Consider the following 57,671-nt stretch of genomic DNA (forward strand, 5'->3'; position numbering starts at 1 on the left):
TCCGTCTGTCGATTTTTCAATAAAATATTGCTGGATTTCTGGAGCAATCATTTCAAATAAATATCTGAAATAACCCAAAACAGGAAAGTTTCGTAAAATAGCATGTTTTTCTTGAATGGCATTATAGATTCCAACAACCAACAATATAGGTAGAATAATAACTAATAAAAATCCGCGTTCGGTGTAATAATAGATTGCGGCAACAAGCAGAAACACTAAGAATCCGTATATAAAGAATTTTTTTCTCATGTTTTAAAAAAATTAAATAGGTAATAAATGCGATAATTAGTTGAATCTTAGACGAACATAAACGTGTTTGATTCCTTTTTTATCTGACTCTCTTTCATCAATTTCCAAAATATCAGTCAATGATTTTAGCATCGGAGTAAGTTTAGAATAACCATAATTTCGAGGATCGAATTCTGGTTTTTTCTTTACAATTAAATTTCCGACATCTCCAAGAAATGCCCATCCATCATCATCTTCAATGTCTTCGATTGTAGCTTCAATTAGTTCGATAGTTTGTTTGTCAATTTTATGGAGTGCTTTTTCTGCAGGTTTTTCAACCGGTTTTTTGGTATCGGCTGCAACAGTTTTTGGTTTTTTCTTCTGAGTTGCTCCATCCAAAACCTCAATATAAATGAAACGGTCGCAGGCTACAATAAATGAGTTTGGTGTTTTCTTTTCTCCAATTCCAATCACTTTCATCCCTGATTCGCGAAGTCTTATGGCAAGTCTGGTAAAATCGCTATCGCTAGAAACAATGCAAAATCCGTCTAGTTTTCCAGAATAAAGTAAATCCATTGCATCGATAATCAAAGCTGAGTCTGAGGAATTTTTTCCAACGGTATAACTATATTGCTGAATAGGAGTAATAGCATGTTCCAATAAAACACCTTTCCAGCCATTTGCATTTGGTTTTGTCCAGTCGGCATAAATCCTTTTCGTGGTTGGCGTTCCCAGTTTAGCGATTTCTTCCATCATGCCTTTTACATTGCTGTAGGGCACGTTATCCGCATCAATAAGAACTGCCAGTTTTAAATCTTTTGAATTGCTTAAAGGCATTATTTTAATATTTGAAATTAAATACTCTCAAAGTTAAAATTAAAATTGGTTTTTCTGAGAATCGAACGATGAATAAGTGTTTTAACGAACATTAATTAGTTTCATTATAAATAAGATTCTACGCTTTAAAAATTAATTAAAGATAAATTTGTCTTTTATGTAAAGTCTCTATATCTTTGTATGGAATTAATAAAGGATCTATGTTTTCAAAAGCGTGCGAATACGGAATAAGAGCTTCAATATTTATTGCGACCAAATCTTCTAAAGGAATTAGAGTCGGAATAAAAGATGTTGCGAAAGAAATTGATTCGCCAGAACCATTTACAGCCAAGATTATGCAGATTTTAACCAAAAATGGAATCATACATTCAGCAAAAGGAGTAGGAGGCGGTTTTGAAGTTTCTCCAGAAGCATCCAAATCCATAAAATTGATTCAGATTGTCGATGCAATTGACGGAAACAAAATTTACAGCGGCTGCGGAATCGGATTAAAAGAATGCTCAGAAGCGCATCCTTGTCCAGTTCATCACGAGTTTAAGAAAATACGAGGACTGCTTTTAGAAATGTTAACTAAAACAACTTTAGAACAGCTTGCTTCAGACGTAAAATCGGGCGATTTCTTTTTAAAAACATTAAACATAAACGATTAACAAATAATAAATTATCTAAAAAATGAATACAAAAACCAAATTTTCAATACTAATCCTAATGGGATTTTTAGCAGTCACTTCTTGCGGTAAAAAAGAAACAGCTCCTGCTGATCAAACAGAAACTACTGAGCCATCTACAGAAGGAGAAGCAGCGCCAGTTACACCAGCAGCTGAAGAAAATGTACTAGTTATTGAAGGAAATGACCAAATGCAGTTTAGTGCAAATGAGTTGAAAGCTGTTGCAGGAAAACCAATCAAATTGACTTTGAAACACGTTGGTAAAATTCCGAAAGAAGCAATGGGACACAATTTAGTGATTTTACAAGAAGGAACAGATCAAGCGGCTTTCGCTTTAAAAGCAAATGACGCAAAAGCAACTGATTATATTCCAGAATCTGAAAAAGCTTCAATTATAGCACACACTAAATTAATTGGTGGCGGAGAAGAAGATACAATCGAGTTTACAATTGATAAAAAAGGATCTTACCATTTTATTTGCTCTTTCCCTGGTCACGTTGCCATGATGAAAGGTGTATTAATTGTTGAGTAAATAATTCAAAAGCTCCAAATGCTGTAATTAGATTTGGAGTTTTTTTAAAAACTAATAAAAGATAAAATTATCTTTTATTAAATGAAAAAAAAATGAAAAGAGAGAAAAAATTATGGATAGTTTTTGCATTGGTAATGAGTATATCATTTGCAGTGCTTGGTTATTATGGTTACGAGATCTATCAGCAGGCACCACCAGTTCCGAAAGAAATTGTAACCGATTCTGGAAAAGTTGTTTTTAGCGAAAGCGAAATAAAAGACGGACAAAACATCTGGCAAAGTATAGGAGGCCAGGAAGTAGGATCTATCTGGGGACACGGCGCCTATGTGGCCCCAGACTGGACCGCAGATTGGTTGCACAGAGAGGCAGTTTTTATACTGGATATTTATGCCCAAAAAGATTTTAATAAAAAATATGAAGAATTAGATGCTGAGAAACAATCAGCATTGAAGATTCGTTTGCAAAACGACGTTAGAACCAATCGGTACGATGCAGATAATGGAGTTCTTACCATTTCTGAAAACCGTTTGGCGGCGATTGAACATTTAAGTGAATATTATAAAGGTCTTTTTACGAATGATCCGAAATTTGATAAACTGAGAGAAGAATATGCCATTCCGAAAAACTCTATTACAGATGTTGAAAGAATGCATAAAATGAATGCCTTTTTCTTCTGGGCGACTTGGGCGACAGTAACCAATCGTCCTGACGGAAATATTTCATACACGCACAACTGGCCTTCAGATGAATTGGTTGGAAATGTAGCGACAACAGAACTTTTAGCTTGGTCTGGAGTTAGTATTATTTTATTGATTTTAAGTGTTGGAATCTTAGTTTTCTATCACGCAAAATCGGGTGAGGAAGAAGAATTTCCGCTTCCAAAAGAAGATCCGATTATCAAGCAAGGAAAAACCAAATCTATGGGATTGGTAACCAAATATTTCTGGATTGTGAGTTTGCTGATGATTTTACAAATGGTTTTCGGAATCATCACAGCGCATTATGGAGTAGAAGGAAATGGTTTGTATGGAATTCCAATTGATAAAATTCTGCCTTACGCCGTAACACGTACATGGCACACACAGTTAGCGATTTTCTGGATTGCAACAGCTTGGCTGGCAACAGGATTGTATATTGCTCCTGCGGTTTCAGGTAAAGATCCTAAATTCCAACGCTTTGGTATCAACTTCTTGTTTGTTGCGCTTTTGATTATCGTTTTAGGATCAATGGTTGGACAATGGTTCGGAGTAATGCAAAAACTGAATTTAGTGCAAAACTTCTGGTTTGGACATCAAGGTTATGAATACGTTGATTTAGGTCGTTTCTGGCAGATTTTCCTTTTAGTTGGACTGTTTTTATGGTTGGCTTTAATGATTCGTCCGTTACTTCCAGTTTTAAAGAAAAAAACAGAAGAGAAAAACCTAATCATTTTGTTCCTAGTTTCTTGTACTGCAATTGCAATGTTCTACGGAGCAGGATTAATGTGGGGAAGACAAACCAATTTAGCAATCGCCGAATATTGGAGATGGTGGGTAGTTCACCTTTGGGTTGAAGGTTTCTTCGAAGTATTTGCAACAGTTGTAATTGCGTTCTTATTTGTTCGTTTGGGATTATTAAAAACGAAAACAGCGACTTTAAATGTGCTTTTTGCTACAATTATATTCATGGCTGGAGGTATTTTAGGAACGTTTCACCACTTGTATTTCTCTGGAACACCAACAGCAATTATGGCTTTGGGAGCAACGTTCAGTGCATTAGAAGTTGTGCCTTTAACTTTAATCGGATTTGAAGCGTATCAAAACTATAAAATCTCAAAATCAACGCAATGGATTGCCGATTACAAATGGCCGATTTATTTCATGATTTCTGTTGCTTTTTGGAATTTTCTTGGAGCCGGAATCTTCGGATTCATCATTAATCCGCCAATTGCGCTTTATTATGTGCAAGGTTTAAATACAACACCTTTACACGGACACACGGCTTTATTTGGAGTTTACGGAATGTTAGGAATTGGTTTGGTGTTGTTTGTTCTAAGAAGTTTATATCGAAATGTAAGCTGGAATAACAAACTGCTTAAAATCACTTTCTGGTCTTTAAATATTGGTTTATTTCTAATGGCAATTCTAAGCCTTCTTCCAATTGGAGTTTGGCAAGCAATTGAAAGCATCAATCACGGAATGTGGTACGCTCGTTCATCAGAATTAATGCAACAGCCAACGATGATTACTTTAAAATGGCTTCGTGCAATCGGAGATTCAATTTTCGGAATCGGATTTATAACAATGGCTTGGTTTGTATTTGAACTGACATTAAAAAACAAAAAATAAAACACACAAAATATAAAATAGATTATCATGGAAAATTTAAAAAACAAAACAATCGGATCTTTTGTAGCTGAGGATTTTAGAACAGCTGCGGTATTCTCAAAATATAGAATTGATTTTTGCTGTAAAGGAAACCGAACAGTTACTGAAGTTTGCGATAAACAAAATATTGATGCCGATATTTTATTAGAAAATGTGCTTCAGGTTGTACAATCAGAAAATGGAGGAACGATCGATTTTAATTCTTGGCCTTTAGATTTATTGGCAGATTATATTGAGAAAACACATCACCGTTATGTAGAGGAAAAAACAAATGTTTTGCTTCCGTTTTTGGATAAATTATGCAAAGTGCATGGAGCAAATCATCCAGAATTATTTAAAATAAACGAATTGTTTATTGGCTGTGCAGGCGAATTGTCTCAGCACATGAAAAAAGAAGAATTGGTTTTATTTCCTTTTGTAAAAAGAATGGTAAAAACGAAAGAATCTGACGGAATTTTATCTCAACCCTCTTTCGGAACGGTTTCAAATCCGATTGCGATGATGATGCACGAGCATGATAATGAAGGCGAACGCTTTAGAGAAATTGCTGCTTTGACCGATAATTATACTCCGCCAGCAGATGCTTGTACAACGTACAGAGTGACTTTTGCGATGCTGAAAGAGTTTGAAGCAGATTTGCACAAACACATTCATTTGGAAAACAATATTTTATTTCCAAAAGCTGTGATTTTAGAAAAAGACTTTGTTGAAGTAGAATAAAGGTTAATTTTAATAGTGGAAAAAGCACCGATAAAATATCTAAACATGATAATTATCGGTGTTTTTTATATGATTCAAATTTTAAAACCATATGAGTTATATAAGTTCATTTAAATCAAACTTATAATTTGTTATATGACTTATATGGTTTAATTTTTCTATATCTTTAAAATATGAATTCACAAAAAAGCTGGATACTTTGCTGTTTTTTTAATTTTCTGATTGCCTGTGTTTTCGGATTGTTAATGCGGTTTATGTATCTCTTTCCTTTAGATTTTCTAAACTACAGTTTTCTGCTTCATGCGCACTCGCACGTGGCTATGTTAGGTTGGGTTTATATGATCGTTTTTGTTTTGATTGTTCATTTTTTTATTCCAAAAGAGAAAAGCCAGAAACCTATTTACAACCGTTTGTTTTGGCTGACAGAGTTTTCGGTAATCGGAATGATGATTGCTTTCCCAATTCAAGGATATGCTTTGTTTTCGATTGTTTTCTCAACGATGCATATTTTACTGAGCTATGTTTTTTGCCGTTTGGTTTGGAAAGACGGTTTAAGAGATCAATCTCCTTCGCAAAGACTTTTGTTGGTTTCAATTCTGTTTATGATTTTATCGACTTTCGGAGTTTGGTGTCTTGGCCCAGCCGTAAGCACTTTAGGAAAACAAAGTGCTTTCTATCAAATTGCGATTCAGTTTTTTCTTCATTTTCAATTTAATGGCTGGTTTATCTTGGCGATTTTGGCTTTGTTTTTAAAACAATTTCAAGATAAAATTGATGAGGTAAAGTTTAAGAAGTTTTACTTTTTGATGATTGTTTCTACGCTTTTAACGGTTTGTTTTCCAGTTCGCTGGTTCATCGAAAAAGATATTTTAAGCTATATTAATGCTTTGGGAGTTTTGCTTCAATTGGGCGCTTTTATTTATTTCTATAAAATGCTAAAGCCTCAAATTCATCATTTCAAAAGCACTTTAGATAAAACAACAAAAATAGTTTACAGTTTGGCTTTGTGTTCTTTATTTTTGAAAGTCGGAATTCAATTACTAACCATTTTTCCAAATTTAGCTGAAGTTTCACATCAAATCAGAAATTTTGTAATCGGATTTATTCATTTAACGACTTTAGGAATCATAACCGGATTTTTGTTTGGAATTCTACTTCAAAATAAAATGCTTTCTGCCAATTCTTCAACATTAAAAATAGGAGTGAAGTGTTTTATTTCAGGATATATTTTGACGGAAGTTTTGTTGTTTCTACAAGGTTGGTTTTTCTTTTTTGGAGAAGGAAGTATTCCAGGATATTTTCAAAGCATTTTGATTTTTAGTTTGTTTTTAATTTTGGGATTGATTTTAATTATGTTATCAATGATAAAATTAAAGTTTGATGATTTAGAAAATAAATTAATGATTAAGTAAAAAGTCCCAGAGGGACGGCATATTTATAGAAAAATAAGATAAGTAGAAACAAAGCTCCAGCGGAGCGAAATATTTATAGAAAATGTTTTAATAAAGAGTAAAGAGCCCCAGCGGGGTGAAATATTTATCAATTTATGATGTTTTTTAATATGTCGATCCGCTTGAGCTTTAAAACTTCACGTATAATGTTATCTATAAATATTTCGCTTCTCCGAAGCTTTACAATGTTTCTTTTTAACTTATTATAAATAAAAAAAACAAGAGTCGATCATAAATCTGCTCTTGTTTCTTACTAATTAACCTATTTAAAATATCTATATTTTCCCTGCTTCCATATTTATTGTTTCAATTGTTTTATCATTATTTACACCAAGACCTTCCTGTTGAAAAACTAGTTCGCCTTCAGGATTGAAAACACTGATTATGTTCGAATGTGAAAAATCTATCGGAGAGATTTTTTTATAATTTACCGCTAAAACTGCTGCAAATTCACGAGTGTTTTCTTCTGTTGAACGAAGGAAAATCCAAGGATCTTGATTCATTTTATTTTCAATGGCGAATGATTTTAATCTTTCAGGTGTGTCTGTATTCGGATCTATACTGACCAAAATCAACTTGACATGTTGTTTTGTTTGTTTCTCCAATTTTAATTCAATATCACGCATATCGGCAACCAATCTCGGGCAAGCCGATTTACAACTGGTATAAATCATAACCATTACCAGAACATTACCTCTTAGGCTTTTCAATTCAATGTCTTTGCCATCCTGATTTGTCCATTTTGAAGGAAGATTGTAAATCGATAAATCGCTGATTTCCTTTTTTGTTTCTGCTTTGACTTCTTTTTTATCTGCTTCTTTACAGCTGTAAAATGAGAATAAGAGAAGAAAAGCAATTGCTATTTTTTTCATTGTAAACTAATTTAAATTAGATTTTTGGTTTTGTTGTGCTGGCGCATCTAAATCCAAGATTTCTTGTAGAATATTGTGCTTTCAAACTTCCGCGAAAAGCGTAACGCATAAAAGCGGCATAATCCATCAGGTCAGATGCATTTACTGATCCGCTTCCGCAAAAGAGGTTTTTATCAGTGCTTTTGTCTTTTCTAGATTCTCCCGATAAAAAAATGCTGTTAAAGTCAGAAGTCCATTCCCAAACTAAACCGTGCATGTCATAAACTCCCCAATAATTCTTGAAAGTTTTTCCAATTTCATTTTCGTACGTTTTCGATTTCTCGTACCAAGACAAAATGTATTCGTTGAATTCTTTCTTGGTTCTAGCGTCAATTTTTTTGGTATCTGCCATTGCTACATATTCCCATTCCTCCATTGTTGCTAACCGTTTTCCTTCGCATTCGCAATATTTTTTTGCGGCAAACCAGGAAACGCTTGTAACTGGCGAATTGGGTTTTGCATTTCCAAAATCAAAATCAGTTGACCAATATGACAAATAGCTTTTATCAGCAAAAATTCCCTTAATTTTTGATTTTTGATAGGAAGGATTTTTTTTGACAAATTCTAAAAATTCACGATTTGTAACGGGATAAATATCAATGTAAAAGGAATTTACTTCAACAGGTTTTTTAGAAACGGCTCCATAAAGAGGGACAAAAGATCCCTCTTTTATGAAAACCATTCCTTTTTCTTGAGCTTTCATGACACTAACCGCAGAGAAAAAGAGAATTGTAAGTATGAAAATGTATTTTTTCATGCTAGAAGTTTTGCTGTTATCTTAATGCTTTAACCATTTCTGGTGTAATTTCTGTTTTATTATTTCCCCAACTGTTATAAATGTAGGTTAGAACATTCGCGATTTCATCATCAGATAAATTCTGAGCTGGCATTACGTTGTTGTATTTTTTTCCGTTAACGGTTACTTCTCCAGTTAAACCATGAAGGATCGTATTAATAGCACGTTTAGAATCTGCGTTTAAATAATCTGATTTTGCCAAAGGAGGGAAAGTGCTCGGAATTCCTTGCCCTTCAGATTGGTGGCAAGCAAAACAAGTTGTTCCGAAAATTTCTTTACCAATTTTAACTTTCTCTTCAACAGTACGTTTTGGGACTGCAACTTTTGCCGTTGAAGTTCCAGGCATTTTCTGGATTGTACCACCTTCGGGCAAATAAATACCTTCCTGAATAGTTCCTGAGTAAATGTTTTTATTTTCTTTTCCTTCAACTTTAAGCATTCCCAAAGCTCCTTTATTGAATGCTCTAAAAATAGAGTGATCCACCAAAATGAAAGTCCCAGGAGTTTCAACTTTAAAATCTACAATAGCAGCGCCACCAGCAGGAATTAAAGTAGTTTGAACATTTTTATTTACAGTGCTTCCGCCTTCAACATGTACGCTGTCAAAAATTTCTCCAATAACGTGGAAAGAAGAAACCAAATTTGGTCCACCATTTCCAACATACAAACGAACCGTTTCACCTACTTTTGCTGTTAATTCGCCACCATTTGTTAAAGAGCCAACTTTTCCATTAAAAACAACATAATCAGGAGTTTCTTTTACCGCTTTATTCATATCAAACGGCTGTAAACCTTTTGCTCCATATTCACCTTGAGTGTAAAAATCACCCTGCATTACGTAGTATTCTTTGTCAACAGGAGGAAGTCCGCCTTCTGGTTCAACCAAAATCAATCCGTACATACCGTTTGCAATGTGCATTCCGACAGGCGCAGTAGCACAGTGATAGACGTACAATCCAGGATTTATAACTTTAAAGCTGAAAACTTTTTCATGCCCAGGAGCTACAAGAGATGAGGTTGCACCACCTCCTGGACCAGTTACGGCATGCAAATCGATATTATGTGGTAATTTGTTATCGGGATGGTTTTTTAAGTGAAATTCTACTTCATCACCAACACGAGTTCTGATAAAACTTCCCGGAACAGAACCTCCAAATGTCCAATACGTATATTTTACACCATCAGTCATTGTGCCTTCTTGCTCTTTGATTTCCATGTTGAGCTTCAGTTTCATAGCTGTTCTGTTTCCAACTGGTTTTGGAACATGAGGAGGTGATGTAAGTTCTGCATTCATTTCACCTTCAGTCATGATGTCTGCATAATCTTTCGCTTCATTTTTTTTACAGCTTCCCAAGATGAGGAGCATGCAAAATGCACATAAAAGAGCATTTAGTTTGCTTGTAATTTTGTTGATCTTTTTCATAATTCATTGATTTTGTTTTAGTTGTAATCTATTTAAAAGGGATTTAAATTATTATTCAAATATAAAAGACAATGTTGTCTTTTATTATGATAAAAATCATGTTAGATATTGAAATAGAGGATTAAATTGCATTTTGTAAGATTATTTTAAGAGTTATAGCCTATTAAAAATAATCTTTGGAATATTTTTCAATAAAAATAATTGAGGCTCTTCATTTTAAATTAATAATGATTATTTTTGCTCGCTGATAAAGTAAAAATAATTACTACAATATATTATGGTAAAAGATTTATTCGAAAGAATCCAGAACAATAAAGGGCCATTAGGAAAATGGGCTTCTCAAGCTGAGGGGTATTTTGTATTCCCGAAATTAGAAGGAGAACTTGGTCCAAGAATGCAATTTGGCGGGAAAAATATTTTAAACTGGAGTATTAATGACTATTTAGGTCTTGCAAATCATCCAGAAGTGCGTAAGGCAGATATTGAAGCAGCAGAACAATACGGTGCAGCTTATCCGATGGGAGCTCGTATGATGTCTGGTCACACAAAATATCATGAGCAATTAGAAAATGAATTGGCTGCTTTTGTAATGAAAGAATCTGCTTATTTGTTAAATTTTGGTTATCAGGGAATGGTTTCTACGATCGATGCCTTAGTAACAAAAAATGATATAATTGTTTACGACGTTGATTCACATGCTTGTATCATTGATGGAGTTCGTTTGCACATGGGTAAACGTTTTACTTACAAACACAATGACCTTGAAAGTATGGAGAAAAACCTGCAGCGTGCTACAAAAATGGCACTTGAAACTGGAGGAGGAATCTTGTTTATTACTGAAGGTGTTTTTGGAATGCGCGGTCAACAAGGGAAATTAAAAGAAATTGTTGCTCTTAAAGAAAAATACAACTTTAGACTATTAGTTGATGATGCGCACGGTTTTGGTACTCTTGGAAAAACAGGAGCTGGAGCAGGTGAGGAGCAAGGAGTTCAGGACGGTATTGATGTATACTTTTCTACTTTTGCTAAATCAATGGCGAATATCGGAGCGTTTTTAGCAGGAGATAAAGATATTATTGATTATTTGAAATACAATTTACGTTCACAAATGTTTGCAAAAGCATTACCGATGATTCAAACAATTGGATCTTTAAAACGTTTAGAATTGTTGCGTAATAACCCAGGATTGAAAGATAAACTTTGGGAAAATGTAAATGCTTTACAAAATGGTTTGCGTGAGAGAAATTTCAATATTGGAGATACAAATACTTGTGTAACACCAGTTTATTTAGAAGGAAGTGTTCCAGAAGCGATGGTTATGGTAAATGATTTAAGAGAAAACTACGGTATTTTCTTGTCTATTGTAATTTATCCAGTAATTCCAAAAGGAATTATTTTGCTAAGAATGATTCCAACTACATCTCATACTATTGCTGACATTGACGAAACATTAATTGCTTTTGAAGCTATTCGTGAGAAATTAGAAAACGGAACTTACAAAGAAATTGCAAGCAGAACTAAAGTAGATTTAGATGCTTAATTGCTTATAAAATAAAGCCCTTTAATATGGGAATTATGTAAAAAAATCCATTCGTTATGCGAATGGATTTTTTTTTATTTGAAGTAACTTTATTTCATAATCACAAAATAAAAATAAAGAATTATGAAAAAAATACTAACACTAACAGCGGTGCTTGCATTGTCTATTTTTACATCTTGTAAAAAAGAAACAACGACAACAGAGCCGGTACAGATTACACCAAGTCCGCCAAAAGAAGCTGAAATTGTAGAACCTGCAGGAGATCAATGTTATGCTTGGAAATCAAACGGAAGTGTGATCGAAATGAGTTTTAACGTTAATTCTCACCAAGAAGTAAACGGAAAACTAAGCTACAATTTGGTAGGAAAAGATAAAAATGAAGGAACCTTAATCGGAAACATGAAAGGCGATACTTTAATTGCTGATTATACTTTTAATTCAGAAGGAGTTTCATCTGTTAGAGAGGTTGCCTTTCTGCAAAAAGACGGAACTTTTATTGAAGGATACGGCGATGTAGTAACTGCAAATGATAAAGCTTCTTTTAAAGATAAATCAAAATTAAAATTTGATCAAAAAAATACTTTGGTAAAAGTAGATTGTAAAGTAGAGTAATATCTGTTTTATATAAATGAAAAATCCATTCGTTTTGGGGGCGAATGGATTTTTTTATGGATTATTTTTAATTTAAGTTCAAACAGTTAACCGTTTCACATTGAAAACTGAGACTGCGACTGAAAACTTAAACTTAAAGATTCTTCAAATAAGTCTTTCTTTGACAGTGAATAATTGGATCAAAGTTTTTCCAAAGCAAATGGATCGCATTATTTTCCAATAATTCTGGAGTTCTAATGCAATTTCTAATTCCTTTTTCTGTGAAAGTTTTGTAATATTCATCAAAAATAAGTGCTGTCACACCTTTGTTTTGATAATCAGGATGAACTCCGATAAGGTAAAAAACGACATCCTTGCTATGTTTTTTAGCCTTTAATAATTGCAGAAAACCAAAAGGAAATAATTTCCCTTTTATTTTTTGCAATGCTTCAGTAAAACTTGGCATTACAATACTAAAAGCTACTAAATTATCATCTTTATCAACTACAAACTTTATATATTCAGGATTTATAAAACTGATGTATTTCTTTTTAAAATATTCTTTCTGAACATCTGAAATTGCTACAAACGAAGCTAATTTTTCGTAAGATTCATTAAACAAATCGAACATTTTGTCTACGTGAGGCATAATGTCTTTTGTTTTTGTAAAATTCAGTGACTTAAGTTCGTAACGTTTTTTAATTAAAGTCACGGCCTTTTGAAAAAATTCTGGCTTTACGTTTGAAAAAGGAAATATACTTTCGATATATTGTTTTTCTACCTGAAAGCCTAATTCTTCAAAATGTCTTACATAATATTCGTGGTTGTACCAAGTGATCATTGTACCAACTTGATCAAAACCTTCGGTAAGAACGCCAACTTTATCTAAATTCGAAAATCCCATTGGACCTTCAGCATGCTCTAAATTGTGTTTTCTTCCTAATTCATAAACTTTTTTAAGCAGTGCTTTCGTAACTTCAATATCATCAATTACATCAAACCATCCAAAACGTACTTTTCTCTTGTGCTGATTGTTAACTTCAGACCAATTGATAATGGCAGTAATTCGCCCAACAATTTTATTGTCTCTATAAGCTAAATAGAAATAAGCTTCTGCATTGTCAAACGCAGGATTTTTGGTTTTGTCAAAAGATTCCAATTCGTCTGAAATAATTGGTGGCACCCAATACGGATTATCCTTATATAATGAAAAAGGAAATTTGATGTATTCGGTTAATTCTTTCTTGCTTTTGGCTTCTTTAATTGTAATCATTAAGGTGGTATTGAGAGTCTTAAGGCTCTGGTTATTTATGCGTTATTCGTATTTAGCTTTACGTTTTCTTTCTTTTTCCTGATAATCAACTTTTGGATCCTTGTTGTCATCATTCTTTTTTGCTCTGTCTGCTGTTTTATTGGCAACTTGTTTTTCTTTGTACCATCCGTCATAACGCCATGATACTCCAACTCCGCCATATAAAACAGAAGGTGTGTTTTTGAAATTCGTACTTATAGAAGCGTCAACTTGCATGTTGGAAGACAGCAAAAAAGCAGCTCCAGTACGAAGAATCGAATCGCTATAAAAATCGCTTTTATATCCTTGATTTTCAATAAAACCAGACCATCTATCATTAAATCCGTGCGTCAAAGTTAATACATATCCGTAACTTGGATAGTCAGTTCCAATATAATCTGCAATAATATTGGTTACAAATACCCAAGATCCACCTCCTAAAAGGTTTTGTGTGATCAACGAAACTTTAGGAGAAATTGCTCCATCGGGAGAAAAATAATAAGGATTATTTGCTCCAACAAAATTAGCTCCTGCAAAAACAGAAACAGCCGGAATCAATTCGCGCCATTGAAAGTTACGATTGGCTTTATAGCTATAAATGTTTACTTCTCTTTTATAATTTTTATAAGGATCGTAAATAAGATATTTTGCTCCTAAGACTGTTTGCCTGAAATTGTTCTTTTTGTAACTTGTGTACGGAGTGTCAAAATTCTCTGTTTGATATTGTAAATCTAGAACAAATTCTAATTGTTCTAGAAAAGCTCCGTATCTAACGGTTAAATCTGTACCAAATCCGGTGGCATCATAATCTAATAAATCGTGTTTTTCTTTAATACCATATACACCTAATTCGGCTTGAATTACAGATTTTCCGACAGCATAAGCTGACATGGTTTCTCCAGGGCGGTTGGAATTAATAACGTCGGTATATTGCGCAAAAAACAGTTGTGGAATAAAAAAAAGTACTGGGGCAAGTAAGTTTTTAATTTTGAACATATAATTTTTATTGGGGTTAAAAAATAATAACGCATTTCAAATGTACATATTTTATTATTTATTTAAGATTCATATTTTATTTTTAAAGAATGGATTTATTAATTTTGGAAAAAAATATATAGTTATGCAAGAAGCATCATTTTCAGGTTTGTTTAAGACCATCATGTGGGTTATAGCTTTTTATTACATTTTTAAATTTTTAGCTAGAATCTTTTTGCCAGTATTGGTTAAAAAGGCGGTAGAAAATGCTAGTGAAAATTTTCAAAGACAACAACAGCAATATAATCAAGGCAATACGTATAAGAACAATCGCAATACAAATAATAATGATGAAATAATCATTAATACTGCTAATGCTAAAAATCCGCGCGAAACCAAAAAAGTGGGAGAGTATGTCGATTACGAAGAAATAGATTAGATTTGTGTCCTGAAAATTTAGGATTCATTTTAACCCAAACTAGCCAAAATTGAAAATAGTAAATAAGTTCTATCCGCATGCCCTTGTTATCTTGGGCTTTATTTTTGTTTCATTAATTTATTTTTATCCAGTTCTACAAGGAAAACAAATTTTCCAGTCTGATATTGCTCAATACACCGGAATGGCAAAAGAGCAAAATGACTTTAGAGCAGTAGAAAATGCTGAGCCTTATTGGACAAACTCTGCTTTTGGAGGGATGCCAACGTATCAGTTAGGAGCAAATTATCCGAACGATTTTATTGGGAAAGTAGATGACGTATTGCGTTTTCTTCCGCGTCCTGCAGATTACTTATTTTTATATTTCCTTGGTTTTTACGGCTTATTATTGGTTTTAAAAACAGATCCGTTAAAAGCTTTTATCGGTTCGATTGCGTTTGGTTTTTCAACTTACATGATTATCATTTTAGGAGTTGGTCATAACGCCAAAGCACACGCCATTGCCTATATGCCTTTGGTAATTGCTGGTTTTATACTCGTTTTTCAGAAGAAATACATTAAAGGAGGTTTGCTCACAATGTTTGCAGTAGCATTAGAAATTGGTGCAAATCACTTCCAAATGACCTATTATTTATTGATTTTCTTATTGATACTTTCGGGTTATTACGCTTATAATTTTATCAAAGAAAAAGATTTTAAAGGACTTTTAATTTCTTGTGGAGTTTTATTAGTTGCTGGAATTTTTGCTTTAGGTGCCAATGCTGGTAATTTAATGGCAACAAATGAATATGCTAAATACAGTATCAGAGATAAAAGCGAGCTGACTTTTAACCCAGACGGATCTAAAAATGAAACGACTGCATCGATGACTACAGACTATATTACAGAATATAGTTATGGTATTGCAGAAAGTTTGAATTTAATTGCTCCAAGAATATTTGGAGGTTCAAGCCACGAGAATGTTGGTCCAGACAGCCGTATGTATGCGTTTATGGTTGAGCAGGGAGTTCCTGAATCTCAAGCTCAGGATTTTGTTTCCGGAATGCCAACTTATTGGGGAGATCAGCCAATTGTTTCGGCGCCAGCTTATATTGGAGCCGTAGTTTTCTTCTTGGCAGTTTTAGCTTTATTTATAGACGAAAGAAAAATCAAATATGTTTTCCTTGGAGGAGCGCTTTTCACTTTAGTGCTTTCTTGGGGTAAAAACTTCTCCTTGTTGACAAACTTTTTTATCGAATATGTTCCTTTATACGATAAATTTAGAGCCGTTTCTTCGATTCAGGTAATTTTAGAATTATGTTTTCCTGTCTTAGCTGTTATGGGATTACAGTCATTCTTTAAAGCTAAAGACGAACCAAAATTACAGCAGAAAGCTTTAGTGCAAACAGGAATATTTGGTTTAGGAGTTCTTGTTATTTTATTAATAGCAAAAAGCTTCTTCCATTTTACAGGAACAAGCGATCAATATTTCTTAGAAAGTTACGGGCCAGGTTTCGTTGATGCTTTAAAAGAAGATAGAATGACGATGTATTACGCTGATATATTGCGATCTGGATTCTTAATTGTAGTGACTTTTGTTATATTATGGCTTTTTATTAAAAGCAAATTATCTCAAACTACAACATTAATCATTATTGGAATTGTAATGATTTTTGATTTGTTTTTTGTGGATAAAAAATACGTTTCTGCTAAAGATTTCGTTAGTCCAGTTCAAATTGCTGCGCCTTTCCAAGAAACGCAAGCAGATACTCAGATATTGAAAGATACTTCAGTTTACCGTGTATTTGATCTTCAAGGACAATTGCAAGGAAGATCTTCATATTTTCATAAAACTATTGGTGGTTATAGTGCTGTAAGACCTAGAAGAATGCAGCAATTGTATGATTATCAAATTGCTAAAAACAATTTAGAAGTGCTTAATATGCTTAATGTTAAGTATGTAATTCAAGTGGATAAAGACGGAAACCAAATTCCTGCTGTTAATCCAGATGCAAACGGTAATGCTTGGTTTGTAAGCTCTGTAAAACTGGTAAATAAACCAGATGATGTAATGAAAGCGTTGAATACTTTAGATACTAAAAAGGTTGCAGTTTTCAATGTTCATGAGCATGAAACTAAATTTCAAAATGCTCGAATGAAGAAAGCTTTTGATACAACAGGAACGATTAAAGTTGTTACGTATAAGCCAAATTACATCAAATACAAATCAGAAAACAAAGGAGACGGTTTAGCAGTTTTCTCTGAAATGTATTATAAAAATGGTTGGAACGCTTATATAGACGGTAAATTAACAGATCATTTCCCTGTTGATTATGTTTTAAGGGCAATGGAAGTTCCTGCTGGAAAACATACTATTGAATTTAAATTCGAACCTCAAATTATCAAGACTGGAGGAACAATTACTTTAATAAGTTCAATTGGAATGTTATTGCTTTTAGCTGGAGGAATTTATTTTGAAAGTAAAAATTCTAGTAAGAAAAAAGAAGCCTAGAATTTCAAAATTAAATTTGCACTTTAAAAATAGTAAACTCATTTTCGTTGGAACAAAAAAAACTTTTAATAATTACCTATTATTTTCCGCCTGCGGGTGGGCCGGGAGTGCAGCGTTGGCTGAAATTTGTAAAATATCTGCCAGAATTTGATGTACAGCCCATTGTTTATGTTCCAGAAAATCCCACTTATCCAATTGTTGATGAAGGATTGATAAGTGAAATATCAGATAAAGTAATTGTTTTAAAAAATAAAATTTGGGAGCCTTATCAGTTGGCTTCCATTTTTTCGAAAAATAAAACCAAGAAAATCAGTTCGGGGATTTTTCCGCAAAAGAAAAAACAGACCTTTTTGGACAAAACGTTTCTTTGGGTTCGAGGAAATCTTTTTATTCCAGATGCTCGAGTTTTTTGGGTAAAACCATCAGTTTTGTATTTAGAAAAATACATTCAAGAAAACAATATCGATACGATTGTAACTTCAGGACCACCGCACAGTTTACACTTAATTGGTTTCGAATTGCAACAAAAATTAAAAGTGAAGTGGTTTGCCGATTTTCGTGATCCTTGGACAACAATTGGTTATCATAAAGCACTTCGTTTATCTTCTTATGCTGAAAAAAAGCACAAAAATTTAGAACATAAAGTACTGAATTCTGCGGACGAAATTATTGTAACGAGTAAAACTACTAAAACTGAATTTGAGGCAATTACTAATAAACCAATCACAGTAATTACGAACGGTTACGATGTTGAAACGGTAGAAAAACAAACTTTAGACACTAAATTTACTTTAGCCCATATTGGTTCTTTCTTATCAGATAGAAACCCGCCGTTTTTATGGGAAGTTTTAGTTGAATTACTACAAGAAGTTCCAGAATTTAAATCTCATTTAGAAATTAAATTGATTGGAGCGGTAAGCCAGGAAGTCTTAGATGCCATACAAGAGCATCGATTAAATGATTATTTGAATTTAGTAGGTTACGTTTCTCATAAAGAAGCTGTTGCACACCAGAGAAAATCTCAGGTTTTGCTTTTAATAGAGATTAATTCTGAAGATACAAAAAGCATTATTCCAGGAAAATTGTTCGAATACATGGTTTCAAACCGTCCGATAATTGCCATTGGACCCGAAGGTTCTGACTTTGCCGATATTGTTAGACAGACCAATACAGGTGTATTTTTTGATTATACTGAAAAAACGAAGCTAAAAAGTGTAATTTTGGACTTTTTTAATCAGTTTTTGGAAGGGAAATTGCAATCGCATGGAATTGGTTTACAGCAATATTCAAGAAAAAGTCTAACCAAACAATTAGCACAGCTGATTAAAGGATAATCATAAAAATAAATACAATCTAAACTCAAAAAATGGGTATTGTCTTAAATCAGTCTTTTAAAAACACTATAATTACATATATTGGTTTTGGTATCGGAGCCATTAATACACTCTATTTATATCCGATTTTTCTTGGGGCAACATTTTATGGCTTGACTAATTATATCACATCAAGTGCAAATGTTATCATGCCACTTTTTGCTATTGGAATGCAAAATACTTTAGTAAAATTTTATTCTCAATATAAAACCGAAGAAGAAAAATCTCAATTTTTATCTTTTACGGTTTTGTTTCCCATTTTATTGATAATTCCTTTGTTGTTAATTGGGCTTTGTTTTTATGATGAAATCTTATTCTTTTTATCAAAAAAGAATGCAATCGTTAAAAGTTATGTTTGGCTGATACCTTTTATCGGGTTGACTATGGCTTATTTCGAAATTTTTTATGCTTGGGCACGGGTTCATATGCATTCAGTTTTTGGTAATTTTATTAAAGAAATAGGCTTACGTTTGTTTTCTCTTTTTTTATTAATAGCTGTTTATTATGATGTGCTTAGTGTTGAAGGGTTTGTTTATGCAACTGCAGGACTGTATCTATTAGCATTTTTAGTTACGATGTTTTATGCATTTAGTGTTCAGAAGCCACATTTTCAGCTTACAAAACCAAAAAACAGTAAAGATATATTAGTTTATACATTTTATATTATTTTATCGGGAAGTGTAGCTAATTTACTTTTAGATGGAGATAAAATGATATTGAATCAATATATGATTATTGATAACATTGCATTTTATTCTGTTGCCACTTACATCGCTTTAGTAATTTCGGTTCCAAGTCGTGCTATGCATCAGATTGTGTATCCAATTACTGCAAAATTAATGCATGAAAATAAGCATGACGAACTCAATATGCTTTACAAAAAGACATCAATTAACCTTCAGGTAGTTGGCGGATTTGTAATGCTTTGTATTTTTGTAAATATTCATCAATTGTATGAATTGGTTCCAAAAGAATATAGCGGAGGAATTGCCGTAGTATTTATGATTGGGCTTTCTAAATATTTTGATTTGATCTTAGGGAATAATAACGCCATCATTTTTAATACAAAATATTACCGAATGGTTTTGTATTTAGGATTAATGTTGGTGGTTTTGACTGTAGTTTTAAACATGATTTTTATTCCTAAGTTTGGAATCTTTGGTTCTGCTTTTGCAACTCTTTTATCGATTACTTTATACAGTTTGGCGAAATTGCTTTTTGTGGTTAAAAAGCTTGATTTGTATCCATTTACAAAGCAAACCATTCATTCAATGGTTCTTACTTTCATATTGTTTTTATTGTTTTATTTTTGGGAGTTTCCATTTTTTCAGTTGATTAGTATCGCTTTGAAATCAATTCTAGTGACTATTTTATATGTTTACTTGAATTACAAATTTAAAATTTCAGTAGATATCAATAATGTAATTGATTCACTTTTGAAAAAGATAGGAATTAAGATTTGATCTGATTTTTCTGTAAAAAAGAATAGCCTTTAAAAAATCGTAACTTTTTTGTTTTTATATTTGTTAGAAAGGATAACTAACTTATTTCTAATTCAATATGAAAATAAAAGTACTAAGGTTATTAGCTTTCTTTTTTGTTTTGTTCTCTTTTTCAGTATTTGCGCAGACTCCTAATCTGAAAAATTCTGATAAAGAAACTTCAACAATAAAACTAAAAGGTTATCCAGTCAAACCTTTTAAAGACACCCTTTTCTTGGTTTATAATAATGTTGGTTCTTTTTCTGCAAAAGAAAGGGCGGAATACATAACCAATAAAATTAAAAGGCTTTATAACGAGTCTTTCTTTGAGAAAGATTCTGTTAAAGTTGTTCCTTCAGATGCTTCAATTGATATTGTTTATCAAAGTGATTTAGTTATAATGTCTGTTTTTGATGCCGATGCAAAAGCAGAAAACAGTACAATAATCAAGATAGCTAATCGAAATCTGGCTAAGATTAAAAGCGCGATTTTATATCAGAATGAGAATTATTCGCAATTGCCAAAACGAATAGGATACACCGCGTTGTTAGTTCTTATAATTGGCTTGGTTTTGTTTTTGGCCAGTAAAGTTTTTAATCTGATTAAAAATTATATTGTAAAGAAGAAGAACAGATATTTTAAAGGAGTTAATTATGATACGATAAAAATATTATCGCCAGAAAAACAGCAATTTTTGTTTCTTCGGTTTTTCGGTTTTATAAAAATAGTAACACTTATTTTAATAGTTTACTTGTCGCTGCCTGTTTTATTCAGCATTTTTCCAGCAACAAAAGACTATACTACAATGCTTCTCAGATGGATTTTAACGCCTGCAAAATCTGCTTTAATGGGATTTCTTGGTTTCCTCCCGAGTTTATTTACTATTATTGTGATTGTAATTATTTTTAAATATTCAATCAAAATAATTAAGTTTTTCTTTTATGAAATAAAATCAGAAAACATAAAAATTGACGGATTTTACAGTGATTGGGCACTTCCAACATTTAATATAATACGACTGCTGATGTACGCTTTTATGCTGGTAATTATTTTCCCGTATTTACCAGGGTCGGATTCTCCAATTTTTAAAGGAGTTTCGGTTTTTGTTGGAGTTTTATTTTCATTAGGATCTTCCAATGCTATTGCTAATATGGTAGCAGGTTTGGTTATTACATATATGCGTCCGTTTAAAATTGGTGATTATATAAAAATTGGAGATGTAAGTGGTGAAGTAATCGAAAAAACGGCATTGGTTACTCGAATTAGAACGCCAAAATTTGAAGATATTACGATTCCAAACGCAACTGTTTTGTCCAGTACTTCAACCAATTATTCTGCAAACACAAATCATTCAACTACAGGATTACTGATTCATACTACTGTTTCTATTGGTTACGATGTGCCATGGGCAGCCATTCATGCCGCTTTGATCAAAGCGGCTCTAAAAACCGAATTGACTGAAAAAGAACCTAAACCGTTTGTGTTGCAAACAAGTTTAGATGATTTTTATGTTTCGTATCAAATTAATGTTTACACCAAAGAGCCAACAAAACAGCCGAGGATTTATTCGTCACTTCATCAAAACATTCAAGATTCTTTTAATGAAGCTGGTATAGAGATTATGTCTCCGCATTACAGCGCTTTAAGGGATGGAAATGCTACTACAATTCATTCTGTGGATGATAAAAAAGAATAGCTAAAATTGTGTTTTGAATGTTATTTATAAAGTTAAGTAATTGAAAATTAGTTATTAAAAAATAAACTTTAACACGTGTATATTTTGTAATTAGTGTAATAAAAATTAACTTTATCATGAAAGTTTAGCACTACTTTGAAGAAATTGCAGAATTATTTCTAATAAAATCCCCCAGATCTAGGTGTTGTTTTCTTTTTTTTGGGTTGGATAATTTTGCAAGAAATTGTAGACGAAAGAAAGTTATTGAATTAAATGTTGATTAAAATGAATTATGAAAAACAATCATCTCAGCCAGGAACAAAGTATGCAAGTATTCTCTAATATGATTTCAAACAAAGTTCATAACGGATTTACTTTAGAAGAAAGAAATGATGAATTGCTTTTCGCGGTTTTATCGAAAGGAGGAAAAGTGGTTAATCACAGTTTGAATTTTCTGATTTTTTGTTTAACTCTAGGTTTATGGTCATTTGCTTGGCTTTATCTTACCTTTGAGGCTTCAAAACAGAAAAAAATTTTAGTAGCTATCGATGAAGATGGTCTTCCTTTTGAAGAAAGATGCTTGGTAGCTTAATAACCTTAAAAAAGAGAAATTAAATATAAAGCCATAAATACAAACTAATAAATTGTATTTATGGCTTTGTTATTTTGAAAATATATGATATTACAATTTGTCCTTTAAGTAAATTCCAGTTACAGATTCTTTTACTTTTACAATATCTTCAGGAGTTCCAGATGCAAGCAGATGACCTCCGTTTTCTCCGCCTTCAGGACCTAAATCAAGTATCCAATCGGCACATTTTATTAAATCAAGATTATGTTCGATTACAATTATCGAATGTCCTTTTTCGATTAAAGCATCAAACGAAGCTAAAAGTTTTTTGATATCATGGAAATGAAGCCCAGTTGTAGGTTCGTCAAAAACAAATAAAGCTTTATCTTTTGTTGCTCCTTTAACTAGAAAAGAAGCCAATTTAATACGCTGTGCCTCTCCACCAGAAAGTGTAGAAGAAGATTGTCCTAATTGAACATATCCTAAACCAACATCTTGCAGAGGTTGTAATTTCTGAGTGATTTTTGCCTGCTTATTTTTTTCGAAAAAAGCAATCGCATCATCAATTGTCATCGTAAGAATGTCATTGATGTTCTGATTGTCAAAAGTAACCTCTAAAATTTCTTTTTTGAATCGTTTTCCTCCACAAGTTTCACACGGAAGGGAAACATCGGCCATAAAGACCATTTCAACATTAATAGAGCCTTCCCCTTTACAAGTTTCGCAACGTCCTCCATCAACATTAAAAGAGAAATGTTTGGCTTGATAACCTCTTATTTTGGATAGTTTTTCTTTGGCATACAAATCACGAATGTCGTCGTAAGCTTTGATATATGTTACAGGATTCGATCGTGAGCTTCTTCCAATCGGATTTTGGTCTACGTATTCAATATGTTTAATTTGCGAGAAAGATCCGGAAATTTCACTAAACTGTCCTGCTTTTTCGGCGGCGCTTTCTAGCTTTTTCTGAACAGCAGGAAATAAAATTTTCTTGATCAAAGTACTTTTTCCACTTCCAGAAACTCCCGTTACAACGGTTAAAACATCTAAAGGAAAAGTAACATTAATATTTTTTAAGTTGTTTTCGCGTGCGCCAATAATATCAATATGATTTTTGAATTTTCTTCTTTTCTTGGGTACAGAAATTTCTAAATCTCCATTTAAATATTTAGCTGTTAAAGAATCAGATTGTAATATTTCGTCATAAGTTCCTTGCGCAACCAGTTTTCCTCCAAAAGTTCCGGCTTCGGGACCAATATCAATAATCATATCGGCAGCTTTCATGATATCTTCATCATGTTCTACAACAATTACAGTGTTGCCTAAATCACGAAGAGAAAGCAGTACTTTTATTAATCTTTCAGAATCTTTAGGATGCAGACCAATACTTGGTTCATCAAGAATATACATCGATCCCACCAAGCTGCTTCCAAGAGAAGTTGCTAGATTAATACGTTGTGATTCACCTCCAGAAAGAGTAGCAGAATTTCGATTTAAAGTAAGATAATCTAAACCAACTTCAGTTAAAAAAGACAAACGATTATTGATTTCGACCATCACACGTTTGGCAATCTGCTGTTCGTATTTGTTTAATTCTACATCTTTGAAAAAAGTAACCAAATGCTTAATTGGTAAATCAACCAGATCAGAAACTGTTTTTCCATTTATTTTTACGTAAGATGCTTCTTCGCGCAAGCGTTTTCCTTTACAAGCATGACATTTTGTTTTGCCACGGTAACGGGAAAGCATTACACGATTTTGAATCTTATAATTTTTTTCTTCTAATTCTCTAAAGAAATCATTAAGACCTTGAAAATACTGATTTCCAGTCCAAATTAAATCTTTCTGTTCGTCAGTTAATTGAAAATAAGGTTTATGAATAGGGAAATCAAATTTGTAGGCATGTTTTATCAATTCATCTTTATACCAGCTCATGCTGTCGCCACGCCAGGGATAAATAGCACTTTCATAAATTGACAAAGAAGTATTCGGAACAACCAAATCAGCATCAATGCCAATTATATTTCCGTAGCCTTCGCAAACAGGACAAGCCCCATACGGATTATTAAAACTGAATAAATGAACATTTGGCTCTAGAAAAGTTATTCCGTCAAGCTCAAAATTGTTAGAATATGAAAACCTCTTTTCTGCATTTAATTCTTGCAGGTAACAAATTCCTTTTCCTTCAAAAAAAGCAGTTTGAACAGCATCAGCCAAACGGTTGTAAAATTCCTCTTCCTCTTTTACAACAATACGATCAATAATTAGTAAAATGTCTTTATTGTCTAATTTATGTAAATCTGAAGCAGAAAATTCATCTAAACGAACCATTTCGTTATCAACCAAAATACGTGCAAAACCTTGCTGTAAAAGTACTTTTAGTTTATCTTCAAGTTGTCTGCCTTCTTCAAGATGTATTGGGGCAAGCAATAGCCATCTGCTGTCAAGAGGAAGACTTTTAACATCAGCCACAACGTCTGTAACGGTATTTTTTTTGACTTCCTGTCCAGAAATAGGAGAGTAGGTGCGCCCAATTCTCGCAAACAAAAGCTTGATGTAGTCGTAGATTTCGGTAGAAGTTCCAACAGTCGAACGGGCGTTGGTTGTGTTTACTTTTTGCTCGATGGCAATCGCCGGAGCAATACCTTTAATATATTCTACCTTAGGTTTATCTAAACGGCCCAAAAACTGACGCGCGTAAGAAGATAAACTTTCTACGTAACGTCTTTGTCCTTCGGCATATAAAGTATCAAAAGCCAAACTCGATTTTCCTGATCCTGAAAGACCTGTAATGACAACCAGTTTATTTCTAGGAATAACCACATCTACATTTTTTAAATTATGTACCTGCGCTCCTTTAATTATAATATTTGATTTTGGATCTATTTTAGAAAGGTCAATTTGCATAAAAAAGTCAATTTTTACAAAAGTAATCAATTTTGAATTGGATTTAGTTAAGGATTTAGTTCCAAATCTTAACTATTTTAGTCTAATTAAGATGCCTTTCTGACTCGGTTTTAGGTTAAAGTATGTGCTTTTTTAAATTTGAAAAGCCTAATATTTTATTTTACTGAGAAAAAAATATTAGATAATTGTGGGTTTGTTTCAAAGAAAAATTGTAATTTGAATTTATATTTAAAAGAGATAAAAAATGTTACTTACTTAATTGTAAGGTATTTATGTTTAATTTTTAAAGCTTTATCCGTTAATGGTTTTACGGATTTTTAGTTCTTTGTGCGTAAATTTTATGTTTATTGTACATTAATAAAAGTTTTACTAATAATAATTAATGATTTTATTTGCTTTTTAAAACTAAAATTTGTTAAATTTGGTCACAATATTAACATAACTCAAAAAAAAAGAAACGCCTATATAATAAAACTACTTTTTAGAAAATACTCCAATTTTAAAAATAAAACTAAAAAAAGTAGTTATTATGGCTGATCTGCATACTCCAGACGCTCTATTAGTAAAAAATTATGTTGACGGTAGTGAAGCTGCACTTGCAACATTAATAAAAAGGCACGAGTCTAAGATATATGGATTTATATATTCGAAGATTGCTGATAGAGATATTTCAAATGATATTTTTCAAGATACTTTTATTAAAGTAATTAAAACTTTAAAAAGCAATTCCTATAACGAAGAAGGTAAATTTTTGCCTTGGGTAATGCGTATTTCTCATAACTTAATTGTAGATCATTTTCGCAAAACGAAAAAGATGCCTATGTACAGAGAAACAGAAGAATTTTCTATTTTCTCTATCATGTCAGACGATGCGATGACGATTGAGGGCAAAATGATAGTTGATCAAGTCGAACTTGATTTAAAAAAGTTAATAGGAGAACTGCCAGAAGACCAAAAAGAAGTATTGGTGATGCGTATGTACCAAGATATGAGTTTCAAAGAAATCTCAGAAGTAACAGGCGTTAGCATTAATACAGCACTAGGAAGAATGCGTTATGCGCTAATGAATTTGAGAAAAATAATAGATAAACATCAAATTATTTTAACCAACTAATACTATTTTGATAATAAGCCCGTTATATTAGTATAAAACATTCTGATAGTATGGGGAAAATTTACTCAAAAAAAGCATTAGCTTCTAAAAATCTTAAACCTAAAAAAGAAGTAGTTTCTTTTTTATTGAATTATTCTAAAGCCTTGACAGTAGTTAAGATTGACGATAAAAATTTTGAGATTATAGCTAACTAAACAGCCCACTGTTCCTGTCGGATGTTTATCAAAATTAAACCAAATGGTCGTTTTGGTTTAAGAGCTCACTGTTTGTATATTTAATTATACAAGTAGTGAGTTTTTTTATTTCTCTTTTTTAACAAGAAAAACATAAGGTTTTTACAGCATTTTTCTTTCTAATTTGTTAAAATTTAATATTTTGATTGGGATTTATGTGTTTATTTGGTTTTTAATTCTATTTTAGTTAAAAACTAATATTTTATTCGTTAAAAATGCTTTTACAAAGTATTATTCGTATAAAAGAGTTAATTTAATTTAATAATTTGAAAATAAGATATTAAGAACTAAATATTTAACCCCTAAACCAAATCGTTTATGAAGAAAAACTACCCTGCTTTATTTTGTTAAGTTTTTTGCTCATTTGATTTTTGAGACAATATTTGGACCAGCAAATGTTGACTAAAAATATAGTGATAAAGATAATTTTAAAACCAGATCATTATCTCTTTTACTGTGCCTCAAAAGAAACCAAGAAAATCATTTAATTACCAAAACTTAACCGAATATGAAAGAAAATATCAAAATGTTGTCCTGCTTATTGATGATAAGTATTGGCGCATTTGCCCAAAAAGACAAAATTAAAGAAGCACAATCTTTATTTGATAAAGGAAATAGCCAAGATGCTTTGGCAACTTTAACTAAAACAGAATACCTTATTCTTAACGCACCTGATGAAGATAAAACCGATTATTACTTCTTAAAAGGTAATGTATTAAAAGATTTGGCTGTTAAAAATATAGATGCAGCAAATAATTTTACATTGGCATCGCAATGCTACCAAGATGTATTTTTATACGAGAATGAATCAGGAAAATTTAAATGGACCGTTAAAGCGAATATGGCTTTAAAAGACATGAAAGGTAGTCTTGTAAATGGCGCGATGGAAGATTTTAAAGCTGAAAAATTTAAAGAAAGCGCAGAGAAAAGTTATAAGGTGTATTTATTCGATAAAAAAGATACAATAAACTTATGCAATGCAGCTGCGTCATCTATAAACGCAAAAGATTATAATGCTGCAGTTACGTATTACGAACTTTTGAAAAAGATTAACTTTTCTGGAAAAGGAGTTCGATATTTAGCTACCAACAAAAAAACAAAAGAAGAAGATTCGTTTATTTCTCCAAAAGCGAGAGAATCGGCTATACAGCAAGGTCTTTACGAAAAACCAAGAACAGAATCTGTACCTTCTAAGAAAATAGAAATAAACAATAATTTGGCTTATGCATATCTTGAAAAAAAGGATTATCCTAAAGCAGAATCTATTTATAACTATGTTTTAGAATTAGATCCGAATTATGTAGATGCCTATGTTAATTTGGCTTATTTGAAATTACAGATGAAGAAAGATCTAACCGATGAAATTTCGTCACTAGGAACTACTCCATCTGAAATGAAGAAATACGATAAACTAAATGCTCAAAAAGATGATATTGCTAGAAGCGCAATTCCATATCTGAAAAAAGTGCTTACGCTTGAACCAAAAAATCCAGATGCAACAAAAACATTATTAGGAGTTTATAGATCGCTTGATATGAATGCAGAATACAATGCTTTAAAAGCAGGAATGTAAATAAATTACACAATGAGAAAATTTGATAATTAGAAAATTTCTTTAGACTCTGAACACATTATCGAATTTTCTAATTGGGAGATAAAAGCATAAAGATTAAAAATCTTTGTGCTTTATTTTTTAGAAGTTGACATTGATTTCTGTATCTCTTCAATAAGCGATTTTTTGCCAACAGTTTTTGTTATAATATCCTTCTCAAGATTCCAACCTCTAGCAGGTGAGTATTCTCGGCCATACCAAATAATCTGCAAGTGTAAATCGTTCCATAATTCTCTCGGAAATAATCTTTTAGCATCTTTTTCAGTCTGCGCCACATTTTTCCCATTAGATAAATTCCATCTGTACATCAAACGGTGAATATGGGTATCAACAGGAAAAGCAGGAACTCCAAAGGCTTGTGACATTACTACGCTCGCCGTTTTGTGTCCAACAGCCGGTAATGCTTCAAGAGCTTCAAAACTCTGCGGAACTTCTCCGTTGTGCTTTTCAATTAAAATTTCAGATAAACCATGAATTCCTTTAGATTTCATTGGAGACAAACCACACGGACGAATAATTTCTTTAATTTCTTCAACAGACATTTTAACCATGTCATACGGATTGTCAGCCTTAGCAAACAAAAGTGGCGTAATCTGGTTCACACGAACATCAGTACATTGCGCAGACAATAAAACGGCAATTAAAAGCGTATACGGATCTTTATGATCAAGCGGAACAGGTATAGTAGGGTAGAGTTCTTTTAATTTATCAATAACAAATTGTACGCGAGCTTCTTTATTCATTTCCGTAATTTTAATGTTGTAAAAATAGTATAATTTTAATGATGTGCCTAATCCAGCTTTCCGTTTCAACTCCTCATTATGCTAGTAACATTTTTAAGTATTTAAAAGAGCTTCCGTTGGTCGCTTTTTAAATACAAAAAATGTAAACTATCATAATTCCGGGGTTTTCACTGCAATCTGGGGCAAAAAGAAATTACCGGTTATAAGTTATAAATTATGAATTATATTTGTTAGGGGTTACAATCTAAAAGTACAAATACCTACAAGGTTTTGAAAACCTTGAAGGAATCTAAAATCTAAAATTAGAAATCTAAAATAAAAAATTATGACAACATTAAAAGCAGGAGATAAAGCGCCTAACTTTTCAGGAACAGATCAAGACGGAAAAACACATAAACTAGCAGATTACGCTGGAAAAAAACTGGTTGTTTTCTTTTATCCAAAAGCAAGCACGCCAGGCTGTACGGCTGAAGCTTGTGATTTAAGAGATAATTTTCACCGTTTTCAAGCCAATAATTATGAACTTTTAGGCGTTAGTGCCGACAGTGCGAAAGCGCAAATAAAATTCAAAGAAAAATATGAATTACCTTTTCCTTTATTAGCTGATGAAGATAAATCGGTTATAAACGCATTTGGAGTTTGGGGACCAAAGAAATTCATGGGTAAAGAATACGACGGAATTCACAGAACAACTTTTGTAATTAACGAAAAAGGAATCATCGAAGAAGTAATCGAAAAAGTAAAAACAAAAGAACACGCAGAGCAGATTTTGAAGTAGTGTTCAGTCGTAGTCTTAGTTTTCAGTAATTGCTGAGATTGTTAACTGTGACTCATAAAAAAAGTCCCGAAAATATTTCGGGACTTTTTTATTATGAATTTTGTTCTAATTCTTTCTGCGGATGATATCCAAAAAGGTGATGTTCTTTTATGATTTCTGGAATTCCAGGAGGAAGCATTGGTTCCCATCCAGGTTGTCCTTGATTAATCATTTTTAAGATTTCTCTAGAGAAAACATCTAGAATATTTGGATCATAATCTTCAATATCAACCACTTTTCCGTTGAATTTAAAGAATTTGTACAATTCTTTCATTCTAGGATGAACTTTCAAGTTGTTTGAATTCATTAATGAACCATCTTCGTCTAACATCGGATACAAGAATACTTTCATATCGCGATAGAATAATTTCCCGAAAGCTTCTAGAATTCCACCACTTAAATGACGGTAGTATTTCTCATCAAAAATATCAACAAGGTTATTTACACCCATTGCCAATCCCATACGAGCTTTGGTGTAATTTGCGAAGTATTCTACCACTTTATAATATTCTTGGAAGTTCGAAATCATAACCGTTTGACCAAGAGAACACAGCAATTCGGCTCGGTCCATAAAGTCACGTTCGTCAATTTCTCCATCAGAGCGTAAATTCGAAAGTGTGATTTCAAAAACTACAAGAGTATTGTTTTTTTCAACCTTATTTTCTTTGAGAAACATTTCTAATGACTTCTCATACATGTCCATATTTACTTTCGTAACCGGACGGAAACTTCCTCTTAAAGCTAAAAGGTTCTTTTTGTATAAAATTGCAGCCGGAAGAATGTTTTTCCCTTCAGGGTTAAACATTACGGCATCTGTCATTCCGTTTTTAACCAATTGTAAACTTATCAAACGATTGTCTACATCGGCAAAACGAGGCCCAGAAAAATTGATGGTGTCAATCTCTAATTGATCTTTGTCTAAGTGATCGTATAAATAACGAAGTAATCGTTTTGGATCGTTGTATTTATAAAAAGCACCATAAATTAAGTTAACCCCTAAAATACCAAGCGTTTCTTGTTGTAATCTGGCGTCAGTCTCTTTAAAACGAATATGCAGGATAATTTCGTTGTAAGCTTCGTCTGGTTCAATTTGGTATCTAATTCCGACCCAGCCGTGACCTTTAAATTGTTTTGCAAAATCTATTGTCGCAACGGTATTTGCGTAACTGAAGAAAAGTTTTGTAGGGTGTTTTTCGCGGCTTAAACGCTCTTCGATGATTTGCCCTTCATGAGTAAGCATTTTTTTTAAACGCTCTTCAGTAACATATCTTCCGTCATTTTCAGTTCCATAAATGGCATCACTAAAATCTTTATCATAGGCAGACATCGCTTTTGCAATAGTTCCCGACGAACCTCCAGATCTGAAAAAGTGTCTAACTGTCTCTTGTCCAGCGCCAATCTCAGCAAATGTTCCGTAAATATTTTCGTTTAAATTAATGCGTAACGCTTTGTCTTTTATAGAAGGAATCTGTTCGATGACCTTGTCACCCTTGAGTTTTATTTCTGTACCCATTTTATTTTAAATAGATTTGTTACAAAGTTAGCAAATTAGGCTTCTAATGAAAGAGAAATAATCCTATTTTTGTAAAAAAATTAAGTTCAATTGAAGGTTTATTTTTTAGGTACAGGTACTTCCCAAGGCATTCCAATTATCGGAATCGATCATCCCGTTTGCAAAAGCACTGATGCTAAGGACAAAAGGCTTCGTGTGTCCATCTGGATCACATGGGACGAGCATTCGTATGTAATAGATTGCGGCCCCGATTTTAGACAGCAAATGCTTTCTTGCGGATGCCGAAAACTCGATGCAATCCTTTTTACGCATGAACATGCAGATCATACTGCCGGTTTAGATGATATACGCCCGTTTAATTTTAGGCAGGGAGAAATTCCAATTTACGGACATAAACGTGTTCTAGATAATCTGAGACGTCGTTTTGATTATGTTTTTGAGACAGTAAACAAATATCCAGGTGCTCCAAGCGTAAAAACTATCGAGGTAGAGAATAATGCTACTTTTGCTGTTGGAGACAAAATAGCAATTCCAATTAATGCCATGCACGGCGATCTACAGGTTTTTGGATACCGAATAGATGATTTTGCTTATTTAACAGATGTAAAAACAATAGAACAAGCTGAAATTGAAAAATTGAAAGGGTTAAAAGTTTTGGTTGTCAATGCCTTGCGTGTTGAGCCTCACGATACTCATTTTAATCTACAAGAAGCGCTTGATTTTATTGATCTTGTTAAACCCGAAAGAGCTTATTTAACTCACATTAGCCACGTTTTAGGCTTTCATGAAGAAGTACAGCAAAAACTTCCTGAAAATGTTTTCTTAGCTTACGACAATTTAGAAATTACACTTTAATTATACCACACAATGAAAAAATCCTTAATGCTTTATCTTTTTATTCTTGCCATTTTAATGAATGTATTTACTTATGCATTCTATAGTGGAGAAGTAAAATTTGCGCAGAATAGATATGATAAAACAACTAAGAAACTTAGAGATAGTATCAATCTAGTTAAAACACAACTGGCAGAAGCTGATTATTTTTCGTTAGAACATAACGAAAATGCACAAAATTATTTTGATAACAGCGCCTCTGGAGGAAAAGTTATTTTATACGAAAAACTGATTCCGGCTGTAACGGAAAAGCTTTTAGATTTAAATGCAAATCCAAAAGGGAATCCATATACAGGGCAAGACCAGATTGGACCGAATAAGTTTATCATCAATAAAGTTAAAATTTTGAACCACAGATGGATTATTGCAGATTACAGCAACGGGGAGTTATGGGGAGAAGTCTTGTTAAAATACTTTGTAGATAACGATGATAATATTACATTTGAAGTAAATCAAACTTGGTTATATCAAAAATAGGATTTTTTAATCCTATTTTTTTTTGCTGTAAAATTTTAGGATTATGAAAAAAGTGATTTTGATTGCAATGATTGTAAGCACTATAGTATCTTGTGCAAAGAAACCTTCTGTAGAAAAAGCTAATTCGCAAGAACCGAAAAAAGATGGTGTCGAAGTATCTTTAAAAGACACTGTAAGAGAAGTTAAAGTAGGAGCAGATGCTGATTCACATGGCTGTAAAGCTTCGGCAGGTTATACTTGGTCAGAACTTAAAAAAGAATGTATTAGAGTTTTTGAAGGAACAAAACTGTCGCATTACGATGATGGAAAAAAGTATACAACTGCATCTTACGTAATTTTTGATGGAAACAAAGCAGAGCTTTTCTTAGATACTCAAAAAGAATCTATCATTTTAGAAAGAAAATCTGAAGGTGATTCTTGGGTTAACGGCGATTGGCAGTTAATTCCGTGGAGAGGATATGTTTTGAAAAAAGGAAATGATATTCTTTATACGGGACAATAATTAGTAATCAGTCGCAGTCGCAGTTTACAGTTTTAAACATAGTCTGAAAACCGCGACTGTGACTGAAAACTTAAATGTTCTCTTTTATAAACTCAGAAGTTACTACTTGAGCAAATTCTTCATTTAAACTAGCTAAAGCAGTTTGATGTATGATTTCTGCAGAGAATTCTTCTCCGTTTATGCCTTTTTTATTGAAAGTCGCTGTTGCGTCGGAAACTAGATAAACATTATAACCAAAATTTCCTGCCATTCTTGTTGTGGTAGAAACGCAATGATCAGTTGTTAAACCGACAATTACAAGATTTGTGATTTTAGCATTGTCAATTAGCTCTTTTAAATTTGTTCCTATAAAAGCACTGTTGACATTCTTTTTGATAATTGTTTCTCCTTCAAAAGGTTTTACAATATCTTGAAATTCATTTCCCGGATTTACTTCGTTTAAAATCGAATTTGGATTTGAAGAACAATGCTGAATATGAAAAATAGGTAGATTTTTAGTTCTCCAAATTTCTAAAAGTTCGCCAGCTTTTTGTTCTGCATCAATATTATTTCGATCTCCGCCCCAATAAGCAACATCATGAAAACCTTTTTGGATATCAATTAAAATTAAAGCTGGATTATCAAGTTTTGAGATGCTCATTTTATAAAAGATTTAGTGTAAACTGCGACTTAAAACTAGCTCAAAAGCCAATTTTTAAAATCAAAGAAATTTTGTGGGGCAACTCCATGTCCAACAGGATATTCTTTGTAAACCACATGAATATTTAATTTCTCTAAGATAGCAGGTGTTTTTCTAGCCCATTCAATTGGAATAACCTGATCTACAGTTCCGTGTGAAGCGAATATTTTTAGGTTTTTGAAGTCATTTTTTTCAAATCCTTCTTTGATAATTTCTTCATTGAAATAACCGCTCATAGCAACTACTCGCTGAATTTTTTCTGGATAAGAAAGTGCTGTAGCATAACTTAAAATCGATCCTTGGCTAAATCCGATTAAAGTAACATCATTAGCATTAACTGGATAATTTGCTACTAATTCATCAATAAAAGAAGCAATTCTGTCTCTTGAAGTTTTAGCTTGTTCGTTATCCGAAAATTTATTTTGATCTGCATCGAAATTAATTGCGTACCAAGCATAAGCTCCGTATTGCAAATCGTAAGGCGCTCTTGCAGAAATGATATAATAGTTATCTGGAAGTTCAGAAGCAAAAGAAAATAAATCTTCTTCATTACTTCCATATCCGTGCAATAAAAGCAATAATGGATTTTTATCTAAAATTACTTTTGGTTCTCTTATTTTATATTCTAAAGATAGATTCATTTTAATTGTAAATTGTGAGTTGTGAATTTTAGTCGCAGTCGCAGTCTCGGTTTTCAGATTTCAACTTTGGCAGTAATTTAGTTTCAAGTTTCAGGTTCCAAGTTTGGAATTCTAAAATTTACCCAATCTTTTTAAACCATTTTTGAAACAATTCCCCAACTAAAGGAATTGGTCTCATTTGACCTTGAATAGCATTAAAAATACCGAAAGTCCATAGAATTGAAATACAGATCCACATTGGGAAAGTGATAAAAAAACTATCGAAATTACTGATGATTGCTCCAAAGGAGATAAAAGTTAAAGACAAACCTAAAGCTTGACGGATATGAAAAGAAGCAAAACTGTTTTTGTTTTCAGAATTCATGCTCATGGCAATCAAAACGCCAATGATTAGAATGTAACTCGTAATTGCAATTGATTTTCCTTCTTCGACTGAATTATTATTCATTGTATTATTTTGTAACTAGTTGATTTTGATTTAAAATTCCGTACACAGAACCTTTAACTTCAGTTCCTAAGAAAGCAGAATTTTTAGATTTTGAAAGAATATTTTCTTTCGTAAAAGTTGATTTTCCTTCTGTTGAAAATAAAGTGATATTTGCTTTTGCGCCTTCTTCAATTGTGCTGTTTTCTAATCCGAAAACAGTTCTTGCTGCAGTTAATTTTGCCACAATTGTTTCTACAGGTAAAACCGTTAATAAAGCTCCGAAAGCACTTTCTAGACCGATAGTTCCGTTTTTAGCCGTATCAAATTCCATTTTTTTGAATTCGATATCAATCGGATTATGGTCTGAAGTAATCATGTCAATAGTTCCATCAGCAATTCCGTTAAGCAAAGCTTGTCTGTCAACTTCTGTTCTTAATGGCGGTGTAACTTTAAAACGAGTATCAAATCCGTCTAGTTTTTCATCCGTTAAAACCAAATGATGTACAGATGCGCTGCAAGTTACGTGTAAACCTTTCGCTTTAGCTTCTCTAATTAATTCCACCGATTTTGCAGTTGAAATAGTTGGAATATGAAGTTTTCCGCCTGTATATTCTAATAAAAATAAGTTTCTAGAAATCTGCAATTCTTCCGCTAGATTCGGAATTCCTTTTAATCCTAATCTTGTCGAAACAATTCCTTCGTTTGCAACGCCATTTCCTTTTATGTTTGGATCTTGCGAATAAGCGATTACCAATCCGTCAAAATCTTGAACGTATTGTAAAGCAATTTTCAAAATATTGGCGTTGTCGATACTTTTGTTGTAATCTCCAAAAGCGATTGCTCCAGAATTTTTCATATCAAAAAGTTCTGCCATATCTTTTCCTTCACTAGCTTTTGTCAAAGCGCCGATTGGGAAAATTTCTGTTGCAAAACCATTTGCTTTATTTTTTACAAAATTTACCTGAGATTGATTGTCAATAATTGGCAGAGAATTTGGTTGCAATGCAATCGCCGTAAATCCGCTTTTTGCTGCAACACTCAATCCGTTTGCGATAGTTTCTCTGTCTTCGTAACCTGGTTCTCCAAGAGAAACGCTGCTGTCAAACCAACCTTGAGAAACATGAAGATCGTCAAATCTCACAACCGTTTCATCATTGTCGTGAGGAAGAGAAATTCCTATTTTTTCTATTACACCATCTGCAATTAAAAGATCAACGGTCTGATTGTGAAACGGACTTTTTGAGTCGATAATTTTGGCGCTTTTGATGATTAGTTTCATATGTAGATTATTTTTTATCGTAAAAAGATATTTGCAAAATGTGAGATGTTTTAGAAATCACCATAACTCTATTTTACAAATTTTATAATTGCCATTTCTAATGCTAAAAATAACAGTGCAAAGATAACAAACCATTTCCAAATTTGGCTGTCTGTTCGTTCTGTTTGTAACGTATTGAAAATGGTCGAAATTGTATCAGCGGTTTTAAAATCGGAAACAATATTTGTGTTTACCTGACTCAAATCGCTTTCGGTTCTTTTGTAATTAAAACTAATATTTTCAACCCATTCTTTTTTATCAAAAACACTATAATTTCCAGCAGTTTCAGGAAAATCATTGAATGTTAATTTGACTTTATTGTTTAAAATTTGTTGAATCGGAATAAAAGAATCTTCAGTTCCTTTTACTTCTAAAATTGCATCTTTCGTCAATAAAACATCAACAAAATAAGGTTGATTGTTTCCAATTGTCAAAGAATTTACGCCAGTTTTCTGATTGTTCTGAGCAATTTTATAAAATAAAGGAACAATTAAAGGCGATTGCTGGAAGTTTGAATTAGCACTATTTATTGGTGCTGTAAAAACTGTTATTCCAGAAACTTGATTTTGAACAGAAGTCACAAAAGCCGTTTGATCTTCAAAAGAAAGTACAGCCGGATACGGACTAGAAACGGCAAATGCATTGTTTACTTTTGGATATTGGAAATTCGTTATTTTGTTTTCGAAAACTCCTGAAAATAAAGGATGATCGAAATTAATTTTAGTGATTAATTTATTGTTAGTTTGTAAATTCCCGAATTGAATTTTTCCGAAATTCCCCAACAATGCATTTAAACTCGAAAGAGAAGTTTTCTCAGAAGGAATCACAACCAAATTTCCACCTTTAGAAACAAAAGCTTTTAAAGTCGTTTGTAATGCCTGCGGAATATCAATTAATTCGTTTAAAATGATAGTATTCTGTTTTTCTAAACTATTATAGTCTAAAGCACTAATCGAATAATTGTGGTAATTGAATTCGCCCGAAGTATAAATTCTCGATAAGAAATTGCTTTTTTCAGGTTCGCCAATGCTAATTACGTTTGTTTTTTTGTTTTTAGAAATGCTGAAAAATAATTTGTTATCATAAGTTAAACCATTGTCTTCAATTGCAACATATCCGTGAAAAGCTTCTTTTGGAATCGTGAAGTTGATTTTCTTTTTCTTCGCATCAAAATTGACGATTGTTTTGGCAATCAGTTTGTTTTGATTGTAAAGGGCCGTTGAAACAGGTTTGAAATCTTCGCCATAAGCTGATAAATTAATGCCGATTTCGTAGAAGTTTTCTAAAGTCTGATTGATGTAAACGCTGTCAATCGAAACATTATTTTTTTGTTCTGCTTCTGGAACTATGAAATAAGGCTTTTCGTCAAAATCTATAGATGTAATAGCTGCCTCTTTTAAGCCAACAGCATCTGTAATAATTACAATATCTTTTTTATGAGCAGATTTATGTGCTTTTATTTTTGCTGTAATGGCAGAAAGATCAAATGAAGAAGCGCTGTATTTTAAGTTTTGTAAAGCACTTTTAGAAGATTTAATATCAGTATTCCAGAAATTTTCAGTGTTCGTTAAAAGTGAAAATTGAGTGTTTTCCGGAGTGTTTTCAAGCAATTCCTGAACGGCTCTTTTTAATAATTCACCCTTTTTGCCTTTTGCCTGCATACTAAATGAATTGTCCAACACAATATACATTTCGTTTGATGCGTTTTTGCTATCAGCAGCTTCAAAAAAAGGCTGCGCAAACGCGATAATCGCACAACTAAGCAATAATAAACGTGTCGCTAATAAAAGACGTTTTTTGATTTTGGAACTCTTACGAGTCTGAACAGCAAGCTCTTTTAAGAATCGAACATTGGTAAAATAGGAAGTTTTAAATCGTCTTAATTGAAATAAGTGAACCAAAATTGGAACGATCAATAAAAACAGAAAGTATAGAATTTCGGGATGTTTAAAATGCATTCTGGCTTCGATTTACTTCACTACGTTTTGTTTTTCGCGAAGATGCTGGTCAAAAATACAAATTAAAAACTTATTAAACCATATAAGTTCATTTAAGAGATTATAAGTAAAGCCAAAAGTCGAAAATCAAAAAGTGAGATGGCTTATATAACTTACATGAACTTATATGGTGAAAAAAAATGTAACTTTTGTAATTTCTTGTCACGAAGAAACTGTTTCAAATAGATATATTGCTTATTTTAGCTAATACAAAAAAAAATAAATTATGAAAAAAATATATCTAGTCTTGTTTTCTGCTTTATCAATAACCGCAGTTAAAGCTCAAAATAAATTCAATTTATTAGTTGGAACTTATACTAATACGTGCCAAAGCAATGGTATTTATGTATATGAATTCGACACAAATACAGGGGAGTATAAATTAAAGAGTTCTTCTGAAAATGTTGTAAGTCCGAGTTACTTATCTGTTTCTGCGGATAATAAATTTCTTTATGCTGTAAACGAAAATGGGACACAGAGTACTGTGAGTTCTTTTTCGTATGATTCGCAAACTGGAAAAATCAATCTTTTAAATAAAAATGATGCTTTAGGAGCAGATCCGTGTCATTTGATAAATGATGATAAACATGTAATTGCAGCTAATTATTCTGGCGGAAGCATTGCGGTTTTTAAGAAAAATACAGACGGAAGCATCACAGAAGTACAGCAGTTAATTCAGCACGAAGGAAAAGGACCAAATGCAGCGCGTCAGGAAAAAGCGCACGTGCACATGGTAGTTTTTTCTCCAGATAAAAAGTTTGTGCTTTCCAACGATTTAGGTTTGGATAAAGTTTTTATTTATAAATACAATCCAGCAGCGAAAAATGATATTTTGACGTTAAAAGGAAGTATTGATGTAAAACGAGGAAGTGGGCCAAGACATTTGACTTTCAGTAAAGACGGGAAATTTGTGTATTTGGTTCAAGAGTTGGATGGAACTTTGACGACTTTAAGCTGGGATAAAACAGGAAGCTTAAAAGTAATTGCAGAAACAAGCATTCTTCCAAAAGATTTCAAAGGAGGCACAGGAGCAGCAGCAATAAAACTTTCGCCTGACGGAAACTTTTTGTACGTTACAGATCGTGTAGATGCCAATGCAATTTCAGTTTACAAAATTCTTAAAACAGGAGCTTTAGAATTAGTTGAACAGCAAAGTACATTAGGAAAAGGGCCAAGAGATTTTGCTATTGACCCAACAGGAAATTACGTTTTAGTCGGCCATCAATATACTAACGATATTGTTATTTTTAAAAGAGATATCGCAACAGGAAAACTTACAGATACTGGAAGAAGAATTCAGATGTGTTCGCCCGTGGGGCTTTTGTTTACGAAAATTTAGTAAAAAAGATGCTAAGGTTCTAAGTTGCTAAGATACTGAGATTCTAAGCTACTAAGCTTTAAGCTTGAAAATAAAAAGGGTAAAGATTTTTAAATCTTTACCCTTTTTATTTTATGTGAAAAAACTTAGAACCTTAGCAACTTAGTGTCTTAGAATCTAAAAAAAAACTTTTTATTTTTTCTTCTTCTTCTCGTTTCTTGTCTTCAACATATTTCTGTTGACAGAACCGTGGGTTTTCTTTTTGGTTTTTGAAGGACCGCCAAGATTGACTTTTTTGTTCTTTTTAGATTTTTCATGAAAAGCGCCATCACCTTCTAGTTTTACCTTTTTCATTAAAAACTTTCTTGGCAATTTGTCTTTCTCAGGTTCGATTAATTTTACTGAAATTTCAACTTCTTCAGGGAAATCAACAACTTTAAGTTCTGTCTCCATTAAAAGTTCTGTTTCAATTTTGAATTCTTCCTCTCTTGGAGTAACAAAACTAATTGCTGTTCCCGTTGCGTCTGCACGACCTGTACGACCAATTCTGTGCATGTACAATTCTGGTTCTTCTGGAAGCTCGAAGTTAATTACGTGCGTAATATTCGAAATATCCAAACCTCTCGCCATAACGTCGGTTGTAATTAAACCGCGAAGATTTCCTTCTTGGAATTCTGCCATTGTGCTCAAACGGTAGTTTTGAGATTTGTTCGAGTGAATAACACCAAATTGTCCTTCAAAAAGCTCATCAATACGATTGAAAAGCATATCTGAAATCTTTTTGTTATTTACGAAAACCAAAATACGACTCATGCTTTCGTCATTTTCCAGTAAATGTTTTAAAAGATTTACTTTAGTATTGAAATTCGGAACGTTATAAGTAAGCTGTGTAATTTTTTCTAGTGGAGTTCCCGATGGAGCCAAAGTAACTTCTTCTGGAAATTCAAAATAATCATTTAACAAATCATCAACTTCATCAGTCATCGTTGCAGAGAACAGAATATTTTGACGTTTAGTTTTCATCATAGCAAAAAGAGCAGTCAGCTGTGGTCTGAAACCTAGATTCAGCATCTCATCAAACTCGTCGATTACTAATTTTTGTGTTTCGTCAAAACGAACAACAGCGTCAAGCGCTAAATCCATTGTACGTCCAGGCGTTCCGACTAAAATGTCAACACCTTCGTAAACGGCTTTCTTTTGTGTATTGATGTTTACACCTCCATAAATACCCAAAGTTTTAACTGACATATATGTAGTCAGTTTTTCAACTTCTTCTACAACCTGAACTACTAATTCACGAGTTGGAACTAGGATTACGATTTTTGGCGTATTGGTGTGAGTAAATTTGTAAAGCTTTAAAAGAGGCAGTAAATAAGCAAAAGTTTTACCAGTTCCGGTTTGTGCAATTCCCATCATATCACGTCCAGACATGATTACAGAAAAAGATTTTTCTTGAATAGGAGTAGGCGTAACAAATCCTAATTCGTCAACTGCTTTTTGTAATGATTTTGGAAGATTAAATTTTTCGAAAGTGCTCATTTGCTTTAAATTTTGTGCAAATGTACATTAAATTCATGGTTAGAGCACTAATTTTTTCGAATCATCTAATAATTTAGAGATATAATTGATTGATTTTCAGTTTTTATAGAGCTTCAGATTCCTCTTATTTATTTTTTTAAAAGTGTTTTGCCAAACAAAAAGCTATTTAGAAATTTTGAATATTTTTGAAGTGTAAAGAACAGATCGTAAATAAGATGGGAACATTTTCGCAAACCAATATTAAATGTAAAGATTTAGATGTTGTAATTAATTTAGTAAAGAAGTATTTGCCCATTGGCAGAGAAATTTGGCTAGATAACAGAAAGGAATGGTTTTATAATTTGCCTCATGATGAAAATCAGTCTGAAGAGAGAAATGGAACTATTATATTGTCTCAAAATCAAAGTAATAATTGGGTTGAGATTGAGTTTGATTTTAATGGTAATTTGTATTTTTATGATGAAATTTTAAGGCGTATTTCAAAAGATTTAGAAACCTTAATTTTATTAGTTTATTATCAATCGACAATTGGAGAAGGAAGGTTGGCGAAATTTGAAAAAGGGCAATTAGATTTATCCTTTTATGAAAGATATTTTTACTATAAATTTCATGGAGATGATTCACCTCCAATAGATAGAATTTATGTAGCGGATAATTTTGGAATTGCAAGTTCAACTATCGAATCACTAAAGAAAATGAAGTTAGGAGAAGATTCGTATTTAATTGACCATGAATTTATATATGAATTTTTATACTCTGAAGGCTGGGGCGGGGGAGTTAATTCGGAGAAAGATTTTTTTTCAGACGAGAAGTATTTGCATTTAGAGCAATTAAAATAATTATTAAAATTAAATCTAAAACCCTTCAAAAACCCCTAATCCAAACAAAGCGAAATCATATTTTACAGGATCTAAAGCGTCCATTTTTCTTAATTTGGTATCTAATTCTAGTAAAGCTTTGGCATCGTTTTGCTTTCGCGAAAGGATTCCAAGTTTGCGGGCTACATTTCCAGAATGAACGTCTAGCGGACAAGATAAAACTGCAGGAGAGATGCTTTTCCAAATTCCTAAATCGACTCCTTTTGCATCTTGACGAACCATCCAACGCAGGTACATATTGATTCTTTTTGCAGCAGAATTATTTAACGGATCTGAAATATGTTTTTGAGTTCGTGCTAAATGATCGGTTTCGAAGAATATTTTTTTGAATTCGCTGATGCTTTTCTGCAAACTGTCTTTTTCTTGATTTTTAGCAAAAACAGATTCTAATCCGTTGTGGTTTTTGTAGATATGTTGCAAACCTTTTATGAAGCCTGCAAAATCATGCCCGTTGAAAGTTCTGTGAACGAAAGTTTCTAGTTTTGCCAAGTCTTCATCAGAATGCGACATAACGAAATCGTAAGGCGTGTTGCCCATTAATTCCATCATTTTATGAGAATTCTTGATAATCATTTTACGGTTTCCCCAGGCAATTGAAGCGCTTAAAAAACCTGCGATTTCGATATCTTCTTTTTGAGTAAAAAGATGCGGAATCTGTACAGGGTCGCTTTCTATAAAATCCTGATTGTTATATTGAATGACTTTTTCGTCTAGAAATTCTTTGAGTTCTTTTTGGTTCATTTTCAATGAAATCTTCTTATGAATTTGAGTGCCCTAGCCCTGATGGGAGCGGCATCCTTTTGTGGCGGGGTTCGCCGCAAAAGATATAGCGGACAGCAGGAAATAGCTCCTGATTATCCTAATTGCTGATTTGCCCGTCGACCATCACTAATTTTCTGTCAGCCATATTTGCCAATTCTTCATTGTGTGTTACAATGACAAAAGTTTGTCCAAACTCATCTCGAAGCTGAAAAAATAGTTGATGCAGGTTTTCGGCAGAATGTGTGTCTAAGTTTCCAGAAGGTTCATCGGCAAAAATGACATCTGGTTTATTGATTAAAGCTCTCGCAACGGCAACGCGCTGCTGTTCACCGCCTGAAAGTTCGCTCGGTTTATGATTGATTCTGTGCGAAAGTCCAAGATAGTTTAAAAGTTTTTTTGCTTCTTCTTCTGTTTCGGCGGTTTTTTTGCCTGCAATATGTGCTGGAATACAAACGTTTTCTAGCGCTGTAAATTCAGGTAAAAGCTGGTGAAATTGAAAAATGAATCCCAAATTTAAGTTTCTAAAATCGGATAATGTTTTATCATGTTTGCTTTTCTTTTTGAAATAACGATTATAATAAATCAGCATTAAAAAAAGTGGCATTATTAATATTCCCCAATTGATATATCCAAAAATATCATTTTCTATTTTATTTCTAAAAAGCAAAACAAACACTGCGAGTACAACAAAATAAAGAGCTCCGAGCCAAGTAATGATTTTGAACGCTTTTTCTTGGTTTGATTTGTCGTTTTTGATGTTTTGCAACTCCAAAACGTTCCTGCCATTAATTGTAAGAGATGAATCTGGATTGTGATCAGGCTTATCTAAAGTTCCTAAAATTTGCAGTAAAGTTGTTTTTCCAGCACCCGAAGCGCCTACGATAGAAACAATTTCACCTTTTTTAATATGTAAATCGACTCCTTTTAAAACTTCAAGTTTGTCGTAGAATTTATGTATGTTTTTTGCGTGTATCATGTAATGAAACTGTTTTTACAAAGAAACGAAGATTATAATCAATATCAAAAAGTCGAAAGTCGAAAGTCAAAAGTTGAAAGTCAATTCTAGAAATACCAATTTATGAATTCTAAATTCCAAAAAAGAGCGAGGCGATTTTTAAAATCTAAAATCTAAAATCTAAAATCTAAAATCTAAAATCTAAAATCTAAAATCTAAAATCTAAAATCTAAAATCTAAAATCTAAAATCTAAAATCTAAAATCTAAAATCTAAAATCTAAAATCGGTACGTAAATTGATATGGGAATATTGGAAATTAAATTTAGAAAAGAAATAATATAGTTTCATGAATTATTTTTAATTTCGATTAACTTAAAAATGAATGTGTTATGCAAGATTTAGAAATTGCTGAAGATAACAGAATGTCAAAATTAATTATAGGATTAGTTTTGGACGCAATTGGTATGATTTCGTTTTCGATTCCTTTTTTGGGTGAGTTTTCAGATGTGGTCTGGGCGCCTATTGCAGCTATAATTATGGCAAGAATGTATAAAGGAAGAGTAGGGAAGGTCGCAGGAGTATTGACTTTTCTGGAAGAGATATTGCCTTTTACAGATGTGATTCCGTCTTTTACCTTGACTTGGATTTATACTTATTTCTTTAAGAGAAATAGAGAAATTTAGTCTTTAAATAAAAAACCAAGTCCCATATTTTTAAGCATTTTCTTTTCGAAGTTCCAAAAGAATTTAAATTGCCCAAAAATAGTTCCGATCGCGACTAGTAAAACCTGATATATAGGAAAGATAACAATAAGGCGAATAAGTGTAAACCAGCCTCCGAAATCTTCTTTAGTAATGCCCAGCCAAACGCAGAATGGTTTAGACAGCCACGCAGATGCCGATCCTGTGATGGCAAAAACGATAAATATAATTACGGCTTGTAAATTTGAGGTAATTCCCCAGCGTTTTTTTAATCTGTCCATTGCTATTTGTAATGATTACAAATATAGCATATTATCTTGATGGAACATAACCCCAAAGCTTTTGTTTGTAAGTATTTTGAAAATAAATCATGTAGTTGTAAATTAAGTAATTTACTTCGTAACCATAATGAATGTCTGGGCGGTAGTCAATTGACATTTCGTACAGATTTGGATTATAACGCTGTGGTTGTAAAACACGACTATTCCATTCTGTTACATACAGGGAGTTTTTGTTTTCAAGATATTGCAATGAATAATAGTTTCTTGGATAAGCTCGAGAAGCAAGCCAGGTTGAGAATCCGTTGTCGATAATAATGACTTCATATTCTAATGAATCGTTTGCAATTCTAATGGTATCGTTTATCTTTTTATTTGATGAAGTATCAGTACTAGCGATATTCTGAGAGGTTGAAGAACACGCAATAATCGTAAATAAAACAATTAATATGGAAATGCATTTTTTCATAAATTAAATTTACGAATAAATGCCGAGAAGAGGATGGAGTTTAACATTCTTTTGAAGGTTCTAAGATGCTGAGGTGCTGAGATTCTAAGTTTCTAAGTCTTTGTTTTTCTTGCGAAAAAAAAGTGGTATGCTGTGCAAACCACTTTAGAATGTCTATATAAAAACTTAGAATCTCAGCACCTTAGCATCTTCTTTACTTGCTCCCAAACAATTTTCCAATAAATCCGGCGATTCCTCCTTTGCTTTTGGTAACTACTAAAACATCTGCAACATCAACTTTTCCGTCGTTGTTTTGGTCAAGTCCGAATTGCATTCCGTATTTAGAAATGGTATCCATTATTCCTGAAGCTTGTCCGCTGTTTCCAGAAATGGAATTTATGATATCTGAAATTTGAAAACTGCTATCGTTTGGATCTTTTGCTTTATTTACTAAAGAACCTAAAATCTGCGGAATCAAATTTGAAGCAACTCCGTTTGAATCAGCACTGCTTAATCCGAATTTTTCACCAAGATTGCCGCTTAATTGCTGTTGAATTTGCTGGACAACAGGATTTGAGTTATCAATGGCTGTACTTCCGTTAAATAATCCGGCAATTTGATCGGTTCCGCCTTCAGAAACAATCTTCTTTAATCCTTCAAAAATAGAATTGCTTGTTTCGCTTATTACGGCTTCATTATGTTCGTTTGGAACAGCGTTATTGTTTACCACAGCATCGCCTCCGTATTGCTGTACTAGTTGGGTTAATTGTTCAAACATGATCTTTAGGGTTTAGATAATTCAATCAAATTTAAACAAAAAAAGAAAGGGATTTATTAAACTGTGTTAATAAATCCCTTCTAAGTGATTTAATTATAGTTAATTAGCTTAACAAAGTAATGATTTGTGATGCTAATTCAGTACCAATTCTGTCTTGTGCTTCTCCAGTTGCAGCTCCGATGTGAGGAGTCAAAGAGATTTTAGAGTGCATTAAGATTGCCATTTCTGGTTTTGGTTCGCTTTCGAAAACATCTAAACCTGCAAAAGCAACTTTTCCTGAATCTAAAGCTTTAACTAAAGCTACTTCATCAATAACTCCTCCACGAGCACAGTTTACGATTCCAACACCGTCTTTCATGATTGCAAGTTCTTTTTCTCCGATGATGTAACCATCTTGAGCAGGAACGTGTAATGTGATGAAATCAGCTTCTTTAAATAAAGATTCTAAAGATTGAGAAACAATTGTAGTTGTGATTGATTGTCCGTCGAAAAATTCAACTTTTACATCAACTTGTGGGATGAAACTATCTGCAGCGATAACTTTCATTCCTAAACCAAGAGCCATTTTTGCTGTAGCTTGTCCGATACGACCAATACCAACAATACCTAAAGTTTTACCTCTTAATTCAGTTCCGTTTGCGTAAGCTTTTTTCAAACCGTCAAAGTTTGAATCTCCTTCAAGAGGCATATTTCTGTTAGAATCATGTAAAAAACGCACACCAGAAAATAAGTGTCCGAAAACCAATTCAGCAACAGATTCTGAAGATGAAGCAGGAGTGTTAATTACATGGATTCCTTTGCTTTTAGCATAATCCACATCGATATTGTCCATACCAACACCACCACGACCGATGATTTTGATACCAGGGCAAGCATCGATAATATCTTTACGAACTTTAGTTGCACTACGAACTAAAATTACGTCAACATTATTTTCATTTATAAAATTAGCTACTTGTTCTTGAGCAACTTTTGTAGTGATAACTTCAAATCCACCTTTTTCTAAGGCTAGAATTCCGCTTTTAGAAATTCCGTCATTTGCTAATACTTTCATTGTGTATGTTGTTTATTTGGTTAATCGTTTATTTGTTTAATCGATAAACCAACTATTTGATTTTTCTTTTTTGTAAACTGTGACTGCGACTGAAAACTAAACTTTACTTTCTAAAGCTTTCATTACATCAACCAAAACCTGAACGCTTTCAATTGGCATAGCGTTGTAGATAGAAGCTCTGTAGCCACCAACTGAACGGTGTCCTGGTAATCCAGAAATGTTTGCAGCTTTCCATAAAGCGTCAAAAGTTTCAGTGTGTTCAGGATTGTTCAATAAGAAAGTTACATTCATGTTAGAACGATCTTCTAGTTTCGCTGCACCTTTAAATAATGGGTTTCTGTCGATTTCAGTGTAAAGTAATTCCGCTTTAGCGTTGTTTAATTTTTCAACAGCAGCGATTCCGCCTTTTTCTTTAATCCATTGTAAAGTTAAAAGAGAAACGTAAACAGCAAATACAGGTGGAGTATTGTACATGCTTTCTCCTTTAATGTGTTTAGCGTAATCTAGCATACTAGGAATTGTTTTTCCATTTTTGCCTAAGATTTCTTCTTTTACCACTACCAAAGTAGTTCCTGCAGGTCCCATATTTTTTTGAGCTCCAGCATAGATTAAGTCAAATTTAGAAAAATCTAATTGACGAGAAAAAATATCAGAACTCATATCGCATACAACAGGTACATTTGTTGATGGGAATTCTTTCATTTGAGTTCCAAAAATAGTATTGTTGCTTGTGCAGTGGAAATAATCAGCATCAGCTGGAATTTCGTAACCTTTTGGAACATAATTATAATTGTCTTCTTTTGAAGAAGCTACGACAACAGTCTCTCCGAAAAGTTTTGCTTCTTTGATAGCTGCAGTTGCCCACGTTCCTGAATCTAAATAAGCTGCTTTTCCGTTTTCTTTCATTAAGTTGTATGGAGCCATTAAGAATGCTGTGCTGGCACCACCTTGTAAAAATAAAGCCTGATAACCTTTTCCTTGAAGTCCTAATAATTCTAAAGCAAGGGAACGAGCTTCCTCCATAACTGCAACGAAATCTTTACTTCGGTGCGAGATTTCAAGGATAGACAATCCTGAATCATTAAAATTTAAAATTGCTTTTGATGCCTTCTCAAAAACTTCCTGAGGTAAAATACTTGGTCCTGCGCTGTAGTTGTGTTTTTTCATGGTTGCTGTTAATAGTCGAAAATTTTAAAAACGCAAATTTCGGCAATAAGAGGCGAAAAAGAGTTAAAATATTCGAAATAATTAAACAAATTATTACTTTGTTGTTAACAAAAACGTTATAGTATCAACATTATCTGCGTAATCCCACAATTGAGGTTTTTGGGTTTCGCCAAATGCTATACTATTTGTGGTTAAATTATCGCTAACAATACATTGAATTTGATCTGCGTCCTCCTGAAGGCGTTTTTTAAGTTCTTCAAGGTTTTCGTAGTATTCGTAAAAAACACTCGAAATTGGAGAGGCGTAGCTTGAATCTTCTTTTAAAGTCAAAAATCCGTTATCTAATAATTTGAAATTACTCATTAAAAATACAGCCTTATTGTAATCATAATTATTAGCGTATTTTTCATAATGAATAACGTCTTGGTATTTAAATATGGCTTGGAAAAATGTTTCAAAAGAATAGCCTTTAGGAACAAAAATTTTCGAAACATTTCGGCATCCTAAGCCAAAATATCTAAAAATATCTTCTCCAAGTCCTTCCAGTTCTTCGTTGGTTTCTTTTCCAGTTAAAACGGCTGCCGAATTTCTGTTTTTACGAATAATCGATGGTTTGTCTTTAAAATAATATTCAAAATAACGGGAAGTATTATTGCTTCCAGTGGCGATTACGGCATCGAAGTTTTCTAGTTTTCCTTCCACGAAAGTGATGCTGTCTTTCAAGTTTTCATCAACAGCAATTAAATATTTAGCTAAAAATGGCAATAAATGCTGATCGTTTGATGAAGTTTTAATTAAAGCTTTGTTGCCTGTAATTAGAACAGATAAAAAATCATGAAAGCCTACTAACGGAATATTTCCAGCTAAAATCAAAGCAACGCTTTTCGAATTATTGCCATCCTGAGCGGAGTCTAAGGAGTAAGCTGAAAGCCATTTGTCTATGTTTTCAACTGTCAAAGCTTCTGCCCATGATTGTATGGAGAAATAAACCTGCTCGGGAGTATACCATCCGTTATGAGATTGCGATAAATGTATCAGATTTTTGAAATCATCAAAAAAGATATCATTATATAAGACGTCAGATTTTTGCACAGAAGCGCTTTCAGAAAACTGACTTAAAAATTTTCCTAATTCAACAAAAACACTTTTTTTTGTTTCTAATGTCATAATGTTTGCTTATGAATTGTTTTGATTGTAATTTTGCACAAAAATAAGCATAATTAAGTCGAAAGTCAAAAGTCATAAAGTCAAAAGCGATGCTTGACTTTATTTTGACTTTAGAACTTTAAGATTTTTAACTTTAAGACTAATAAACGATGGCAATAATTATAACTGACGAATGCATCAATTGCGGGGCTTGCGAACCAGAGTGCCCAAATACAGCAATATATGAAGGAGCAGATGATTGGAGATATAAAGACGGAACAAGTCTTTCTGGAAAAATTGTATTACCTGACGGAACTCAAGTTGACGCTGAAGATGCGCAAACTCCAATTTCTGACGAAATCTACTATATAGTGCCAGGAAAATGTACAGAATGTAAAGGTTTTCACGATGAGCCGCAATGTGCTGCCGTTTGTCCAGTTGACTGTTGTGTGCCAGATGATAACCATGTTGAAGACGAAGAAACTTTGTTAGAAAGACAAGCGTTTTTACATGCTGAATAATCATTTCTGAGCATTAAAAAAATATATAATCCTGAGCTTTATTGATCAGGATTTTTTTTTACCCTGATATCAGGTATTTTTAAAAGTTAGTTTGTTGATAGTTAATGTTTTATTTTTTTTGGTGTTGCGTAATTGTTAAAAAAAGAATACTTTAGTTGAAAAAATAACAATGCAATATGAAGAAATTACTACTCTTATTTGTCGTATTTTTTAATTTGAGTGTTTCTGCACAAAGTGATGAATATTCTATCTATGTAAAAGACATTGAAACATTGCAACCGATCGAAAATGCTACCGTGCAGGTCTTAAAAACTAAACAAGTTTTAATGACTAATGAAGACGGTAAAGTAACTTTTGTTTTGAGTGGAGGATCTAACGTAGAGGTTTCTGAGATGAATTATGAAAATCTGACTCTTCGTTGGGCTTCTTTAAAAGAAAACGGATTTGTTGTTTACCTTAAAAATAAAAAGGAAAACTTAGATGAAGTTGTGGTCTCAAACGAAAATCCTCAAAAGATACTTCAAAAAGTAGTTGCAAATTCTAAACATAAGATAGGTGTTGCGCATAGATTGAAAGTATATGTTCGTGAATTCTTCATGTTAGACAATCAATATTCTTATTATAATGACGGATTAGTTAATTTTCAATTCAATAAAAATAATACAACTACATTATTAGTAGAGCAGAATCGCTCGTACGGATTAATAGAAACAGATGTAAGCACTGATCTGAAAGGCTATAATTTGAATGATATAATGGAAAATTATTCGAATTTTAAATACTTAGATCCGTTATTAGGTCCGAATGCGAAAAAGGAATATGATTTTACAACAAAAGGTCATGCAAAAAATGCAGCTTATTATATAATGTCGGTTGTTCCTTTAGATAAAGCAAAAGAGGCAATAGATAATTTCGAAATCATTTACGATCCTGAGAAAAAAATTATTGTAGAATTTACGATTTCAGTTACGCCTGCGACTCTTGACAAAGTGGTAGAAAAGACAAAGGAAGGCGACAAAAATATTACAAAATCGTTTGTCAAAGTAAATTATAGATTCGATGGAGATGATTATTATTTGTTGAGTTCGAATGAAGAAATTGCTTATGATGTTGTTTTAAAAGATAAAACTAAAAATGTTCAAATAAGAAATAGTTTTGTTACGACAGGTTTCAACAAACAAAATTTCACTTATAGTGAAAGTGATGTATTTAAAGAAAAATCACTTTTTAATAAGAAAAACAAAATCCTGACCAATTATTGGGATATTTCAGGATTTACAGCAACCGATGAAGAAAAAGCTATCATCGCATCGTTAGAGTTTAAATTGTAATTAATAAATTGAAAGAAATATCCTGAACTTAATTGTTCAGGATATTTTTTTTGCTACTATAACATAAGTGTCATAAGCATAAGTCTTTCGATCGATAGTTTTAAGTATTTCAAAATTATTTAGATATAAAAACAGCTGTATTTCATTGAGTGTAAAAACACGAACTGTTGAAAAATCATTTTCAATAACTTCTTTTTTTCCATTTATAAGAGTGTAATATTGCGCAGTCCATTCCAGCATAATATTCTCCAAAGAAGTATTAGTATCCCAATGACTTTCTCTGATGTAATTATTGTTCTCATGTTCCGCTTGATGAATAATTACAGGGTTTTCTTTTGTAAACGGAATAAATCTATTAGCATCAATAAAATCAAAAATTAGAACTCCGTCCTTTTTTAGGTTTTTATAAATAGAATCAAAAGTACTGTTTATATCATCGTTTGTAATAAGATAACTTGTAGATCTTCCGGTAATTAAAATAGAATCTACAGGTTTTTCTAGTTTAAAATCACGCATATCGCCTTGTGTAAAAGAGCTGTTTTTATTTCGTTCTTTGGCGATTGCGATCATGTCGTCACTGTAGTCAAGTCCTTGATATTTTTGATTGTGTGCTGCAAATCGTTTTGCAAGGTTTCCTGTTCCGCTTCCAATTTCTAGAATATCCGAACCGTTATTTTCTTGGATCAAATTGCTGTAAAAAGCGTATTCTTCGTCATAATTGACAAAAGTCTGATACATCGCATCATAAATAGCGGCCATTTTACCATCGTATAAATTTGCCATAATCTATTGGATTTAAATATAAAAGTATAAAAAAATGGGTTATCCGTAGACAACCCATTTCGTTTTGTTTAAATAAAATGTTATGCTTTAGAATTTATAATTTAAAGATAAATTAAACATAGTTCCTAATTGACTAAAATGGAAACCATCGTAAGTCATTCTAGAATAACGTTGGTTAAAAGTAATCAAGTTTGATTGTGTTTTAGTCTCTGTTGGATCTGCTAATATTGCGGCACCAGCAGCATTTTCAGCTACAAATTTCCATTCTGGCAACACATTGAATAAGTTGTTTACATTGAATGAAAAAGTAAGTTTTTCAGTAGCGTTAAAATTAATGCCTAAGTCAGTAACAATTTTAGGTATAAATTCTGTTTTAAGATTTTCATCTAATCCATCTTGGTTAAAAGTTGTTTTACCAAAATAAGTATTGTTTAGAGAGAAACCAAATTTACCAATATCGTAATTAATTCCTAAAATCCATTTTGTGTCTGGTCTTGAAGTAAACGTTAAAGAGTTTAAAATATCACCAAATGAATTGTTTCTTACATCAGAAATTCTTTCATTTTCTAAAGTAATATTTCCAGAAACATTAAACCCTAATTTACCTTCCCCAATTCCGATATTACTATAGTTTGCTACAACATCTAAACCTGATGTTCTTGAATCAAATGAATTAGAAAACCAAGCTACATTCCCAAATTGAGTATCTTGTCTGTCTCCTAAAACGATTCTGTCTTCTACTTTAATATTGTAATAATCGACTGTAAAGTTGAAGTTTGCAAAAGGTTTAGCTCCAACACCAACAGTTACGTTAGTTGATTTTTCAGGAGATAAAGAAGGAATTCCTAATTGACGCGCCTGAGGAGAAACGTTATTGATAATTCCACTAATTTGAATTCCTTGACCGGCTACAAATGAATATTGTGATTTTTGAGTATAAATTTGGTGTAGAGTTGGAGCTCTGAAACCAGTTGAAACAGATCCTCTTAAAGTAATTTTATCTTCAAGAAATTTATATCTTGTACTTGCTTTCCATACAGTTGCTCCTCCAAAATCGCTATATTCTTCATGACGAACTGTTCCGTTTATTAAAAAGTCTTTCGTGATATCAAAAGCAACATCAAGATAAACTCCGACATTATATCTGTTCCATTTTCCAGAATTTTCAGGTCTGTTTCCAGCAAAAGAGTCAGCACCAGTACCTTCCCAAGAAGCTTTGTCGCCTTCAATTACAGAAAAATTCTCAGATCTAAATTCTGTTCCAAAACCAATGCTTATTTGATCTGAAACAATTTTTGAAACATCTATATTTCCAACAACATGATTGAAAGAAGTTCCGCCTGGTTTAAATGAAATAGGGCTATTTTCTCTGTAAACATTATTTCCGTTTTCATCCAAAATATCCGATCTGTTTACAGAATTGTTTACAGTGTAAATTTGCTTATTTCCGCCAACTGTAATACTTGCGTCAGTATTCCATCCATTTTTAATGGTTTTAAAACCAAGAGTAGCATTATAGTCATTTAAATCTCCTTCAAAAGTAGGACCATACCCTGCATAAGAAGGATTAGCAGGATCACCATTGCCAAAGAAGTTATTAAGGTATGGGTCGTCAGCCAATGGTCTCCAATATGGTGTTCTGAAGTTAGCAAACGAATTTACTTTCTTATAAACATAAGCAGCATTATAATATAGATTGGTAGTTTCGCTTATAGAATTACCTCCATTAATTAAGAATTTGGCAGCTGCAGTTTCTGGTGATCCATTCACATTTCGCGCATCAGGATATTTGCTAAGGAATTCATTTACTGTTGCAACATCCGCAGCTGTACCGCCTAGGAAGTCATTGGCTTCACCTTGAGCATCAACAGTTCCAGGTCTGTTTGCTAAATTTACTTTAGAAAAATCAATAGTATAGTTTAAGAAACCTTTTTCGCCAACTGTTGTTCCATCATTTAAACTAATGCCAAACATTTCTCCATCACCTTCAGAAGTAACGCCACTTCTTAAAGTTATAGACCCAGCGTTGCTGTTTTTCTTTAAAATAATATTCATAACCCCAGCAATAGCATCAGAACCGTATTGGGCAGAAGCACCGTCACGAAGAATTTCAACTCTTTCGATCGCATCTGTTGGAATGGCAGAAATATCTGCTCCCGTTTCCCCACGTCCTGGAGAGGTTTGTACATAAAGTAAAGAACTTAAGTTTTTACGTTTACCATTAATAAGGATTAAAGTTCTGCTTGGTCCCATATTTCTAATCTCGTATGGATCCAGCAATGAAGTTGCATCATTTACAGGAGTTTGCACTGTATTAAAAGATGGAATTTTGTACTGCAAAGCTTTATCAAATGTAGCTTGTCCCGTGGAAGTTAAATCTTTCGAGGAGAGAACATCAATAGGTAAAGCACTGGTTGTATTGCTTCGAGCTGCTGCTCTTGAACCTGTAACTACTACTTCATCAAGGTTTTGACCGCCTTCTTCAGATAAAGAAACATCAATTTGAGATGCATTTGCTAATTTAGTTGTACTTATATATCCGACATACGTAAAGATTAATGAAGCACCTTCTTTTACTGTTATCTTATAAGATCCATCCACATCGGTTGAAACACCGTTATTTGTTCCTTTTTCTATAATGTTAACACCTGGAAGCGGAGTTCCAGTATTGTCCTTGACGACACCTGTAACTTGCCGTTGCGCAAAAATAATTAAGGTGTTAAATAAAAATAATAGTACTGCAATTTTTTTCATGGTAAGCTTTTTTGGTTAAAAAAATGATTATTGGTTTGTTAAATCTTGAGATAAAAATATGTTTTTTTAACAAAATATTATTAAAAAGTTTGTTTTTTTTTAAGAAAAGTTGTAAAAAAATATATATCGTCATTTTTTGTTCTATTACGAGGTATTAAATCTTATATTTGCAAAATTTTAATGCCAAAAACTATCATTTTGTCAAAAAAAAAGAAAATTGGAAAAGTAATAAAAAGACGACTTATCAGAAGCTAAGTAATTGATGTATAGTCTACTATTTATGGGGGCTGAGGAGGTTAATTAAATAAAAAAACAAATATTATCTACAGATGAAAGCAGGAATTGTAGGATTGCCAAATGTTGGAAAATCGACGTTATTTAATTGTTTATCGAATGCAAAAGCGCAAAGTGCTAACTTTCCGTTTTGTACAATCGAACCTAATATTGGTGTTGTAAACGTTCCAGATCCAAGAATCAATAAATTAGAAGAATTGGTAAAACCAGAACGCGTTCAGATGGCAACTGTAGATATTGTAGATATTGCAGGTTTGGTAAAAGGAGCAAGTAAAGGTGAAGGTCTTGGAAACCAGTTTTTAGGAAACATTAGAGAGTGTAATGCTATCATTCACGTTTTACGTTGTTTTGACAATGATAATATTGTACACGTTGACGGAAACGTAAACCCAATTCGTGATAAAGAAACTATCGATATCGAATTGCAGTTAAAAGATTTAGAAACTGTTGAAAAACGTTTGGAAAAAGTAAAACGTGCTGCAAAAACAGGAAATAAAGAAGCTCAGACAGAAGAAGCTTTATTAAATAGAATTAGAGAAGCTTTATTGCAAGCAAAATCTGCAAGAACAATTGTTCCTCAAAGCAATGATGAAGAAGTTCTTATGGAAGGTTTCCAATTAATTACTGCAAAACCAGTTTTATATGTTTGTAACGTTGACGAAAGTTCTGCTGTAAACGGAAACAAATATGTAGATCAAGTTCGTGAATTAGTAAAAGACGAAGAAGCTGAAGTTATCATTCTTTCTGTAGGGGCAGAAGCAGATATTACAGAATTAGAAAGCTACGAAGAGCGTCAGGTTTTCTTAGAAGATATGGGATTAACTGAGCCAGGAGCTTCTGTTTTAATTCGTGCGGCTTACAAATTATTAAAACAACAGACTTACTTTACAGCTGGTGTAAAAGAAGTTCGCGCTTGGACAATAAATATTGGAGCAACTGCACCGCAAGCGGCTGGAGTTATCCATACCGATTTCGAAAAAGGATTTATTCGTGCAGAAGTAATTTCATACGAAGATTATGTTCAATACGGTTCTGAAGCAAAAGCAAAAGAAGCTGGGAAATTTAAAGTTGAAGGAAAAGAATACGTAGTAAAAGATGGTGATGTAATGCACTTCCGTTTTAACGTTTAATTTTTTTTTTGAGAAAATAGAAGAAAGAAGAAAGAAAATAGATAAAACTGCTGGAGAGATTCAGCAGTTTTTTTATGCTTTGAAGTTTGGTTATAACGTTTGTCAGGCTGAGCGTCCCGATCCCGAAGCTTCGGGACGGGAGAAGCCCGCGCAAAGATTGTCGATTCTCTTTGGGGAGTTCTTCGCGCGTCCTTCTTCCGAAGCTTCTGGACGCTCGGGAAGACAAAAATTGAGAACAAAAAAGGAATAAAAAGCCATCTAAATTTGCGCTTTCGCGAAAGCGAATCAGTAAAATCTGCGTTCAATTTTTAGCAAATAAAAATTTTGGCTTAAAAATTGGTTAGAGAAAAAATAACCAATTACTAATCTAAAATCAATCAATCAAAATGCTAAAAAAATCTTTCAAATTTTTGGGCTGGACACTTTTCGGAATTTTTGCTTTCCTCGCCCTTTACATTTCATCTGTTTTAATTATTTCGAAAATCACAGTGAATTCAGATATAGCGCAAGTCGAAGAACAAAATGCTATTCCGATTTACATTCTTTCAAACGGAGTCCATACTGATATTGTAGTTCCTGTTAAAAATGAAATTAAAGATTGGAGGAATGAAATTCAATTCAGTCAAACGCAATCAAAAGATTCTTTAATGAATTATATAGGATTCGGTTGGGGAGACAAAGGGTTTTATCTAGACACTCCTGAATGGTCAGATTTAAAAGCAAGTACAGCTTTCAAAGCCGCTTTCGGAATCAGTTCTTCCGCTGTTCATGCCACATTTTTCAAACAACTGCGAGAAGGCGATGACTGCAAACGTATTTTGATTTCAAAAGAAAATTATGAAAAGCTAGTAACTTATATTTCTGAGAGTTTTAGTGATCCTCTTCATCCACAATGGATTGAAGGTCATAGTTATGGAAAAAAAGATGCTTTTTATGAAGCAAAAGGAAGTTATAGTCTTTTTTATACTTGCAATACTTGGGCAAACAATGCTTTAAAAGCAGCAAATCAAAAAGCAAGTTTGTGGACAGTCTACGACAAAGGGATTTTTTGTCATTATAAATAAACATGGAAAAAATGTAAAATTCGTTTTAAATCGGAGAAGTCAAAAATTTTCATTAATGCTTAAATTTGAGAGCATATCAAAAAATCAGCAAAATGAAAGCCAAAAATATTTTTTCAAAAACATGGTTTCTGTTAAAGAATACTTTCTTAGAATTTAATGATGACAATGCCATCAAACTTAGTGCGGCTTTATCTTATTACACCATATTTGCGTTGCCTCCTTTATTGATTATTATAATTACAATTTGTGGTTTTTTCTTTGGAGAAGAAGCAGTAACGGGTCAATTATATGGGCAAATAAATGGGTTAGTAGGTAATGGGGCAGCGTCACAAATTCAGGAAGCGATAAAAAATGTGCAATTATCTGGAAATAATGTTTTTGCAACTGTATTTGGCGTGGTCATGCTCTTAATTGGTGCCTCGGGAGTTTTTGCAGAAATTCAGAGTTCAATTAATTTTATTTGGGGACTTCGCGCCAAACCTGATAAAGGGGTTAGAAAGTTTATACAAAACAGGTTGATGTCGTTTTCTATGATTGCA

Annotated in this window: 53 protein-coding genes and 2 pseudogenes (2 of these 55 running past the window's edge); 28 read left to right on the plus strand and 27 right to left on the minus strand. The window is 32.8% G+C overall.

Features of this window, described 5'->3' with window-relative positions; all coding sequences use genetic code 11:
- Both QLQ96_RS12105 and QLQ96_RS12110 read right to left on the minus strand, forming a co-directional pair.
- A protein-coding gene (locus QLQ96_RS12105) for an FMN-binding glutamate synthase family protein (RefSeq protein ID WP_482490793.1) crosses the window boundary here: on the minus strand, window positions 1–249 show its 5' end (the start). 1,266 nt of this gene lie to the left of the window's left edge; the window shows 249 of its 1,515 coding nt (coding positions 1–249); it begins with the start codon at window positions 247–249; its stop codon lies off the left edge, out of view.
- Between the two features lie 36 nt (window positions 250–285).
- Complete coding sequence (locus QLQ96_RS12110) at window positions 286–1,065, minus strand: NYN domain-containing protein (RefSeq protein ID WP_482490795.1); 780 nt, start codon at window positions 1,063–1,065, stop codon at window positions 286–288.
- A gap of 200 nt (window positions 1,066–1,265) precedes the next feature.
- Here QLQ96_RS12110 and QLQ96_RS12115 point away from each other — a divergent pair, with 200 nt between their 5' ends.
- From QLQ96_RS12115 to QLQ96_RS12135, 5 genes are all read left to right on the plus strand, one after another.
- The gene (locus QLQ96_RS12115; RefSeq protein WP_482490797.1) at window positions 1,266–1,715 is read left to right on the plus strand and encodes an RrF2 family transcriptional regulator; all 450 of its coding nucleotides are present in this window, start codon (window positions 1,266–1,268) and stop codon (window positions 1,713–1,715) included.
- A 22-nt stretch (window positions 1,716–1,737) separates the two neighbouring features.
- Window positions 1,738–2,265, plus strand: a complete 528-nt coding sequence (gene azu / locus QLQ96_RS12120; protein ID WP_482490799.1) for an azurin — start codon at window positions 1,738–1,740, stop codon at window positions 2,263–2,265.
- A gap of 92 nt (window positions 2,266–2,357) precedes the next feature.
- Window positions 2,358–4,592, plus strand: coding sequence for a nitric-oxide reductase large subunit (locus tag QLQ96_RS12125; RefSeq protein ID WP_482490801.1), 2,235 nt, complete (start codon window positions 2,358–2,360; stop codon window positions 4,590–4,592).
- Window positions 4,593–4,619: 27 nt separating this feature from the next.
- Window positions 4,620–5,351, plus strand: coding sequence for an iron-sulfur cluster repair di-iron protein (gene ric, locus QLQ96_RS12130; RefSeq protein ID WP_482490803.1), 732 nt, complete (start codon window positions 4,620–4,622; stop codon window positions 5,349–5,351).
- 173 nt (window positions 5,352–5,524) lie between these two features.
- Window positions 5,525–6,763 carry a hypothetical protein gene (locus tag QLQ96_RS12135; protein ID WP_482490804.1) on the plus strand — a complete coding sequence of 413 codons (1,239 nt, stop codon included), beginning with the start codon at window positions 5,525–5,527 and terminating at the stop codon, window positions 6,761–6,763.
- Window positions 6,764–7,077: 314 nt separating this feature from the next.
- On the opposite strand, the gene QLQ96_RS12140 is transcribed toward QLQ96_RS12135, so the two are convergent.
- The 3 genes from QLQ96_RS12140 to nirK are packed head-to-tail and all read right to left on the minus strand — an operon-like array spanning window position 7,078 to window position 9,932.
- A complete protein-coding gene (locus QLQ96_RS12140; RefSeq protein ID WP_482490806.1) occupies window positions 7,078–7,674 on the minus strand; it encodes an SCO family protein in 597 nt (198 codons plus the stop codon).
- A gap of 16 nt (window positions 7,675–7,690) precedes the next feature.
- Window positions 7,691–8,470 carry a formylglycine-generating enzyme family protein gene (locus QLQ96_RS12145; protein ID WP_482490808.1) on the minus strand — a complete coding sequence of 260 codons (780 nt, stop codon included), beginning with the start codon at window positions 8,468–8,470 and terminating at the stop codon, window positions 7,691–7,693.
- A gap of 16 nt (window positions 8,471–8,486) precedes the next feature.
- Window positions 8,487–9,932: a copper-containing nitrite reductase gene (nirK, locus tag QLQ96_RS12150; protein ID WP_482490810.1), complete on the minus strand. Its 1,446-nt coding sequence runs from the start codon at window positions 9,930–9,932 to the stop codon at window positions 8,487–8,489.
- Between the two features lie 277 nt (window positions 9,933–10,209).
- Here nirK and capB point away from each other — a divergent pair, with 277 nt between their 5' ends.
- Both capB and QLQ96_RS12160 read left to right on the plus strand, forming a co-directional pair.
- Window positions 10,210–11,472, plus strand: coding sequence for a cysteate-C-fatty acyltransferase (capB, locus tag QLQ96_RS12155; protein ID WP_482490812.1), 1,263 nt, complete (start codon window positions 10,210–10,212; stop codon window positions 11,470–11,472).
- A 123-nt stretch (window positions 11,473–11,595) separates the two neighbouring features.
- Complete coding sequence (locus QLQ96_RS12160; protein ID WP_482490813.1) at window positions 11,596–12,084, plus strand: hypothetical protein; 489 nt, start codon at window positions 11,596–11,598, stop codon at window positions 12,082–12,084.
- Between the two features lie 133 nt (window positions 12,085–12,217).
- On the opposite strand, the gene QLQ96_RS12165 is transcribed toward QLQ96_RS12160, so the two are convergent.
- Window positions 12,218–13,336, minus strand: coding sequence for a GTP cyclohydrolase (locus tag QLQ96_RS12165; RefSeq protein WP_482490814.1), 1,119 nt, complete (start codon window positions 13,334–13,336; stop codon window positions 12,218–12,220).
- A gap of 42 nt (window positions 13,337–13,378) precedes the next feature.
- Window positions 13,379–14,350, minus strand: coding sequence for a transporter (locus QLQ96_RS12170; protein WP_482490816.1), 972 nt, complete (start codon window positions 14,348–14,350; stop codon window positions 13,379–13,381).
- A gap of 124 nt (window positions 14,351–14,474) precedes the next feature.
- On the opposite strand from QLQ96_RS12170, the gene QLQ96_RS12175 reads away from it, so the two are divergent.
- From QLQ96_RS12175 to QLQ96_RS12200, 6 genes are all read left to right on the plus strand, one after another.
- Window positions 14,475–14,768, plus strand: a complete 294-nt coding sequence (locus tag QLQ96_RS12175) for a DUF4834 family protein (RefSeq protein ID WP_482490818.1) — start codon at window positions 14,475–14,477, stop codon at window positions 14,766–14,768.
- Between the two features lie 49 nt (window positions 14,769–14,817).
- Complete coding sequence (locus QLQ96_RS12180; RefSeq protein WP_482490820.1) at window positions 14,818–17,256, plus strand: YfhO family protein; 2,439 nt, start codon at window positions 14,818–14,820, stop codon at window positions 17,254–17,256.
- A 47-nt stretch (window positions 17,257–17,303) separates the two neighbouring features.
- Entirely contained in the window at window positions 17,304–18,590 is a 1,287-nt protein-coding gene (locus tag QLQ96_RS12185; RefSeq protein ID WP_482490822.1) for a glycosyltransferase family 4 protein, read from the plus strand.
- 32 nt (window positions 18,591–18,622) lie between these two features.
- Window positions 18,623–20,092: an oligosaccharide flippase family protein gene (locus QLQ96_RS12190; protein WP_482490823.1), complete on the plus strand. Its 1,470-nt coding sequence runs from the start codon at window positions 18,623–18,625 to the stop codon at window positions 20,090–20,092.
- A gap of 97 nt (window positions 20,093–20,189) precedes the next feature.
- Window positions 20,190–21,806, plus strand: coding sequence for a mechanosensitive ion channel family protein (locus tag QLQ96_RS12195; RefSeq protein ID WP_482490825.1), 1,617 nt, complete (start codon window positions 20,190–20,192; stop codon window positions 21,804–21,806).
- Window positions 21,807–22,077: 271 nt separating this feature from the next.
- Window positions 22,078–22,377, plus strand: a complete 300-nt coding sequence (locus tag QLQ96_RS12200; protein ID WP_379695918.1) for a hypothetical protein — start codon at window positions 22,078–22,080, stop codon at window positions 22,375–22,377.
- 90 nt (window positions 22,378–22,467) lie between these two features.
- Here the strand turns inward: QLQ96_RS12200 and uvrA are convergent, their stop codons facing one another.
- Window positions 22,468–25,263 (minus strand): excinuclease ABC subunit UvrA, encoded by a 2,796-nt coding sequence (uvrA, locus tag QLQ96_RS12205; RefSeq protein WP_482490827.1) that lies wholly within the window; start codon window positions 25,261–25,263, stop codon window positions 22,468–22,470.
- 529 nt (window positions 25,264–25,792) lie between these two features.
- On the opposite strand from uvrA, the gene QLQ96_RS12210 reads away from it, so the two are divergent.
- From QLQ96_RS12210 to QLQ96_RS12220, 3 genes are all read left to right on the plus strand, one after another.
- Complete coding sequence (locus QLQ96_RS12210; protein ID WP_482490829.1) at window positions 25,793–26,377, plus strand: RNA polymerase sigma factor; 585 nt, start codon at window positions 25,793–25,795, stop codon at window positions 26,375–26,377.
- Window positions 26,378–26,427: 50 nt separating this feature from the next.
- A complete protein-coding gene (locus tag QLQ96_RS12215; RefSeq protein ID WP_008462533.1) occupies window positions 26,428–26,571 on the plus strand; it encodes a hypothetical protein in 144 nt (47 codons plus the stop codon).
- A gap of 547 nt (window positions 26,572–27,118) precedes the next feature.
- Window positions 27,119–28,183: a tetratricopeptide repeat protein gene (locus tag QLQ96_RS12220; protein ID WP_482490831.1), complete on the plus strand. Its 1,065-nt coding sequence runs from the start codon at window positions 27,119–27,121 to the stop codon at window positions 28,181–28,183.
- A 113-nt stretch (window positions 28,184–28,296) separates the two neighbouring features.
- Here the strand turns inward: QLQ96_RS12220 and QLQ96_RS12225 are convergent, their stop codons facing one another.
- Window positions 28,297–28,965 carry an endonuclease III domain-containing protein gene (locus tag QLQ96_RS12225; RefSeq protein WP_482490833.1) on the minus strand — a complete coding sequence of 223 codons (669 nt, stop codon included), beginning with the start codon at window positions 28,963–28,965 and terminating at the stop codon, window positions 28,297–28,299.
- A gap of 325 nt (window positions 28,966–29,290) precedes the next feature.
- Between QLQ96_RS12225 and bcp the strand changes: the two genes are divergently transcribed.
- Entirely contained in the window at window positions 29,291–29,743 is a 453-nt protein-coding gene (gene bcp / locus QLQ96_RS12230; RefSeq protein WP_482490835.1) for a thioredoxin-dependent thiol peroxidase, read from the plus strand.
- Between the two features lie 91 nt (window positions 29,744–29,834).
- Here the strand turns inward: bcp and QLQ96_RS12235 are convergent, their stop codons facing one another.
- On the minus strand, window positions 29,835–31,295 hold the full coding sequence (locus QLQ96_RS12235; protein ID WP_482490837.1) for a TonB-dependent receptor: 1,461 nt from the start codon (window positions 31,293–31,295) through the stop codon (window positions 29,835–29,837).
- A 90-nt stretch (window positions 31,296–31,385) separates the two neighbouring features.
- On the opposite strand from QLQ96_RS12235, the gene QLQ96_RS12240 reads away from it, so the two are divergent.
- Genes QLQ96_RS12240 through QLQ96_RS12250 form a run of 3 tightly spaced genes read left to right on the plus strand, consistent with a single transcriptional unit; the run spans window position 31,386 to window position 33,168 of the window.
- On the plus strand, window positions 31,386–32,150 hold the full coding sequence (locus tag QLQ96_RS12240) for an MBL fold metallo-hydrolase (RefSeq protein ID WP_482490839.1): 765 nt from the start codon (window positions 31,386–31,388) through the stop codon (window positions 32,148–32,150).
- A 12-nt stretch (window positions 32,151–32,162) separates the two neighbouring features.
- Complete coding sequence (locus QLQ96_RS12245; protein WP_482490841.1) at window positions 32,163–32,666, plus strand: hypothetical protein; 504 nt, start codon at window positions 32,163–32,165, stop codon at window positions 32,664–32,666.
- Between the two features lie 43 nt (window positions 32,667–32,709).
- Window positions 32,710–33,168 (plus strand): hypothetical protein, encoded by a 459-nt coding sequence (locus tag QLQ96_RS12250; protein ID WP_482490843.1) that lies wholly within the window; start codon window positions 32,710–32,712, stop codon window positions 33,166–33,168.
- Between the two features lie 70 nt (window positions 33,169–33,238).
- On the opposite strand, the gene QLQ96_RS12255 is transcribed toward QLQ96_RS12250, so the two are convergent.
- The 5 genes from QLQ96_RS12255 to QLQ96_RS12275 all read right to left on the minus strand — a co-directional run bounded on the left by QLQ96_RS12255 (window position 33,239) and on the right by QLQ96_RS12275 (window position 38,191).
- A complete protein-coding gene (locus tag QLQ96_RS12255; protein WP_482490845.1) occupies window positions 33,239–33,808 on the minus strand; it encodes a cysteine hydrolase family protein in 570 nt (189 codons plus the stop codon).
- Window positions 33,809–33,843: 35 nt separating this feature from the next.
- Window positions 33,844–34,488, minus strand: a complete 645-nt coding sequence (locus tag QLQ96_RS12260; RefSeq protein WP_482490847.1) for an alpha/beta hydrolase — start codon at window positions 34,486–34,488, stop codon at window positions 33,844–33,846.
- 118 nt (window positions 34,489–34,606) lie between these two features.
- Entirely contained in the window at window positions 34,607–34,936 is a 330-nt protein-coding gene (locus tag QLQ96_RS12265) for a hypothetical protein (protein ID WP_379695942.1), read from the minus strand.
- A 4-nt stretch (window positions 34,937–34,940) separates the two neighbouring features.
- Window positions 34,941–36,194 (minus strand): dihydroorotase, encoded by a 1,254-nt coding sequence (locus QLQ96_RS12270; RefSeq protein ID WP_482490849.1) that lies wholly within the window; start codon window positions 36,192–36,194, stop codon window positions 34,941–34,943.
- A 68-nt stretch (window positions 36,195–36,262) separates the two neighbouring features.
- A complete protein-coding gene (locus tag QLQ96_RS12275) occupies window positions 36,263–38,191 on the minus strand; it encodes a BatA domain-containing protein (protein ID WP_482490851.1) in 1,929 nt (642 codons plus the stop codon).
- A gap of 265 nt (window positions 38,192–38,456) precedes the next feature.
- Here QLQ96_RS12275 and QLQ96_RS12280 point away from each other — a divergent pair, with 265 nt between their 5' ends.
- Window positions 38,457–39,569, plus strand: a complete 1,113-nt coding sequence (locus QLQ96_RS12280) for a lactonase family protein (RefSeq protein WP_482490852.1) — start codon at window positions 38,457–38,459, stop codon at window positions 39,567–39,569.
- Window positions 39,570–39,740: 171 nt separating this feature from the next.
- Here the strand turns inward: QLQ96_RS12280 and QLQ96_RS12285 are convergent, their stop codons facing one another.
- Entirely contained in the window at window positions 39,741–41,087 is a 1,347-nt protein-coding gene (locus tag QLQ96_RS12285; protein WP_482490854.1) for a DEAD/DEAH box helicase, read from the minus strand.
- Window positions 41,088–41,302: 215 nt separating this feature from the next.
- Between QLQ96_RS12285 and QLQ96_RS12290 the strand changes: the two genes are divergently transcribed.
- Window positions 41,303–41,926: a hypothetical protein gene (locus tag QLQ96_RS12290; protein ID WP_482490856.1), complete on the plus strand. Its 624-nt coding sequence runs from the start codon at window positions 41,303–41,305 to the stop codon at window positions 41,924–41,926.
- Between the two features lie 15 nt (window positions 41,927–41,941).
- Here the strand turns inward: QLQ96_RS12290 and QLQ96_RS12295 are convergent, their stop codons facing one another.
- The 3 genes and pseudogenes from QLQ96_RS12295 to QLQ96_RS12305 form a co-directional block, all read right to left on the minus strand.
- On the minus strand, window positions 41,942–42,706 hold the full coding sequence (locus QLQ96_RS12295; RefSeq protein WP_482490858.1) for a TIGR02757 family protein: 765 nt from the start codon (window positions 42,704–42,706) through the stop codon (window positions 41,942–41,944).
- A 118-nt stretch (window positions 42,707–42,824) separates the two neighbouring features.
- A pseudogene (locus QLQ96_RS12300) lies at window positions 42,825–43,271 on the minus strand (ABC transporter ATP-binding protein); the annotation flags it as partial.
- Between the two features lie 216 nt (window positions 43,272–43,487).
- A pseudogene (locus QLQ96_RS12305) lies at window positions 43,488–43,703 on the minus strand (ATP-binding cassette domain-containing protein); the annotation flags it as partial.
- Window positions 43,704–44,072: 369 nt separating this feature from the next.
- On the opposite strand from QLQ96_RS12305, the gene QLQ96_RS12310 reads away from it, so the two are divergent.
- Entirely contained in the window at window positions 44,073–44,366 is a 294-nt protein-coding gene (locus QLQ96_RS12310) for a hypothetical protein (RefSeq protein WP_482490860.1), read from the plus strand.
- On the opposite strand, the gene QLQ96_RS12315 is transcribed toward QLQ96_RS12310, so the two are convergent.
- The 6 genes from QLQ96_RS12315 to QLQ96_RS12340 form a co-directional block, all read right to left on the minus strand.
- The gene (locus tag QLQ96_RS12315; RefSeq protein ID WP_482490862.1) at window positions 44,363–44,665 is read right to left on the minus strand and encodes a DUF6787 family protein; all 303 of its coding nucleotides are present in this window, start codon (window positions 44,663–44,665) and stop codon (window positions 44,363–44,365) included. The two genes, QLQ96_RS12310 and QLQ96_RS12315, sit on opposite strands and share 4 nt — an antisense overlap.
- A gap of 31 nt (window positions 44,666–44,696) precedes the next feature.
- Window positions 44,697–45,131 (minus strand): DUF6146 family protein, encoded by a 435-nt coding sequence (locus QLQ96_RS12320; protein ID WP_482490864.1) that lies wholly within the window; start codon window positions 45,129–45,131, stop codon window positions 44,697–44,699.
- Between the two features lie 193 nt (window positions 45,132–45,324).
- On the minus strand, window positions 45,325–45,888 hold the full coding sequence (locus QLQ96_RS12325) for a DUF937 domain-containing protein (protein ID WP_482490866.1): 564 nt from the start codon (window positions 45,886–45,888) through the stop codon (window positions 45,325–45,327).
- 103 nt (window positions 45,889–45,991) lie between these two features.
- Window positions 45,992–46,942, minus strand: a complete 951-nt coding sequence (locus tag QLQ96_RS12330) for a D-2-hydroxyacid dehydrogenase (RefSeq protein ID WP_155100731.1) — start codon at window positions 46,940–46,942, stop codon at window positions 45,992–45,994.
- Window positions 46,943–47,038: 96 nt separating this feature from the next.
- Window positions 47,039–48,109 carry a 3-phosphoserine/phosphohydroxythreonine transaminase gene (serC, locus tag QLQ96_RS12335; RefSeq protein WP_482490868.1) on the minus strand — a complete coding sequence of 357 codons (1,071 nt, stop codon included), beginning with the start codon at window positions 48,107–48,109 and terminating at the stop codon, window positions 47,039–47,041.
- Between the two features lie 93 nt (window positions 48,110–48,202).
- Window positions 48,203–49,276, minus strand: a complete 1,074-nt coding sequence (locus QLQ96_RS12340; RefSeq protein WP_482490870.1) for an acyl-CoA reductase — start codon at window positions 49,274–49,276, stop codon at window positions 48,203–48,205.
- A 149-nt stretch (window positions 49,277–49,425) separates the two neighbouring features.
- On the opposite strand from QLQ96_RS12340, the gene QLQ96_RS12345 reads away from it, so the two are divergent.
- The gene (locus QLQ96_RS12345) at window positions 49,426–49,776 is read left to right on the plus strand and encodes a 4Fe-4S dicluster domain-containing protein (protein ID WP_482490872.1); all 351 of its coding nucleotides are present in this window, start codon (window positions 49,426–49,428) and stop codon (window positions 49,774–49,776) included.
- A 176-nt stretch (window positions 49,777–49,952) separates the two neighbouring features.
- On the plus strand, window positions 49,953–51,107 hold the full coding sequence (locus QLQ96_RS12350; protein WP_482490874.1) for a peptidase associated/transthyretin-like domain-containing protein: 1,155 nt from the start codon (window positions 49,953–49,955) through the stop codon (window positions 51,105–51,107).
- 36 nt (window positions 51,108–51,143) lie between these two features.
- Here the strand turns inward: QLQ96_RS12350 and QLQ96_RS12355 are convergent, their stop codons facing one another.
- Together QLQ96_RS12355 and QLQ96_RS12360 are read right to left on the minus strand one after the other, a co-directional pair.
- Complete coding sequence (locus QLQ96_RS12355) at window positions 51,144–51,890, minus strand: class I SAM-dependent DNA methyltransferase (protein WP_482490876.1); 747 nt, start codon at window positions 51,888–51,890, stop codon at window positions 51,144–51,146.
- 87 nt (window positions 51,891–51,977) lie between these two features.
- Window positions 51,978–54,644 (minus strand): TonB-dependent receptor, encoded by a 2,667-nt coding sequence (locus QLQ96_RS12360; protein ID WP_482490878.1) that lies wholly within the window; start codon window positions 54,642–54,644, stop codon window positions 51,978–51,980.
- Window positions 54,645–54,973: 329 nt separating this feature from the next.
- Between QLQ96_RS12360 and ychF the strand changes: the two genes are divergently transcribed.
- The 3 genes from ychF to QLQ96_RS12375 form a co-directional block, all read left to right on the plus strand.
- The gene (ychF, locus tag QLQ96_RS12365) at window positions 54,974–56,068 is read left to right on the plus strand and encodes a redox-regulated ATPase YchF (protein ID WP_379695978.1); all 1,095 of its coding nucleotides are present in this window, start codon (window positions 54,974–54,976) and stop codon (window positions 56,066–56,068) included.
- 386 nt (window positions 56,069–56,454) lie between these two features.
- Window positions 56,455–57,132: a TIGR02117 family protein gene (locus QLQ96_RS12370; RefSeq protein WP_482490880.1), complete on the plus strand. Its 678-nt coding sequence runs from the start codon at window positions 56,455–56,457 to the stop codon at window positions 57,130–57,132.
- Window positions 57,133–57,224: 92 nt separating this feature from the next.
- A protein-coding gene (locus tag QLQ96_RS12375; RefSeq protein ID WP_482490882.1) for a YihY/virulence factor BrkB family protein crosses the window boundary here: on the plus strand, window positions 57,225–57,671 show its 5' portion. The gene runs 486 nt beyond the window's last position; the window shows 447 of its 933 coding nt (coding positions 1–447); it begins with the start codon at window positions 57,225–57,227; the stop codon falls past the right edge of the window.

This window comes from Flavobacterium sp. B167r, assembly GCF_056824315.1.

Bases quoted from the DNA above. Each gene is read 5' to 3' on its own strand.
- QLQ96_RS12140 (WP_482490806.1), bottom strand. From the start codon at position 7,674: ATGAAAAAAATAGCAATTGCTTTTCTTCTCTTATTCTCATTTTACAGC.
- QLQ96_RS12200 (WP_379695918.1), top strand. From the start codon at position 22,078: ATGAAAAACAATCATCTCAGCCAGGAACAAAGTATGCAAGTATTCTCT.
- QLQ96_RS12175 (WP_482490818.1), top strand. From the start codon at position 14,475: ATGCAAGAAGCATCATTTTCAGGTTTGTTTAAGACCATCATGTGGGTT.
- ric (WP_482490803.1), top strand. From the start codon at position 4,620: ATGGAAAATTTAAAAAACAAAACAATCGGATCTTTTGTAGCTGAGGAT.
- QLQ96_RS12370 (WP_482490880.1), top strand. From the start codon at position 56,455: ATGCTAAAAAAATCTTTCAAATTTTTGGGCTGGACACTTTTCGGAATT.
- QLQ96_RS12135 (WP_482490804.1), top strand. From the start codon at position 5,525: ATGAATTCACAAAAAAGCTGGATACTTTGCTGTTTTTTTAATTTTCTG.
- QLQ96_RS12125 (WP_482490801.1), top strand. From the start codon at position 2,358: ATGAAAAGAGAGAAAAAATTATGGATAGTTTTTGCATTGGTAATGAGT.
- QLQ96_RS12250 (WP_482490843.1), top strand. From the start codon at position 32,710: ATGAAAAAAGTGATTTTGATTGCAATGATTGTAAGCACTATAGTATCT.
- QLQ96_RS12310 (WP_482490860.1), top strand. From the start codon at position 44,073: ATGCAAGATTTAGAAATTGCTGAAGATAACAGAATGTCAAAATTAATT.
- QLQ96_RS12215 (WP_008462533.1), top strand. From the start codon at position 26,428: ATGGGGAAAATTTACTCAAAAAAAGCATTAGCTTCTAAAAATCTTAAA.
- QLQ96_RS12260 (WP_482490847.1), bottom strand. From the start codon at position 34,488: ATGAATCTATCTTTAGAATATAAAATAAGAGAACCAAAAGTAATTTTA.
- QLQ96_RS12115 (WP_482490797.1), top strand. From the start codon at position 1,266: ATGTTTTCAAAAGCGTGCGAATACGGAATAAGAGCTTCAATATTTATT.
- QLQ96_RS12235 (WP_482490837.1), bottom strand. From the start codon at position 31,295: ATGGGTACAGAAATAAAACTCAAGGGTGACAAGGTCATCGAACAGATT.
- QLQ96_RS12315 (WP_482490862.1), bottom strand. From the start codon at position 44,665: ATGGACAGATTAAAAAAACGCTGGGGAATTACCTCAAATTTACAAGCC.
- QLQ96_RS12255 (WP_482490845.1), bottom strand. From the start codon at position 33,808: ATGAGCATCTCAAAACTTGATAATCCAGCTTTAATTTTAATTGATATC.
- QLQ96_RS12270 (WP_482490849.1), bottom strand. From the start codon at position 36,194: ATGAAACTAATCATCAAAAGCGCCAAAATTATCGACTCAAAAAGTCCG.
- uvrA (WP_482490827.1), bottom strand. From the start codon at position 25,263: ATGCAAATTGACCTTTCTAAAATAGATCCAAAATCAAATATTATAATT.
- nirK (WP_482490810.1), bottom strand. From the start codon at position 9,932: ATGAAAAAGATCAACAAAATTACAAGCAAACTAAATGCTCTTTTATGT.
- QLQ96_RS12110 (WP_482490795.1), bottom strand. From the start codon at position 1,065: ATGCCTTTAAGCAATTCAAAAGATTTAAAACTGGCAGTTCTTATTGAT.
- QLQ96_RS12345 (WP_482490872.1), top strand. From the start codon at position 49,426: ATGGCAATAATTATAACTGACGAATGCATCAATTGCGGGGCTTGCGAA.
- QLQ96_RS12220 (WP_482490831.1), top strand. From the start codon at position 27,119: ATGAAAGAAAATATCAAAATGTTGTCCTGCTTATTGATGATAAGTATT.
- QLQ96_RS12210 (WP_482490829.1), top strand. From the start codon at position 25,793: ATGGCTGATCTGCATACTCCAGACGCTCTATTAGTAAAAAATTATGTT.
- QLQ96_RS12145 (WP_482490808.1), bottom strand. From the start codon at position 8,470: ATGAAAAAATACATTTTCATACTTACAATTCTCTTTTTCTCTGCGGTT.
- QLQ96_RS12225 (WP_482490833.1), bottom strand. From the start codon at position 28,965: ATGAATAAAGAAGCTCGCGTACAATTTGTTATTGATAAATTAAAAGAA.
- QLQ96_RS12350 (WP_482490874.1), top strand. From the start codon at position 49,953: ATGAAGAAATTACTACTCTTATTTGTCGTATTTTTTAATTTGAGTGTT.
- QLQ96_RS12195 (WP_482490825.1), top strand. From the start codon at position 20,190: ATGAAAATAAAAGTACTAAGGTTATTAGCTTTCTTTTTTGTTTTGTTC.
- QLQ96_RS12325 (WP_482490866.1), bottom strand. From the start codon at position 45,888: ATGTTTGAACAATTAACCCAACTAGTACAGCAATACGGAGGCGATGCT.
- QLQ96_RS12265 (WP_379695942.1), bottom strand. From the start codon at position 34,936: ATGAATAATAATTCAGTCGAAGAAGGAAAATCAATTGCAATTACGAGT.
- QLQ96_RS12295 (WP_482490858.1), bottom strand. From the start codon at position 42,706: ATGAACCAAAAAGAACTCAAAGAATTTCTAGACGAAAAAGTCATTCAA.
- QLQ96_RS12190 (WP_482490823.1), top strand. From the start codon at position 18,623: ATGGGTATTGTCTTAAATCAGTCTTTTAAAAACACTATAATTACATAT.
- QLQ96_RS12330 (WP_155100731.1), bottom strand. From the start codon at position 46,942: ATGAAAGTATTAGCAAATGACGGAATTTCTAAAAGCGGAATTCTAGCC.
- QLQ96_RS12320 (WP_482490864.1), bottom strand. From the start codon at position 45,131: ATGAAAAAATGCATTTCCATATTAATTGTTTTATTTACGATTATTGCG.
- QLQ96_RS12360 (WP_482490878.1), bottom strand. From the start codon at position 54,644: ATGAAAAAAATTGCAGTACTATTATTTTTATTTAACACCTTAATTATT.
- QLQ96_RS12165 (WP_482490814.1), bottom strand. From the start codon at position 13,336: ATGATTACAATTAAAGAAGCCAAAAGCAAGAAAGAATTAACCGAATAC.
- QLQ96_RS12160 (WP_482490813.1), top strand. From the start codon at position 11,596: ATGAAAAAAATACTAACACTAACAGCGGTGCTTGCATTGTCTATTTTT.
- QLQ96_RS12170 (WP_482490816.1), bottom strand. From the start codon at position 14,350: ATGTTCAAAATTAAAAACTTACTTGCCCCAGTACTTTTTTTTATTCCA.
- QLQ96_RS12245 (WP_482490841.1), top strand. From the start codon at position 32,163: ATGAAAAAATCCTTAATGCTTTATCTTTTTATTCTTGCCATTTTAATG.
- QLQ96_RS12290 (WP_482490856.1), top strand. From the start codon at position 41,303: ATGGGAACATTTTCGCAAACCAATATTAAATGTAAAGATTTAGATGTT.
- bcp (WP_482490835.1), top strand. From the start codon at position 29,291: ATGACAACATTAAAAGCAGGAGATAAAGCGCCTAACTTTTCAGGAACA.
- serC (WP_482490868.1), bottom strand. From the start codon at position 48,109: ATGAAAAAACACAACTACAGCGCAGGACCAAGTATTTTACCTCAGGAA.
- capB (WP_482490812.1), top strand. From the start codon at position 10,210: ATGGTAAAAGATTTATTCGAAAGAATCCAGAACAATAAAGGGCCATTA.
- QLQ96_RS12275 (WP_482490851.1), bottom strand. From the start codon at position 38,191: ATGCATTTTAAACATCCCGAAATTCTATACTTTCTGTTTTTATTGATC.
- ychF (WP_379695978.1), top strand. From the start codon at position 54,974: ATGAAAGCAGGAATTGTAGGATTGCCAAATGTTGGAAAATCGACGTTA.
- azu (WP_482490799.1), top strand. From the start codon at position 1,738: ATGAATACAAAAACCAAATTTTCAATACTAATCCTAATGGGATTTTTA.
- QLQ96_RS12355 (WP_482490876.1), bottom strand. From the start codon at position 51,890: ATGGCAAATTTATACGATGGTAAAATGGCCGCTATTTATGATGCGATG.
- QLQ96_RS12285 (WP_482490854.1), bottom strand. From the start codon at position 41,087: ATGAGCACTTTCGAAAAATTTAATCTTCCAAAATCATTACAAAAAGCA.
- QLQ96_RS12340 (WP_482490870.1), bottom strand. From the start codon at position 49,276: ATGACATTAGAAACAAAAAAAAGTGTTTTTGTTGAATTAGGAAAATTT.
- QLQ96_RS12280 (WP_482490852.1), top strand. From the start codon at position 38,457: ATGAAAAAAATATATCTAGTCTTGTTTTCTGCTTTATCAATAACCGCA.